The organism is Phaeobacter sp. JH20_34 (genome assembly GCF_048056095.1).
GTDB classification, from domain to species: domain Bacteria; phylum Pseudomonadota; class Alphaproteobacteria; order Rhodobacterales; family Rhodobacteraceae; genus Phaeobacter; species Phaeobacter bryozoorum.
The window spans coordinates 387,049-443,737 of the sequence record NZ_JAYMWT010000004.1 but is presented as its reverse complement, the minus strand read 5'-3'; the positions used below and the strand labels follow the sequence as shown (position 1 = coordinate 443,737).

General features: G+C 62.4%; 53 protein-coding genes (1 of these 53 cut by a window edge). 26 read left to right on the top strand and 27 right to left on the bottom strand.

Annotated features, from left to right (window positions below; translation table 11 throughout):
• Nucleotides 1-15: 15 nt before the first annotated feature.
• The gene (locus tag VWZ81_RS03740) at nucleotides 16-612 is read left to right on the top strand and encodes a TetR/AcrR family transcriptional regulator (protein WP_416542115.1); all 597 of its coding nucleotides are present in this window, start codon (nucleotides 16-18) and stop codon (nucleotides 610-612) included.
• 205 nt (nucleotides 613-817) lie between these two features.
• Here VWZ81_RS03740 and VWZ81_RS03735 read toward each other — a convergent pair whose 3' ends face one another.
• Nucleotides 818-1,984 (bottom strand): MFS transporter, encoded by a 1,167-nt coding sequence (locus VWZ81_RS03735; RefSeq protein ID WP_416542114.1) that lies wholly within the window; start codon nucleotides 1,982-1,984, stop codon nucleotides 818-820.
• Between the two features lie 89 nt (nucleotides 1,985-2,073).
• On the opposite strand from VWZ81_RS03735, the gene VWZ81_RS03730 reads away from it, so the two are divergent.
• The gene (locus VWZ81_RS03730; RefSeq protein ID WP_416542113.1) at nucleotides 2,074-3,408 is read left to right on the top strand and encodes a PLP-dependent aminotransferase family protein; all 1,335 of its coding nucleotides are present in this window, start codon (nucleotides 2,074-2,076) and stop codon (nucleotides 3,406-3,408) included.
• A 303-nt stretch (nucleotides 3,409-3,711) separates the two neighbouring features.
• Here VWZ81_RS03730 and VWZ81_RS03725 read toward each other — a convergent pair whose 3' ends face one another.
• On the bottom strand, nucleotides 3,712-6,528 hold the full coding sequence (locus tag VWZ81_RS03725) for a VCBS domain-containing protein (protein ID WP_416542112.1): 2,817 nt from the start codon (nucleotides 6,526-6,528) through the stop codon (nucleotides 3,712-3,714).
• 225 nt (nucleotides 6,529-6,753) lie between these two features.
• Here VWZ81_RS03725 and VWZ81_RS03720 point away from each other — a divergent pair, with 225 nt between their 5' ends.
• Both VWZ81_RS03720 and VWZ81_RS03715 read left to right on the top strand, forming a co-directional pair.
• A complete protein-coding gene (locus VWZ81_RS03720; RefSeq protein ID WP_416542111.1) occupies nucleotides 6,754-8,052 on the top strand; it encodes an MFS transporter in 1,299 nt (432 codons plus the stop codon).
• Nucleotides 8,049-9,728 (top strand): sensor histidine kinase, encoded by a 1,680-nt coding sequence (locus tag VWZ81_RS03715; protein ID WP_416542110.1) that lies wholly within the window; start codon nucleotides 8,049-8,051, stop codon nucleotides 9,726-9,728. Before VWZ81_RS03720 ends, VWZ81_RS03715 begins: the two co-directional genes overlap by 4 nt.
• Here the strand turns inward: VWZ81_RS03715 and VWZ81_RS03710 are convergent.
• Nucleotides 9,698-10,348: a response regulator transcription factor gene (locus VWZ81_RS03710; RefSeq protein WP_340545950.1), complete on the bottom strand. Its 651-nt coding sequence runs from the start codon at nucleotides 10,346-10,348 to the stop codon at nucleotides 9,698-9,700. The genes VWZ81_RS03715 and VWZ81_RS03710 overlap by 31 nt on opposite strands.
• Nucleotides 10,349-10,748: 400 nt before the next feature.
• Between VWZ81_RS03710 and VWZ81_RS03705 the strand changes: the two genes are divergently transcribed.
• The 4 genes from VWZ81_RS03705 to tpiA all read left to right on the top strand — a co-directional run bounded on the left by VWZ81_RS03705 (nucleotide 10,749) and on the right by tpiA (nucleotide 14,202).
• On the top strand, nucleotides 10,749-11,111 hold the full coding sequence (locus tag VWZ81_RS03705; protein ID WP_340545951.1) for an SUF system Fe-S cluster assembly protein: 363 nt from the start codon (nucleotides 10,749-10,751) through the stop codon (nucleotides 11,109-11,111).
• 384 nt (nucleotides 11,112-11,495) lie between these two features.
• Nucleotides 11,496-12,767 (top strand): glycerophosphodiester phosphodiesterase family protein, encoded by a 1,272-nt coding sequence (locus VWZ81_RS03700; protein WP_416542109.1) that lies wholly within the window; start codon nucleotides 11,496-11,498, stop codon nucleotides 12,765-12,767.
• 69 nt (nucleotides 12,768-12,836) lie between these two features.
• Nucleotides 12,837-13,196: a HesB/IscA family protein gene (locus tag VWZ81_RS03695; RefSeq protein WP_340545952.1), complete on the top strand. Its 360-nt coding sequence runs from the start codon at nucleotides 12,837-12,839 to the stop codon at nucleotides 13,194-13,196.
• A 253-nt stretch (nucleotides 13,197-13,449) separates the two neighbouring features.
• Nucleotides 13,450-14,202: a triose-phosphate isomerase gene (gene tpiA, locus VWZ81_RS03690; protein ID WP_416538993.1), complete on the top strand. Its 753-nt coding sequence runs from the start codon at nucleotides 13,450-13,452 to the stop codon at nucleotides 14,200-14,202.
• Between the two features lie 202 nt (nucleotides 14,203-14,404).
• Here the strand turns inward: tpiA and VWZ81_RS03685 are convergent, their stop codons facing one another.
• The 5 genes from VWZ81_RS03685 to VWZ81_RS03665 all read right to left on the bottom strand — a co-directional run bounded on the left by VWZ81_RS03685 (nucleotide 14,405) and on the right by VWZ81_RS03665 (nucleotide 21,290).
• Complete coding sequence (locus VWZ81_RS03685) at nucleotides 14,405-15,808, bottom strand: TRAP transporter large permease (RefSeq protein WP_416538994.1); 1,404 nt, start codon at nucleotides 15,806-15,808, stop codon at nucleotides 14,405-14,407.
• Nucleotides 15,808-16,485: a TRAP transporter small permease gene (locus tag VWZ81_RS03680; RefSeq protein ID WP_340545955.1), complete on the bottom strand. Its 678-nt coding sequence runs from the start codon at nucleotides 16,483-16,485 to the stop codon at nucleotides 15,808-15,810. The genes VWZ81_RS03685 and VWZ81_RS03680 overlap by 1 nt, the downstream gene beginning before the upstream one ends.
• A 109-nt stretch (nucleotides 16,486-16,594) precedes the next feature.
• Nucleotides 16,595-17,596 carry a DctP family TRAP transporter solute-binding subunit gene (locus VWZ81_RS03675; protein WP_340545956.1) on the bottom strand — a complete coding sequence of 334 codons (1,002 nt, stop codon included), beginning with the start codon at nucleotides 17,594-17,596 and terminating at the stop codon, nucleotides 16,595-16,597.
• Nucleotides 17,597-18,273: 677 nt separating this feature from the next.
• Nucleotides 18,274-19,503, bottom strand: coding sequence for a sigma-54-dependent transcriptional regulator (locus VWZ81_RS03670; protein WP_340545957.1), 1,230 nt, complete (start codon nucleotides 19,501-19,503; stop codon nucleotides 18,274-18,276).
• On the bottom strand, nucleotides 19,500-21,290 hold the full coding sequence (locus VWZ81_RS03665) for a sensor histidine kinase (protein ID WP_416542108.1): 1,791 nt from the start codon (nucleotides 21,288-21,290) through the stop codon (nucleotides 19,500-19,502). The genes VWZ81_RS03670 and VWZ81_RS03665 overlap by 4 nt, the downstream gene beginning before the upstream one ends.
• 61 nt (nucleotides 21,291-21,351) lie before the next feature.
• Here VWZ81_RS03665 and VWZ81_RS03660 point away from each other — a divergent pair, with 61 nt between their 5' ends.
• Complete coding sequence (locus VWZ81_RS03660) at nucleotides 21,352-22,536, top strand: cytochrome P450 (RefSeq protein WP_416538995.1); 1,185 nt, start codon at nucleotides 21,352-21,354, stop codon at nucleotides 22,534-22,536.
• Between the two features lie 50 nt (nucleotides 22,537-22,586).
• Here VWZ81_RS03660 and VWZ81_RS03655 read toward each other — a convergent pair whose 3' ends face one another.
• Nucleotides 22,587-23,786, bottom strand: coding sequence for an MFS transporter (locus tag VWZ81_RS03655; protein WP_416541423.1), 1,200 nt, complete (start codon nucleotides 23,784-23,786; stop codon nucleotides 22,587-22,589).
• Between the two features lie 198 nt (nucleotides 23,787-23,984).
• Nucleotides 23,985-24,464, bottom strand: coding sequence for an Lrp/AsnC family transcriptional regulator (locus VWZ81_RS03650; protein WP_340545961.1), 480 nt, complete (start codon nucleotides 24,462-24,464; stop codon nucleotides 23,985-23,987).
• A gap of 146 nt (nucleotides 24,465-24,610) precedes the next feature.
• Between VWZ81_RS03650 and cobA the strand changes: the two genes are divergently transcribed.
• The 6 genes from cobA to VWZ81_RS03620 all read left to right on the top strand — a co-directional run bounded on the left by cobA (nucleotide 24,611) and on the right by VWZ81_RS03620 (nucleotide 29,626).
• Nucleotides 24,611-25,447: a uroporphyrinogen-III C-methyltransferase gene (cobA, locus tag VWZ81_RS03645; RefSeq protein ID WP_416542107.1), complete on the top strand. Its 837-nt coding sequence runs from the start codon at nucleotides 24,611-24,613 to the stop codon at nucleotides 25,445-25,447.
• Nucleotides 25,447-25,755, top strand: a complete 309-nt coding sequence (locus VWZ81_RS03640) for a DUF2849 domain-containing protein (RefSeq protein WP_260081637.1) — start codon at nucleotides 25,447-25,449, stop codon at nucleotides 25,753-25,755. The genes cobA and VWZ81_RS03640 overlap by 1 nt, the downstream gene beginning before the upstream one ends.
• Entirely contained in the window at nucleotides 25,748-27,412 is a 1,665-nt protein-coding gene (locus VWZ81_RS03635; protein WP_340545963.1) for a nitrite/sulfite reductase, read from the top strand. The genes VWZ81_RS03640 and VWZ81_RS03635 overlap by 8 nt, the downstream gene beginning before the upstream one ends.
• Before the next feature lie 4 nt (nucleotides 27,413-27,416).
• Nucleotides 27,417-28,196 carry a phosphoadenylyl-sulfate reductase gene (locus VWZ81_RS03630; RefSeq protein WP_340545964.1) on the top strand — a complete coding sequence of 260 codons (780 nt, stop codon included), beginning with the start codon at nucleotides 27,417-27,419 and terminating at the stop codon, nucleotides 28,194-28,196.
• 3 nt (nucleotides 28,197-28,199) lie between these two features.
• A complete protein-coding gene (locus VWZ81_RS03625; protein ID WP_340545965.1) occupies nucleotides 28,200-28,598 on the top strand; it encodes a DUF934 domain-containing protein in 399 nt (132 codons plus the stop codon).
• Between the two features lie 149 nt (nucleotides 28,599-28,747).
• Nucleotides 28,748-29,626 carry a ferredoxin--NADP reductase gene (locus tag VWZ81_RS03620; RefSeq protein WP_416542106.1) on the top strand — a complete coding sequence of 293 codons (879 nt, stop codon included), beginning with the start codon at nucleotides 28,748-28,750 and terminating at the stop codon, nucleotides 29,624-29,626.
• An 80-nt stretch (nucleotides 29,627-29,706) separates the two neighbouring features.
• On the opposite strand, the gene VWZ81_RS03615 is transcribed toward VWZ81_RS03620, so the two are convergent.
• Nucleotides 29,707-30,432 carry a hypothetical protein gene (locus VWZ81_RS03615; protein WP_416541420.1) on the bottom strand — a complete coding sequence of 242 codons (726 nt, stop codon included), beginning with the start codon at nucleotides 30,430-30,432 and terminating at the stop codon, nucleotides 29,707-29,709.
• Between the two features lie 311 nt (nucleotides 30,433-30,743).
• Between VWZ81_RS03615 and infC the strand changes: the two genes are divergently transcribed.
• Both infC and VWZ81_RS03605 read left to right on the top strand, forming a co-directional pair.
• Nucleotides 30,744-31,292: a translation initiation factor IF-3 gene (gene infC / locus VWZ81_RS03610; protein ID WP_374015615.1), complete on the top strand. Its 549-nt coding sequence runs from the start codon at nucleotides 30,744-30,746 to the stop codon at nucleotides 31,290-31,292.
• A gap of 220 nt (nucleotides 31,293-31,512) precedes the next feature.
• Complete coding sequence (locus VWZ81_RS03605; protein ID WP_416542105.1) at nucleotides 31,513-32,154, top strand: methyl-accepting chemotaxis protein; 642 nt, start codon at nucleotides 31,513-31,515, stop codon at nucleotides 32,152-32,154.
• Between the two features lie 101 nt (nucleotides 32,155-32,255).
• Here the strand turns inward: VWZ81_RS03605 and VWZ81_RS03600 are convergent, their stop codons facing one another.
• The 8 genes from VWZ81_RS03600 to phaC form a co-directional block, all read right to left on the bottom strand.
• A complete protein-coding gene (locus VWZ81_RS03600; protein ID WP_416538998.1) occupies nucleotides 32,256-33,044 on the bottom strand; it encodes an FAD binding domain-containing protein in 789 nt (262 codons plus the stop codon).
• A gap of 86 nt (nucleotides 33,045-33,130) precedes the next feature.
• Nucleotides 33,131-35,494, bottom strand: coding sequence for a xanthine dehydrogenase family protein molybdopterin-binding subunit (locus tag VWZ81_RS03595; protein ID WP_416542104.1), 2,364 nt, complete (start codon nucleotides 35,492-35,494; stop codon nucleotides 33,131-33,133).
• A gap of 94 nt (nucleotides 35,495-35,588) precedes the next feature.
• Nucleotides 35,589-36,074, bottom strand: a complete 486-nt coding sequence (locus VWZ81_RS03590) for a (2Fe-2S)-binding protein (RefSeq protein WP_340545972.1) — start codon at nucleotides 36,072-36,074, stop codon at nucleotides 35,589-35,591.
• A 119-nt stretch (nucleotides 36,075-36,193) separates the two neighbouring features.
• The gene (locus VWZ81_RS03585; protein WP_416542103.1) at nucleotides 36,194-37,198 is read right to left on the bottom strand and encodes a molybdopterin-binding protein; all 1,005 of its coding nucleotides are present in this window, start codon (nucleotides 37,196-37,198) and stop codon (nucleotides 36,194-36,196) included.
• A complete protein-coding gene (locus VWZ81_RS03580; RefSeq protein WP_340545974.1) occupies nucleotides 37,195-38,211 on the bottom strand; it encodes an XdhC family protein in 1,017 nt (338 codons plus the stop codon). Before VWZ81_RS03580 ends, VWZ81_RS03585 begins: the two co-directional genes overlap by 4 nt.
• A gap of 177 nt (nucleotides 38,212-38,388) precedes the next feature.
• Nucleotides 38,389-38,949, bottom strand: a complete 561-nt coding sequence (gene phaR, locus VWZ81_RS03575; RefSeq protein WP_340545975.1) for a polyhydroxyalkanoate synthesis repressor PhaR — start codon at nucleotides 38,947-38,949, stop codon at nucleotides 38,389-38,391.
• A gap of 246 nt (nucleotides 38,950-39,195) precedes the next feature.
• Nucleotides 39,196-39,639 carry a phasin, PhaP gene (locus VWZ81_RS03570; RefSeq protein ID WP_340545976.1) on the bottom strand — a complete coding sequence of 148 codons (444 nt, stop codon included), beginning with the start codon at nucleotides 39,637-39,639 and terminating at the stop codon, nucleotides 39,196-39,198.
• 132 nt (nucleotides 39,640-39,771) lie between these two features.
• Nucleotides 39,772-41,601: a class I poly(R)-hydroxyalkanoic acid synthase gene (phaC, locus tag VWZ81_RS03565; protein WP_416539001.1), complete on the bottom strand. Its 1,830-nt coding sequence runs from the start codon at nucleotides 41,599-41,601 to the stop codon at nucleotides 39,772-39,774.
• A 145-nt stretch (nucleotides 41,602-41,746) separates the two neighbouring features.
• Here phaC and phaZ point away from each other — a divergent pair, with 145 nt between their 5' ends.
• A complete protein-coding gene (gene phaZ, locus VWZ81_RS03560) occupies nucleotides 41,747-43,021 on the top strand; it encodes a polyhydroxyalkanoate depolymerase (protein ID WP_416542102.1) in 1,275 nt (424 codons plus the stop codon).
• Between the two features lie 82 nt (nucleotides 43,022-43,103).
• On the top strand, nucleotides 43,104-43,679 hold the full coding sequence (locus VWZ81_RS03555) for a DUF6151 family protein (protein WP_416542101.1): 576 nt from the start codon (nucleotides 43,104-43,106) through the stop codon (nucleotides 43,677-43,679).
• Nucleotides 43,680-43,732: 53 nt separating this feature from the next.
• Here the strand turns inward: VWZ81_RS03555 and VWZ81_RS03550 are convergent, their stop codons facing one another.
• The 3 genes from VWZ81_RS03550 to VWZ81_RS03540 all read right to left on the bottom strand — a co-directional run bounded on the left by VWZ81_RS03550 (nucleotide 43,733) and on the right by VWZ81_RS03540 (nucleotide 46,085).
• Nucleotides 43,733-44,641, bottom strand: a complete 909-nt coding sequence (locus VWZ81_RS03550) for an alpha/beta fold hydrolase (RefSeq protein ID WP_416542448.1) — start codon at nucleotides 44,639-44,641, stop codon at nucleotides 43,733-43,735.
• Nucleotides 44,642-44,680: 39 nt separating this feature from the next.
• Entirely contained in the window at nucleotides 44,681-45,124 is a 444-nt protein-coding gene (locus tag VWZ81_RS03545) for a VOC family protein (RefSeq protein WP_340545981.1), read from the bottom strand.
• Nucleotides 45,125-45,302: 178 nt separating this feature from the next.
• Entirely contained in the window at nucleotides 45,303-46,085 is a 783-nt protein-coding gene (locus tag VWZ81_RS03540) for an alpha/beta hydrolase (RefSeq protein ID WP_416542100.1), read from the bottom strand.
• 215 nt (nucleotides 46,086-46,300) lie between these two features.
• Between VWZ81_RS03540 and VWZ81_RS03535 the strand changes: the two genes are divergently transcribed.
• From VWZ81_RS03535 to VWZ81_RS03510, 6 genes are all read left to right on the top strand, one after another.
• Nucleotides 46,301-47,305, top strand: coding sequence for a DUF4105 domain-containing protein (locus VWZ81_RS03535; RefSeq protein WP_416542099.1), 1,005 nt, complete (start codon nucleotides 46,301-46,303; stop codon nucleotides 47,303-47,305).
• Between the two features lie 188 nt (nucleotides 47,306-47,493).
• Nucleotides 47,494-49,440, top strand: coding sequence for a threonine--tRNA ligase (gene thrS, locus VWZ81_RS03530; RefSeq protein WP_416535193.1), 1,947 nt, complete (start codon nucleotides 47,494-47,496; stop codon nucleotides 49,438-49,440).
• 234 nt (nucleotides 49,441-49,674) lie between these two features.
• On the top strand, nucleotides 49,675-49,980 hold the full coding sequence (locus VWZ81_RS03525) for a DUF2282 domain-containing protein (protein ID WP_340545985.1): 306 nt from the start codon (nucleotides 49,675-49,677) through the stop codon (nucleotides 49,978-49,980).
• 68 nt (nucleotides 49,981-50,048) lie between these two features.
• A complete protein-coding gene (locus tag VWZ81_RS03520) occupies nucleotides 50,049-50,912 on the top strand; it encodes a DUF692 domain-containing protein (RefSeq protein WP_416542098.1) in 864 nt (287 codons plus the stop codon).
• Nucleotides 50,909-51,664, top strand: coding sequence for a DNA-binding domain-containing protein (locus tag VWZ81_RS03515; protein ID WP_340545987.1), 756 nt, complete (start codon nucleotides 50,909-50,911; stop codon nucleotides 51,662-51,664). Before VWZ81_RS03520 ends, VWZ81_RS03515 begins: the two co-directional genes overlap by 4 nt.
• 3 nt (nucleotides 51,665-51,667) lie before the next feature.
• The gene (locus tag VWZ81_RS03510; RefSeq protein ID WP_416539007.1) at nucleotides 51,668-52,204 is read left to right on the top strand and encodes a DoxX family protein; all 537 of its coding nucleotides are present in this window, start codon (nucleotides 51,668-51,670) and stop codon (nucleotides 52,202-52,204) included.
• Nucleotides 52,205-52,282: 78 nt separating this feature from the next.
• Here the strand turns inward: VWZ81_RS03510 and VWZ81_RS03505 are convergent, their stop codons facing one another.
• Together VWZ81_RS03505 and VWZ81_RS03500 are read right to left on the bottom strand one after the other, a co-directional pair.
• Nucleotides 52,283-52,651, bottom strand: a complete 369-nt coding sequence (locus VWZ81_RS03505; protein ID WP_260102341.1) for a hypothetical protein — start codon at nucleotides 52,649-52,651, stop codon at nucleotides 52,283-52,285.
• A gap of 40 nt (nucleotides 52,652-52,691) precedes the next feature.
• Nucleotides 52,692-53,012: an arsenate reductase family protein gene (locus tag VWZ81_RS03500; protein WP_416542097.1), complete on the bottom strand. Its 321-nt coding sequence runs from the start codon at nucleotides 53,010-53,012 to the stop codon at nucleotides 52,692-52,694.
• 220 nt (nucleotides 53,013-53,232) lie between these two features.
• On the opposite strand from VWZ81_RS03500, the gene VWZ81_RS03495 reads away from it, so the two are divergent.
• On the top strand, nucleotides 53,233-53,439 hold the full coding sequence (locus VWZ81_RS03495; RefSeq protein ID WP_340545989.1) for a cold-shock protein: 207 nt from the start codon (nucleotides 53,233-53,235) through the stop codon (nucleotides 53,437-53,439).
• Nucleotides 53,440-53,507: 68 nt separating this feature from the next.
• Here VWZ81_RS03495 and VWZ81_RS03490 read toward each other — a convergent pair whose 3' ends face one another.
• The 3 genes in view from VWZ81_RS03490 to VWZ81_RS03480 are tightly spaced (at most 14 nt apart) and all read right to left on the bottom strand, a layout consistent with a single transcriptional unit that may run on beyond the window.
• Nucleotides 53,508-54,974: an aldehyde dehydrogenase gene (locus VWZ81_RS03490; RefSeq protein WP_416542096.1), complete on the bottom strand. Its 1,467-nt coding sequence runs from the start codon at nucleotides 54,972-54,974 to the stop codon at nucleotides 53,508-53,510.
• Nucleotides 54,975-54,985: 11 nt separating this feature from the next.
• Nucleotides 54,986-56,023: an LLM class flavin-dependent oxidoreductase gene (locus VWZ81_RS03485; RefSeq protein ID WP_416542095.1), complete on the bottom strand. Its 1,038-nt coding sequence runs from the start codon at nucleotides 56,021-56,023 to the stop codon at nucleotides 54,986-54,988.
• Nucleotides 56,024-56,037: 14 nt separating this feature from the next.
• Nucleotides 56,038-56,689 carry the 3' portion of a flavin reductase gene (locus tag VWZ81_RS03480; RefSeq protein WP_416542094.1) on the bottom strand. The gene runs 257 nt beyond the window's last position, so the window shows 652 of its 909 coding nt (coding positions 258-909); its start codon lies off the right edge, out of view; it ends in the stop codon at nucleotides 56,038-56,040.

Below are 56,689 nucleotides of genomic sequence, written 5' to 3'. Positions count from 1 at the left end.
TTGGAGTGTCCAACCATGGCTAGACGCGCTGGCAGACCTCGCCGAAGCGAGACCGATATCCTTGGATTCCAGGCAAAAATTGGGAAGCACGCGCTTGAGATTTACCAAGCAGAAGGCTTCGAAGCGATTTCAATCCGGCGTCTGGCGAAGGAGGTTGGATGCGCGCCGATGACGATCTATGCGCATTTCGAGGGCAAGACAGATATCCTGCGATACCTTTGGGCGGACGTCCTATCGGACATGTCAGATGAAATCCGGAAGACGCTAACGGATATCGCTGCTCCAAGTGAGCGGTTGCAGTCGGCGGCACAAACCTTTGTCGCCTATTGGACCAATCATCCCGATCATTTTCGACTTGTCTTTATGTCCAACGACGTGAACCGCGCGGATGTCAGTACCTTCGTGAGCGATGAGAAGACCCTGGCACATTTCGCAGTCTTTTCAGATTTGATCCGAGAGGTTCTTCCGGACGCAGCCGATGTTCAAGTGAGGACCGACACGCTCATATCGGGAATGATCGGCATTGCTCTTTGCATGAACACTATCCCTGATTACCCTTGGGTCGATGCACCACTGATGACCGAACGTTTATTAAAAAGCGTCGTTGCATAAGCCGATAGGCAGTTTCGGAATGAGACAGACTTCCATGCGATCAGCAGCATTAGAACAGTGGGCCGATAGCATACTTGAGGCGATGCGGCGCCGAGAGACCAGACCAAGCTTGTCCCAGGCCAACCGTGATAGGCTCAGGCCCGCCGAGATCACCCAATACCGCACCTTAGACGGACCGTGGCTTTCAAAACTAGCGGTTGCGCTGCTACCCAGCTTTGACAGCGGCGCAGGACGGGACGGGTCGCCGTTGCCATAGCATCACGATGATCGCTGTCACCACGATCTGAACAGATGCGAAAACGATCATGGCCGACAGCAGGCCGAGCCTGTCCGCCAGTGCGCCGCTGGCAATCACAGGCAGCGAGAAGCCGAAATAGGCATAAACGAAGAGACCCGCCGTCGCCCGCGCCCGATCATCCGGCGCATGCAACGAGACCTCTGCCAGAGCGGCGAGATAGGTAAAGCCATAGCTGGCCGCACTGGTGATGCAGGTGCCGATCAGAACAAATGCCAGAACCTTCAGCCAGACACCGGCCAGAAGAACGAGAAAGCCGAGCGGGATCAGGACAAACCCGAGGGCGAGCGCCCGTTCGTTGGTCATGCGGCGGGCAATCGGCTGGCACAGAAAGCCCACGAAGATCGCAAGAAAGATGACAAGGCCCGTCCAGCCGCCAAGGTCGTTCGCGGCAAGTTCCAGCGGAACAACCGCAATGGTCATGCCTGTCGTGGACCAGGCCAGCGCCATCGCGGCCCCGAAAACCCAAACGCCAGCCGGGAACACCGGCAGGCGCAGAACCGATACCGGCTTGGGCGTATCGACCCGCGGCAATGCAAGGACAAGGACCGCAAGCACCGGTGCTGCCACAAACAGCGCGATATAGCTCGCAGGCAGCAAACTTGGCCCCTGCACACCAAGGCTGATACCGGTCGCCAGAGCGCCACCACCAAAGCCGAGCGATGTTGCGGAGGTGACAATCAGAGCGGCGCTCCTTGCGCGCTCCGCGCCGCGAATTTCCGTCATATAGGCGGTTCCGGCAGTCGTCGCGAGACCTGTCCCGATCCCGAGCAGGAAGCGCGCGATGACCAGACTTGTCCAGCTTGGCACCTGCACCAGCAGCGCGGTTGCGACGACTCCGAAGATCAGCGCCAGTGCAATCGGAACCCGGCGACCGATCCGATCCGATAGCCCGCCAACCAGCAGCAGCGTCGGCATGAGACCTCCGACATAGGCCGCGAACGCGACCGTCACTGCCGTCGCCCCAACATCGCTTTCGGCGGCATAGACATCATAGAGCGGAGCCTGAAGGTTCACGGCGAATGTCACCGTGAACAAGCCAAAGGCAAGAAGCGAAATCGGGATGAGTTTGGACATGGGGTGGACCTTGAAGGTTGACTTCAGATCGGAATGCCATGAGCCTTTAAATATGACAATTTTTCTATTGTACTAATTACAGTGAAGAGATGAGGAAATCCAGATACATACGCTTGGCCGACATGCTCTCGGCAGTGATCCAGCAGGGCAAGCTTGCCCCGGGCACCAAACTCCCGACACATCGGGCGTTTGCGGAGCAGTTCAACGTCGCCCTCGCCACGGCGACGCGCGCCTACGGGGAGCTTGAACGTCGCGGGCTGATTGTCGGCGAGGCTGGTCGCGGCACCTATGTGCGCGACCTTGACCTGCCGACGACGCTTGGTGTTCGACAGACCGTCAGCGATGGTCTCGTCGACCTCGTCTTCAACATGCCGGGTGACGCAGCCGATGCAGATATGCTGCGTGCTGGCCTTCGGCGGCTTGCGACCACGGGTGATCTTGAGGCGATGCTGCGCTACCAGCCCCATGGCGGACGCACGCACGAACGCCGGATCATCGCCGAAAACCTCACATCAACGCTTGGTCCCATTGATCCCGAATGCCTGTTGGTCACCTCCGGTGGCCAGCATGGATTGGCCATCATCGCCCTTGCGCTATTTCAACGCGGTGACGCCATCGCCACCGACACGCTGACCTACCCCGGCTTCAAATCCATCGCGACATTGCAGGGGATTGACCTTATCCCGGTGGACGGGCGGCACGGCGTGATGAGCCCGGATGATCTGGACAGACAGTGCCGCGACCGAAAGATCCGGGCAATCTATCTGATGCCCACCGTCCATAATCCCCTGGGCGCAGTCATGGACGAACCAACGCGCCACCGTCTGATCGGCGTCGCGCGCAAACATGATCTTCTGGTGATCGAGGACGCTGCATACGCCTTTCTGGAGCCGGACCCGCCGCCGAGCCTCATCTCGCTTGCGCCGGAGCGTACCGTTCATGTGGGCGGCTTCTCCAAGAGCCTCGCTACGGGGCTACGCCTGGGATACGTGATCGCCCCTGCAAACCACTGCGACAGACTGCTTGAAGCGATCCGGGCGACGACATGGAACACCCCGGCGCTGATTTCCGGTCTGGTCACGGGCTGGGTGGAAGATGGCACGCTGGTGGCTTCGGAGGAAAACCGCAGACGGGATGGCGCTGAGCGCCAGCAGCTCTGCCGGACCGCGTTGGGTGGCGCGCGCATCCTGTCGCACCCGAATGCAGGTTTTGCCTGGCTGCCGTTGGAGAAGGGTGTCCGCGCCGAGCCTATCGTCACACGTCTGAAAGAACACGGCATCTCGGCATCGGGAGCAGACCCCTTTGCGACAACCGTTGCTGTGCCACAGGCATTGCGGCTCGCTTTCGGTGGCATTTCAAAGAGTGAGTTGAGGGAGGTTTTCCAGACCGTCCGAAAAGCCGTCGAGGAAACTTCGATAGCCTAGGGAAGCTCCGGCACCGGCTGTCGAGCGAATACCGCGAACTGACGTTTGCCGCCGGTTCATCTTTGGTGCCGCTTGCTGACGGCACATCCGGCAAAGGGGGGAATGAGCATTGGCAGCCGTGTCATGCCAAACATCCAACACTCCGCACCCATCCGAAAGGCAGGGCTTCAGACACGGGCGGCCTCATCGGCCAGAAACGCCCCCTGACACCAGACACGTATGGCGAATGGACAGCTGCAACCGCAAACCGTGCGAAAGCAGGCACCTTGATGTGGTGCCTGCTTCGATTGCTGTACTGGTCCCCTAGGCAAACAGGATGTCATCTGATCCCAAAATGGTGATCGTCACAGTTTCCGTATCCAGACCGCCATCGCCGTCATCGACCGTGTAGGCGAAGCTGTCTGTGGCCGTCTCCCCGCTGTTCAAATGCTCGAACATACCGTCGGCGGAATAGGTGAACGTGCCGTCGCCGTTGTTGATGACGTTGCCAAGGGTGCCGCTGTCATCAACCGTGAACACAAAGGTATCGCTGTCAGGATCGGTGACATCCGCCGCAACCGTAACCGAGGGGCTTGGGCCATTCAGGGTCGAGCTGAAAGAAGCGCCGTCGACACGCAGATCATCCGTCCGCAAAAACTCGTAGTTCAGCGGGCCGACCGAAATCTGGGCATCCACCGTGACACCGCCTCCAAGATCCAGGCCTGAGATGTCCAGCTCGATGCTGTCGATGTTCTGATTGGTGTCGGCAAACAAAATCCACTGAGGGTTCGACAGGTCGACATCGCCGTTGCCCCCGTTGATGACCCAATCGGTCGAGGCGATTGTCTGTCCCGTCCCATCCACGAACACCTCGCCCGCGAATGCCCAGCCGGTGCTATTGGGGTTGGGCTGGACGATCACGCCGTTGCCCTCGCTGAGATACTGCGCGGCGATCTGATCAAAGGTGAAATTCGCGCCCCCGTCGCGCTGGATAGACGCCGCCGTGCCCGTGTCGAAATCGTAGACATAGAAACGCCCGGCATTGGGGATCGTTTGGGCCCCGACGCTGTCGGAACTGGCGACCTGCGGATCTTCGTCGACAGTGCCTGTCACCGCTTGTGCCACCGGAGCGTCATTTGTGCCGTTCACTGTGAACGACAGGGTTTGCGTGTCAGAGCCGCCGTTGCCGTCCTGCACGGTCACGTCATACTCGATCATCAGCGTCTCGCCCGCGGCCAAATAGGCCGCATCCACCGCGCCTATGTCAAAAGCCCAGTCCACAGAGCCGGACGCTTGCGCTGCGGTGCTGTTCACGCTGAGCTCGATCAGGGCCAGCGCCTGCGCCGAGGTCAGCCCGCCTGCATCGCCCACAAAGCGCACCGCATCAATCTCTGCCGTGTGCTCATCCGTGACATCGACATCGTTGAATTCAATCGTGCCCTGACGGGTGATCTCCATATCGTAGTCAAGGCCGACAAAGTAATTGGTCTCGTTGTCACCATCACTCGCCAGGAACAGCTTGAGACCCAAAGACGGATCAATCGCGTTGGTTTGATCGGGGGTTGAGGACGCCGGGTCAAAGCCATCAAACGTGCCAATCAGCGCACCCGAACTGCTGAACACCGAGATGACATCGCTGAGACCGTCGAGGACGATTTCGAGGCTAAAGGTATTCTGCTGCCCGCCGCTCAGATTGAGTAGGTTCAGCTCAATCGCGCCATCCTGTAGCGAGTCTCCCGGCTGCGAGTCCGTCTTGAGCTCGCCGTTATACAGGCGTCCCGCCCTGCTGTTGACAGAGAAATACGACACTTGGCCGACACCATCGGTGAGACCAAAAAAGACGTCCTGATCGCCGCCTGTCCGTGCGACTTCACCCTGAACAGTCACGACGACCTTGTCGTTCGCCTCCAGCGCGCCTTGCTCGACAATATCAAAAACGGTGTGTGGCGCACGCCTGTCTTCGGTGTTGATATTCACCCGCATCGCATCCTGACCGCCGACCGTCTGGATCGAAGCCGTGCCGCTTGTGGGATCAAAGACCTCGATGAAATCTTGCGCGTCAAAGCTGCCGGATGTGGCAAAGCCCGCGCCGATCTCTTCCACCAGATCAGAGTTTGCGACATTGATGACCGGCGCGTCGTTCTGGCCGGTGACGGTGATCGTCACGGTTTCGGTCGCAGTGCCGCCATTGCCGTCATCCACAGTGTAGGCGAAGCTGTCGGTTGCTGTTTCTCCAACCGCTAGGCTGTCAAACGCGCCGCTGGGGTCATAGCCAAACGTGCCATCGCCGTTGTCGGTGACCGTTCCCAGCGTAGCACTCGTGTCGATGCTGAATGTGTGGGTGTCGGTGGCATCCACGTCCGAGTAATCAGCAGCAACTGTGACGGCCGGGCCGTCTTCGTCAACGGTCGCAGACACGGCCATGGCTACAGGGGCGTCGTTTTGTCCTTCGATCACAATATCATAGGTGACAGTTGTGATATTGCCTTCGTCATCCGATATCACCAGCGTCACGGTTTCGGTTGTGCTCTCGCCCGCGCCGAGACTGTCGTAGGCGGTCCCGGGATCGAAGGACAGGCTTGCACCGCCGCCGACCCCGATTTGGCTGGTCTGGCTGGCTCCACTGTCCTGCGCCGTCAATGTCCCGCCGCCGGTAACACTTGCCGATACCAGTTCCACCGATGTCCCATCCAGATCGTAGTAGTCCACCTGGAACTGCAGCGCGTCACCTTCTGACGTGCTCAAACCATCATCGCGCAAGATCACCAGAGGCGCGTTGTCGCCCGCCAGATCAAATGTGAAATCGTCGAATTGCAGCACTTCAAAACTGTGCAGAAAATCGCAGCCGTCCTCGCCCTGGACATAGGTCCAGGGTCCACGGCCAAAACCTGAAACCTGATAGTCCAGCACAGAACCGGAAAAAACCGCAGTGTCCCGTCCCTTGCCACCAAACATGACATCGTTGCCGCCGCCGCCTTCTACGGTGTCGTCACCTCGTCCGGTATAGATACGGTCACGGTACTCGGAGCCGGTGACCTCATCGTTTCCCCGGCGCGTCCAGATGAATTGTCCACGGGATGCGTCCGACGCATCTACTTCCATATCAGTATTTCTCAGATAGCCACGACCGCGATATCCCATGGTGATACTCCGTTATTGTCATTGGACAGCTTTCGGGCCCCATCCCCTAGCCTTCCTGCGACCTCTGATCCGAGACCAGAAACACGCAAAAACAAGCTAATTTTTAATAAGTTAAGGATGGGAGCGACAATCACCCGAACGGGTGATTTTTATGGGCGAAACAGAAAGTTATTCCATTGGAAACAGTAATGCGTTCAAAATAACCCAAATGAGTTGGGGGAGATAATGAGAACCACCAATCGGGTTATGAGCGGCTGGCAGCTTTTCTGTTTCAGCGTTCTCAGCGCACCATTGGCCATGGTCAGCTTCGCAATCGTGAGCTTTGCGCCAACCTTTTACGCAATAGACATGGGGTTGGGGCTGGCGGTTGTAGGGGCCGTGTTTATGTTTGGTCGCTTGTTTGACGTGTTCACGGACCCGCTGATTGGTGCGCTGAGCGATCGGACCTTCGGCGCACGCGGCCCCCGAGTACCGTGGATGCTGTTTTCTTTCCCCGGGGTTTTGCTGTTTGCCTGGTTGCTGCTCTCGCCCCCGGACGGGGTTGGTCCGGTGTATCTGTTCTGTGTGATCTCCGGCTATTTGCTTTTTGTGACCGCTTTTGATGTGCCTTACTCCAGCATTGGTTTGGAGATTTCTCCCAATGTGCACGAGCGCTCGGTGCTGGCTGGCACCAAGGCTGTGTTTCAAATCCTGGGCGCCCTGGCCGCGTCACTGGCGCCCGTGATCATTGGGGCGCAGATGGGTCTGTCGCTGCGCACATTGGCGCTGGCCTTTCTCATAACGATGCCCGTCGCAATGGCGTTTTTTCTGATCTGGGCGCCGCGACAGCAAAGCCGGGAGGCCCGGACCCGTCTAAGCCTGTGGACTGCGTGGCGTAACTGCTTGCAGGAGCGCGCGTTTCGCAGGCTGATGATTGCGTTCTTTGCCGTGCAGGCAGCCAACGCGATGACGGTCGGCCTATTGGTGCTGTTTGTCAGCCATGTTCTGAATGCACCTGCGGTGGTGGGTCAGATGTTCTTGCTGCTGCTGGTGGGCACGGCAGTCTTTGTGCCGCTGTGGATCTGGCTTTCCAGCATGATCGGCAAGCGCCGAACTTGGACAGTCGCGATCACGATTTGCGCCGGTGTCTTGTCGGGCTGCTACATGGTTGGCGCCGGCGACATCCTATTGATGCAGGTGATCTGTATCGGCCTGGGGGCCTGCATGACCTGTGACGCGGTGATGCCGACGTCGATGCTTGCAGATATCGTCGCTCGGGATGAAGCCGACAGCGGCCACCCAAGAGCTGCCAGCTATTTGGCCCTGAAAAACGCGGCTTCCAAGATGGCCTTTGTTGCGCCAATGGGGATCGCTTTTCCCATCCTGGGTTTGGCCGGTTTCGACAAATCCGGCGTAAATGGCCCGGAGACCTTTGGCATCCTGCTATTCTTCTTTGCCGGGCTTCCCGCTGTGCTGCGACTGGCGGTTGCAGGATATCTCTGGCGCCGGGTAGGTGATGTGACGGTCACAACCACCCCAGCATGAGCCAGGCCTTTGTTCCACCGACCCCGGTCGAAATACGGGCAGAAGAAGCCCGTATGTTGCGAGAGCGGGCCAGAGGTTCCGCCCGCTTCGCCTTTACTCTGATTGCCTTGATCGCCGTCAGCCTCGCCTCCGTGCGTCTCTACCGCGAGGCGGTCCTATGGGCGGGCCTTGCTTCGATCATGGTGGTGATCACGGTTCTCTACGCGCGCGCCTGGCCTCAGGCAGAGGAGACCCCGGAACAGGTTGATCGGTACCTGATGGGCCACATCGCGATCTCAGCCTTTACCGGCCTGGTTTGGGGCATTTGCGCGATCCAGCTGGCCAGTCCGACATCTGAACTCCAGACTTTTATGGCGGGGCTGTTTCTGACATCAATCACCGCCGGTGGGGTCATGGCAGGAACCGTGTACCGGCCTGGCTACCTCGCCATTGCCATATGCTCACTCCTGCCGTTCGGCCTGTTTCTCTTGATCACAACAGATGGCGTGATCCGTATCTATGGCGGGTTCATCCTGTTCTATTTCAGCTTCTGTTTCGCCACCAATTTAACGGCCAGTCAAAAGACAAAGGATGCGCTCGCAGCCCAATTGGTCAGTCGGCAGGCTGAAAAGGCTTTGGAGCAATTTGCCGAAGCCGCCAGGCACCAACACGCGGCCAAACGTTCCCTGAAGGCAATTCAGCACGACATGACCCAGCCTCTATTGGCCCTGCGCAACTTCCTGGCCGAGATGGATCGCCAGGCCACTTCGCCGGAACAGGCGGTCTTGGTGCGCCAAATCCGATTTGCATTGATCAGTCAGGAGGCGCTGGTCGAGGAGCTTTCGAATGTGGAGCAACCCGCATCAAGACTGACGCATACCGAAATCGACGTGGCAGATCTGCTGTCTCGGCTGGACGAGGAGTATCGCCCGCAATTTGCCGCAATAGGCTGTGATTTCGTAGTAAAAAATGATCTGGGGATCATCGAGAGTGACCGCCCCAAGCTGGAGCGTATCCTGCGAAATTTCCTGAGCAACGCAGTAAAATACGGGGCCTCCGGCGGGTATGTGCAGCTGTCGGTTTTCGTGACCGGCGACGAGAGCTGGTGGCAGGTCACGGATCGGGGCAGAGGCATGACACAGGACCAGATTCAGGCGGTGCGCCAACGCGAAAACCTGCCCGCAACCCGCAATGGCCAGGGGTTGGGCCTGGGCATCGTACGGGAACTTGCCCAAGAGCTGGGCGGCACATTTGAGATCAAGTCCAGCACAACCACAGGCACGCAGGTGTCGCTGCGACTGTCACACCAGCCTGTCGAGGTCGCGCGCGATCAGGCCTTTGTCCTGGTTATTGGGCAGGATACCCTTCCGAACATGGGCGCATGGGCGGATCTGGTCTCGTCCTGGTACTGGAAATTTGCCCATGCGGACACCTGCCAAGGAGCGGCAGACGCGATCACGCTGCTGGGACAAGTCCCCGATCTGATTGTATTGGATCCCGTCGCCGGGCAATCGTTTTCCGAAAGCGAAATCAGTGACCTACAGCAATTCGCGCCGACGACCTATCTCTTGCGTGCCCCGGTCGGCGATGCGCACGGTCAAGACAGGAACGGGATCGAATTGCCGGACCGGGAAGTCAACTTGCGGCGCGCGCTGGAAAGCCGCCTTCAGAACAGCGCCAATTCGCGCGCCCTTTGAACCGCTGCGGCGCGGTTGCCCACAGAGAGTTCCCTGAAGATCGTTTTGGCATGAGTTTTGACAGTGTTCTCGCTGATTGAAAGGGCGCGGGCGATGCTCTTGTTGGTGTAGCCTTCCGCCATCATCGACAATATGCGCTGCTGTTGCGGCCCGAGTTTCGGGCGGACGATCGTGTCCATTCCATCAGATTGGAACATCGTACGACGGGCGCCATTCTCAATAGATTTGGCCGGTAGCGGCCCCTCATCGACGGCAGCAAGGATGGCGTCCAGCAAAACCTGCTCTTCACACGATTTGTGGACAAAGCGAAACGCTCCGACCATCTGGGCATTGGTCCGTGTTTTCGCATCTTCCGACGCCGACAGAACGATCACCTGAACGCCAATATTGCGCGCGCGCAACGCGCCGATCAGCGCGATCCCGTTGAACGGCTTCATCGCCAGATCAGTGATGACCACATCCCAGGTTCGACCGCTGTCTATCTCTGCCAAAAAATCGGTGGCCGTCGTGAAACTCGTCACGTCTAGGTCCAAAGCGCTGCTCTCGAACACGTAGGAGAGCCCCTGCAAGAAAATCGCATGATCATCAATTATGGCGAGGCGGATCGAAGCAGTTTCCACTCATTATCCCCCTTTCAGTCATCTGTTTTTGGACCAATTTCTATTGAAAATCTTATTTGATGCAGAGAGCAATTCCATTGTTACGGAGTGCCGCATTTTTCTTCAGCAAGTGACCTTTTTAGAAGTTGAAGGACAACTCTCACCCTCGATCAGCGTTTTGCCCCACAATGAGCGGCTGCTTTATTTGCAAAAAACAACCCCAATCGTTGCGCATGTGCAGCCTTGTCAGCCAGGCTCCCCTGTCCCTGCCTGCATCGGGCCGGAACCCGCCCCGGCCCGCTCATCCCTCAGTTTCACCAAGCCTGCAATCTCGACCATCTCGTAGCTGCCACCGATCCGCCACTGGACCCCCGGCCCCGGCTTCCCTATATAAACAGTCAGGAAACGAACCGAGGCCCGAATGACCAACGCATCCGAACCGCTGGAAGGCACACCGCTGATCGCCCCCTCCTCTGTCAGCCACGAGCTGTACGAGCCTGTGGTGGACGCTTGCCGGTCCGTCTATGACCCCGAGATCCCGGTCAATATCTACGAGCTGGGCCTGATCTACACGATCGACATCTCTGCCGAGAATGACGTGAAGATCATCATGACCCTGACCGCCCCCGGCTGTCCCGTGGCTGGCGAGATGCCGGGCTGGATCGTGGATGCCGTCTCGCCGGTGCCCGGCGTCAAGAGCGTCGATGTCGAACTCACCTGGGAGCCGCCCTGGGGCATGGACATGATGTCCGATGAGGCCCGCCTCGAACTGGGCTTCATGTGAGCCCACGCAGGAACGATCTGGCCTGATCCTGCGGTCGCCCATCGTTGCGTCCGCACCGACCATCCGCAACGCGGCAGCGCTTCTGGCCTGCCGCGTTTGTCATATCCGCCGCGAGGCTGCACTCCCTGCCGCCATTGTCGACCGCCCAGACGCCCGAGCCGACGCCCGACCCGACCCCCCGTGGCCGTTCCGTGGCGCGATCATAACGCAGGATAAATGCGCCTCCCCCTGCCCGCCCCCTTGCCCCGAGGGCCCATCCCCCCGTAATATCGGCCTTATAATTGGCGGCACCTCAGCCGCAGCCGCCCGATCCTCCGCGACAGCTGCCCCGGCAGCGCGCAACACCACCCGCGGGCGCGCGCACCCAATTTGGAGTTCCATATTTTGCCCCGCATTTTCGCCTGCCCGACGTCGCTGATCGCACTTGCCCTTGCCGCACCGCTCCTGACCGGCCCTGCCCTGACCGGCCCCGCCCTCGCCGACACCGCGCCCGAGGCGATGAGCCTCAGCTACGGGCCGCGCCCCGCGTATCTGGTCGCAGCCCTGCCCGAAGGCCCGCTGAAAACGAAGCTGCAATCCTGCGCCGCACAGACCCCGCAATCCACCGAGTTCTCCATCGCGCATCGCGGCGCGCCACTGATGTTTCCCGAACACACGGTTGAGGGCAACCGCGCCGCCGCCTCCATGGGCGCCGGGATCCTGGAATGCGACGTGACCTTTACCAAAGACCTGGAACTGGTCTGCCGCCATTCGCAGAACGATCTGCACACCACCACCGATATCCTCACCAGCCCCCTCGCCGAGCACTGCACCCAGCCCTTTACCCCGGCCAGTGCCGACACCCCCGCCACCGCCGAATGCCGCACCAGCGATCTGACGCTGGCAGAGCTGATGACCCTGCAGCCAAAGATGGACAGCAGCGACGCCACCGCCACCAGCGCCAAGGCCTTTCAGGGTGGTCTGGCCCCCTGGCGCAGCAATCTGCATCAGGGCGAGGCAACACTGCTCAGCCATGCCGACAGCATCGCCCTGTTCCGCGAGCTGGGCGCCCGTTTCACGCCCGAACTGAAGGCGCCCGCCGTCGCCATGCCCTTCAACGGGATGACACAGGACGCCTATGCGCAGAAACTGATCGACGCCTATGTCGCCGCCGGCATCCCTGCGGCGGATGTCTGGGTGCAGAGCTTTGACCTCAGCGATATCAAATACTGGCTCACCCATACGCCGGAGTTCGGCCGTCAGGCGGTCTATCTCGACGACCGCTTTGCCCGCCATGACGCCGATGAGGGGCAGATTGATCCGATGGATCCCGCAACCTTCCGACCCTCGATGCAGGAGCTGAAGCAGATGGGCCTCAACTACATCGCCCCACCGATCTGGATGCTGCTGACGCTTGATGGCGACCGGATCGTGCCCTCCGCCTATGCACGGGCCGCGCAGGAGGCCGATCTGAACATCATCACCTGGACGCTGGAACGCTCCGGTCCGCTGACCAGCGGCGGCGGATGGTATTTCCAGTCGATCTCGGATGCGGTGACCTCGGATGCGGCCGTCTACCAGGTCCTTGATGTGCTGGCCCAGGATGTGGGGGTTGTCGGCGTATTCTCCGACTGGCCCGCAACAGTCACCTATTATGCCAATTGCATGGGGCTTTGACCCCTCCCCCCTTGAGCCTGCGCCATCGCCCCCCTAAATTGGAGGTAACGCGCGATAGTGGAGACAGAGATGTTCGGCATTCCCGGCAAACAAGCGGTGACCATCACCGACAAGGCAGCGGCCCAGATCGCCAAGCTGATGGACAAGGGCGGCCATTCCGGCCTGCGCATCGGCGTGAAAAAGGGCGGCTGCGCCGGCATGGAATACACGATGGAATATGTCGACACCCCCGATCCCAACGATGAGGTGGTCGAACAGGATGGCGCCCGTGTGCTGATTGCACCGATGGCGCAGATGTTCCTCTTCGGCACCGAAATCGACTATGAGGTCTCGCTGCTGGAGGCCGGGTTCAAGTTCAACAACCCCAATGTCTCCGAGGCCTGCGGCTGCGGGGAATCAATCAGCTTCAAGGATATGCCCGCAGGCTGACCTGCCAGCCCCCGTTGGACTGGGGCAGACGCAGATCACAACCCAGACGTGCGGCCTGAAAAAATAGACGCCCCATTGCCGTTTTTCGCAGCCTTGGCGCGCAACTTCGGTATTGTTCAACATGTGCAGGCCACAGGCTCCATGCGAACAGGCGAATTGTTCCCCAATCCGAACAATGCTAGGACAGGCCAAGCAGCAAGCTGTCCCCCGTCAGGGGCATGAAGGCAGCACCGATTTTGAGGGAGATACGCAGATGCGTCGCAAGATGGTCGCAGGCAACTGGAAAATGAACGGCACCGCAAGTGCGCTGACCGAGCTGGGCAATCTGGCCTATAGCTGCAAGTCGGCCAAAGCCGAAGTGGTGATTTGCCCCCCGGCAACGCTGCTCTACCGGGCAGCCAATGTCTGCGTCGACAGCAAGGTCGACATCGGCGCCCAGGATTGCCATAGCGCGACCTACGGTGCCCATACCGGCGACCTCAGCGCCGAAATGCTGCATGACGCCGGGGCGAGCGCGGTGATTCTCGGCCATTCCGAACGGCGCGCCAATCACGGCGAGACCGATGACATGGTCCGCGCCAAGGCCAGAACCGCCATTGCAGCGGGACTCACCGCCATCATCTGCGTCGGCGAAACGCAGGACCAGCGCGAGGCCGGCAAGACGCTGGAGGTGGTTCGCGCCCAGCTGGCAGGCTCGCTGCCGGACGACACCAGCGGCACGAATGTGGTGGTCGCCTATGAACCGGTCTGGGCTATTGGCACCGGCAAAGTGCCTACGGTCGAACAGATCGCAGAGGTGCACAACGACCTGCGCGCAAGCCTCGTCAAACGCTTTGGCGGTGAAACCGCCAATGCCATCCGCCTGCTCTACGGCGGCTCGGTAAAATCCAGCAATGCCAAGGAGATCTTCGCGGTGGCCCATGTCGATGGCGCGCTGGTCGGCGGCGCCAGCCTCAAGGCTGCGGATTTCGCCCCCATTGTCGCGGCTCTCGACGCCAGCGACTGAACGCGCCTGACGGCGCGGCCTCCGGCGGGAGTATTTGGGGAAAGATGACATCGCCCCGTGCCCGCTTTTCACCTTTCGCACAATACTCTGGGGTGAATGCTCGCCAGCGCAGAGGGGCAAAGCCCCTGACATAACGCCAGATAGAAAAAGGCCCGGGACACTCTCCCGGGCCTTTTCATATGCGGGGGGATGCGCCGCAGCGCTACTTTGTTATGATCTCCGGCCCCATCACCGCATTGGGCAGCACCGTCGATATCCACGGGATATAGGTGATCATGATCAGGAACACGAAGAGCACCGCCAGGAACGGCAACGCCGCCCGCACCACCGCCATCATTGGCATCCCCGCAACCCCGGAGGTCACAAAGAGGTTCAGACCAACCGGCGGGGTGATCATGCCGATCTCCATGTTGACGACCATGATGATGCCCAGATGAATGGGGTCGATCCCCAGTTCAATCGCAATCGGGAACACCAGCGGCGCCACGATCACCAACAACCCCGACGGCTCCATGAACTGACCACCGATCAGCAGGATCACATTGACCACGATCAGGAACATCACCGGACCAAAGCCGGCCGACAGCATCGCGGTGGCAATCTGCTGCGGCACCTGCTCATCGGTCAGCACATGTTTGAGGATCAGCGCATTGGCAATCACAAACAACAGCGTCACCGTCAGCTTGCCTGCCTCAAACAGGGCATGGCGCGTATCGGCGTGAAAGAAGGACGGGATGAAATAGACCACGGTCTGCCCCAGCATCTTGGGCAGCATGGTCACAAACTGCCCCAGATCCTTCGGTTTTGGCGCCGATTTCAGCGGCCCCATGTCGCGGTAGACAAAGGTCGCGACAAAGAAGGCATAGACCGACGCCACAGCCGCTGCCTCTGTCGGGGTGAAAATCCCGCCATAGATGCCGCCCAGAATGATCCCGATCAGCAGCAGACCAACCGAGGCATTGGCCGCCGAGGCTGCAACTTCCCCCCAGCCCAGCCATTCGCCCTTGGGCAGGTTCTTCACCTTGGCCATCACATAGATGGTCACCATCAGCATGAACCCGGCCATCAGGCCCGGAATGACGCCCGCCAGGAACATCCGCCCCACCGAGACCTCAACCGCCGCCGCATAGACCACCATCACAATCGACGGCGGGATCAGGATGCCCAGCGTGCCCGCGTTACAGATCACACCGGCCGCGAACTCCTTGCTGTAGCCGACCTGACGCATCCCGGCGATCACGATGGATCCGATGGCCACCACGGTGGCCGGTGACGACCCGGACAGGGCTGCAAACAGCATACAGGCAAAGACGCCGGCAATCGCCAGACCACCCGGCAGATGACCGACACAAGCGATCGAGAACCGGATGATCCGCCGCGCCACGCCGCCGGTGGTCATGAAGCTTGACGCGAGGATGAAGAAGGGGATCGCCAGCAGCGTGAAATGCCCCTCGAAGGCTTCAAAAAGCGTGCCCGCAACCGACGCCAGCGAGCTGTCGGAATAGATCAGCAGGAACAGCGTCGAGCTGAGGCCAAGCGCCACCGCGATCGGAACCCCGATCAGCAACAGGCCGATGACCATGGAAAACAATAGGACGACATCCATCAGTCGTGCTCCCCGCGCTGCGCCTGAACCTCGGCAATTTCATCTTCGACCTCATGGCTGGCCACCAGACGATCGACATCGCCGCGCAGGATCTGCACCGCCGCCTGACCAAAGCGCAGCAACATCAGCAGCATCGACAGCGGCAGCACCACATAGGGCACCACTTTGGGCAGTTTCTCGTAAGAGTCGCCGTAGTTGATCAGCTCTTCGAGAAATCCGAACACCGCCACCATCGGCACATCCTGCACCTCGTAGAAGCTCTGGCTGCGCGCTGACATGTCAAAACCGGTGGGAAACCAGCGCCCGGAGGTGGGCGGCAGATCGGCAAACACAGCCCAGTAGTCATAGGCGCCCTTCAGCAGCAGCAGCGAGAACACCAGGCAGCAGCCGACCGAGATCAGCCCGATCACCCGGCGCGCCGGCGCCGACACCATGTTGAGGATCGCATCAACCCCCAGATGCGCATGCACCTTCACCGCATAGGATGCGCCCAAGAGCACCAGCCAGGCAAACAGGAACACCGTCAGCTCCAGCGCCCAGAGAATATTGGAATTGAACACAAATCGCGCCACCACATTGGCAAATGTGATCAGGGTCATCAGCCCCAGCAGCAGCGCAATCAGCGTCTCTTCGAGTGTATTGATAAGCCCGGTCGGGCCAGGTTTTGCCCCCGCCATATCGCTCTCCCTCGATGTTTGGATAATGGGATACCGGCGCGGATGGCGCACCGTGCAAATTGGGGCGGCGCGTCAGTCGCGCCAGCCCCGGATCTTCAGCCTGTGGCCTTTACATGCCTGCGTTGATCGACTGTGCCGCGTCGATCATGTCCTGACCAACGTCACCTGCGAATTTCTCCCAGACCGGCTTCATCGCCTCGACCCAGGCCGCGCGCTGCTCGGGCGTCAGCTCACGCACCACGCCACCGGCATCAATGATCGCCTGACGCGCTTCGGCGTTCACCTTGGTGGATTCGGAGTTCCGCGTTGCCGTGACCTCGCCAAGGATGGTCAGGAACTGCTCACGGACAGCAGGCTCCAGGCTGTCGAGCCAGTCAACAGAAGTCACCACCAGATAGTCCAGCGCGCCGTGGTTGGTCTCGGTCACACCGTCCTGCACCTCAAAGAACTTCTTGCCGTAGATGTTGGACCAGGTGTTCTCCTGCCCGTCCACAACACCCTGCTGCAGCGCGCCGTAAACTTCGGAGAAGGCCATTTTCTGCGGGCTGCCACCGATCGCTTCCATCTGCGCCACCAGCACGTCCGAAGACTGCACGCGGAATTTCAGCCCATTGGCATCCGACGGCGCGATCAGCGGCTTGTTGGCCGACATCTGCTTCATGCCATTGTGCCAATAGGCCAGCCCCTGCAGACCGCGGCGCTGCATCGAATCCAGCATCGCCTGACCATTGTCAGAGGCCTGGAAAGCATCAACCGCGTCGATGTTCTTGAACATGAACGGCAGGTCGAACAGGCGGAACTGCTTGGTGAATTTCTCGAATTTCGACAGGCTTGGCGCGGCCAGCTGCACGTCGCCCTGCAGCATCGCTTCCAGCACCTTGTTGTCATTGTAAAGCGTGGAGTTCGGATAGACCTCCAGACACATGGTGCCGTTCATCTCTTCGTTGATGCGCTTTTCCAGCAGCGAGGCGGCAATCCCCTTGGGGTGCTTGTCGGTATTGGTCACATGGCTGAACTTGACGACGATTTCGCCTTCCTCACAGGCCGCCATGGCGGCACCGGCACTCATGGTCAGCGCCACGGCGGTGGCAGCAGCAGTTACAAATTTCATGTCTTTCCTCCCAGAATATCTCCTTGGCCTTTGCAACAGCAAAGACCCCGACGGCAGCATCACGGCGCTGGCCTCTCCGCTCAAGCCTTTGTTACAGCGTCACGAGACTGGAAATTTATGAATTTATAACAAAAGCTTACAGAACCAATCTCAGGTCACCTCTCAGCGACACCACCATGGTTGTGCGAATTCCCGCACAGGGAGGCGGCCCTGCTGTGCGGATTTCCGCACATTCTGCGCGTGCGCGAGACGCGGCCCGGGATGCGGTCTTGGGAATCAGCGCCCGTCATCTTTCCATAAATACTCAAATCCGACGCCCGCACCGGGCAGAGCCAGCGGCGCCGGGGCGTTGCACAGGCGCCGCGCGCCCTGCCCGCGTTTGATTAACCCGCAGCTGTCACATTGGGCCGGTCGCGACATCCGGGCCGTCTGACACACGGTCCACCGATCCGGGGCATCTGGCACATGCCCCGGCAGGAGACCGGCCCGCGCCCCGCAGCATGCAGGGTGCAGGCGTCCAGACAGCCATGGTTGACGGACATGGGCCCCGGCTGACACCCGCGCCCATCCCCCTCCGCCCATGCGCCCTAAGGGGCCATCCGGCGGCGCCGCCATTCACTGCCCTCGCCGCCCGATCAGGCGTGGCGAGAAACAGCGAAAGACACAGCAGACCGCGCTCAGCGGCGATAGTCCTCAGGCCGGATGCCATAACGCGCCAGCTTGTCATAAAACGTCTTGCGCGGCAGCTTCAGGGCTTTGGCCGCGGCAGAGGCATGGCCGTTCTGCCGGCCCAGCGCCGCTATGAGCAAGGACCGCTCGACCTGCGCCAGCTGCTCGGCCAGCCCCAGTTCCGCCGATTGCGCCGCCTCCTCCGGCATGCCGAGGACAAAACGCATGGCCGCCGACATCAGCGATCGCGCATTGCCCGGCCAATCCTGCGCCATCAGCGCCGCCAGATGGTCCGGTGGAATATCCGGTACGGCAATGCCCGCCTGCTCTGCCGCCTGCGCCACGTAATGGCTGAACAGCACCGGGATATCCTCGGGCCGCTCCGACAGCGCCGGAATGCGCACCCGCATCACGTCCAGCCGATAGAACAGATCCGCCAGAAATCCGCCACGCGTCACCTCTTCGGCCAGATCCGCGACAGTCCCAACCAGAACCCGCGCCTCCACTCGCTGTTCCAGCGCCTCCAGCATGGCATATTGCGTCTCTTTCGGCAGGGCGGCGATTTCATCCAGGTAAAGCGATCCGCCCGCCGCCTCGCGGCACAGATCCGCAAACCCATCAGGGGTCAGCCCCGCCGCCGGGCGTTTCACAAACGCGCCCTGACCACGCGGCGACATCAGGTGAATGACCTCCGCCACCTTGGAGATCCCGCCACCCGGTGCACCGGTCACCAGCACCTCGGCCCCGGTGGCCGCCACCGCGCGGGCACGGGCGCGCAGCTCCGCCACCTGCGCCGAGGTGCCAAAGATCATCCGCGCCGCCGCATCGCCGCTTTCCAGCCGCGACTTCAGTGCGCGGTTCTCCCGCACCAATGCCCGCGTCTTCAGCGCCCGGCGCACCACCGTCATCAGATCCGCAGTGGCGCAGGGTTTTTCGAGGAAATCAAACGCCCCCTCCGCCATCGCCTGCACCGCCATCGGGATGTCACCTTCGCCGGTCAACAGGATCACCGGCAGATCACTGTCCACCTCGCGCACATAGCGCAACAGGTGAAACCCGTCGCGTCCCGGCATCCGCATATCCGACAGGATCACCCCGTCAAAATCGGGCGTGATCAGATCCTTGGCCGCCACAAAGGATCCCACCGTGATCGCGTCACACTCCGCCAGCTCCAGCGTCTGGCCGAGCGCCGCCCGCACCGCCGCATCATCGTCCACCACCAAGACACGATTGGTCATGCCACCTCATCCTGTTGTTGCGGCTCGGCACCTGCCTGCGCACGCCAGCGGTCCAGCTCCACCGTGAATTCGGCGCCATCGCCGGTGTTGACGCCCCGGATATCGCCGCCAAAGCTCTGCACGAGCCCGTAAGAGATCGACAGACCCAGCCCCATGCCATCGGCGCTGCCAACCGCCTTGGTGGAATAAAACGGCTCAAAGATCTTCTCGGGCTCCTTCAGCCCCGGACCGATATCGCGCACCGTCACCGCCAGCCGCGCGGCAGCATCCCCGCCGCGGGTCTCAATCGCCATCCTGATCTCGCGGCGCTCCTGATCCAGCATCGCATCGGCGGCATTGTTGATCAGGTTCACAAACACCTGCGACAGCCGCACCTCGCCGCCCCAGGCAAAGACCGGCTCCGCAGGCGGCTGCCAGACCAGCGCCACCCCGTCCTGCCGCAGCCGCTGCTCCGTCAGCTCGACGGCGGTATTGATCACCTGCACCAGATCGACCCGGCCCATCGGTTCGTTTTCGTTGCGGGCAAAGGCACGCAGGTTCTTGATGATCCGCGCCATCCGACCGGCCATCTGCGCAATCCGGCCCAGGTTCTCGCCCGCCCGTTCCGGCTTGCCGCGCGCCACAAAAGCCTCGCCGTTCTCGGCATATTGCTGGATCGCCATCAGCGGCTGGTTCAGCTCATGGCTGATCCCCGCCGACATCTGCCCCAGCGCCGACAGCTTGCCCGCCTGCACCAGCTCCTCCTGCGCGCGTTTCAGCGCCGCCTCCGCCTCCTGACGTTCCTGCACCTCGCGGGTCAGCCGCATATTGGTGGCCGACAGCGCCCGCGTGCGCGCCTCGACCCGGCTTTCCAGCGCCGCATTGGCCTCCGCCAGTGTGCGCCGCCGTTCCAGCGCCAGCGCCAGCATCGTGCCCAGCGCCAGCACGATCGCCGCCATCGCCGCCGCCTGCAATCCTGCCAGACGCTGCGCCGGGGCCACATCCACCAGGATCTCCCCCACCATGCCGATCTGCGGCAGGTTCACCGCCTGATGCAGCGCCCGCTCCGGCAGATAGGGCGACCAGCGCAGATCCCAGACCTCATGCGGCCCCTCGAGCCAGGACCGAAGCGCCACCTGTCGCCCATCGGGCGGCGACAACCCCGGCCCGTCGGTGCTGCGCTGCCAGAACAACAGCTCCCGCCGGTTGGCAATGAACACCTCACCGCCCCGGTTGGTGAAAAACACCGCCGGCAGCGAGCCGCGCCAGGTCTGCTCAACATCCTCGACATCAGCCACCACCACCAAGGCGCCGCGCACCCGGCCATCGCCGTCGAAATCAGGGGCCGCATAGACATAGGCCCGCCGCCCATCCGGTTGCAGCACATCATATCCGGTGCCCAGCGCCCCCTGCATCGCACGGTGGAAGTAGCGGCTCTGGGTCACATCGCGCCCCATCACACCCTCAGCAGCGACCACCACCCGCCCCGCCCGGTCGACAAAGAACACATCCAGCGCCGCCGTCTTGTCCGCCACCTCGCGCAGCAGCCCCTGCGCCGCCGCCCGTGCCTCGGCGCGGTCCAGCTGCTTCAGCGTCGGGTGATCGGCCATCAGCACGGCGAGCTCCTGATAGACCTGCAATTGCGTGGTCACCCGGTCCGAGGCCAGCGCCAGATCCGCTGCACTGCGTTCGGCAAGCGAATCAAGCGCTTGGCGATAGCCCAGCCGGTAGACACCCGTTGCCACAGCCGCCACCGCCCCCAGAAGAAGCGCCAGAATGATCCAGCGATGTGCGTGAAACTGCGTCATTGGCCGCACAGTAGCAAAGCCCCCCTTGCATTGACCAGCCGCCTTGGCAAAAGCTGCGCAGATGAAGACATTGACCCAATCCCCCACCGACCCCGATTTTGTCCAATCCCCCTACGGTTTTTACGCCGAGGCCCGCGCGAACGGACATCTGCATTACTGGCAGGACTACAAGATGGTTGCGGCCTTCTCGCACCCGGCTGTTCATACCCTGCTGCGCGACCGCCGCTTTGGCCGCGAAATCCCGCCGGAGATGGCGCGCGAAAGCCCCGCCCATCTCGCCCCCTTCCTGCAGGTCGAGGCGCATTCGCTCCTGGATGCAGAGCCACCCCGCCACACCCGCCTGCGTCGCCTTGTCTTGCGCGCCTTCACCAGCCGCGAGATCAAGGCGCTGGCGCCCGGTCTCGAAACCCTCTGCCACGAGCTGATCGACGCCTTCCCTCAGGACGCGCCCTTTGACCTCCTGTCCACCTATTGCACTCAGGTCCCGGTGATCGCGATCTGCCGCCTGCTGGGCGTGCCCGAGGATATGGCGCCGCAGCTCCTGGACTGGTCGCACAAGATGGTCGCCATGTATCAGGCCTCCAAGACGGTCGAGACCGAACACGCCGCCGCGAAGGCCAGCCAGGAATTCATCGACTTCCTCACCGCCTATGTGGACGAACGCCGCAAGACCCCGGGCGAGGATCTGATCACCCGCCTCATCCAGGCCGAGGAAGACGGCGAAAGCCTCTCCACCGATGAGCTGATCGGCACCTGTATCCTGCTGCTCAATGCCGGGCACGAGGCCACGGTGCATTCGCTGGGCAATGGTGTGAAAACCATGCTGCAACAGGGCTGGGACACAAGCTGGCTTGCCCCCGACGGCATAGAAGGTCTGGTTGAGGAAATCCTGCGCTATGACCCGCCGCTGCATATGTTCACCCGCTACGCCTATGAGGAGGTCGAGATGTTCGGCCATAGCTTCCAGCGCGGCGATGAGGTGGCACTGCTGCTGGCGGCGGCCAACCGCGACCCCGAAATGCTGGAGGATCCCGAGCGCTTCGATCCCACGCGCCCGGCGAAGGTGAACACCTCCTTTGGCGCAGGGCTGCATTTCTGCGTCGGCGCACCGCTGGCGCGGATGGAGATGCAGATCGCCCTGCCGATCCTGTTCGAGCGTTGCCCCGACCTGAAACTGGCCGCCGCGCCGGAGTATAACAACACCTACCATTTCCACGGGCTGACAGGCCTGATGGTTCAGGTCTGATCCCCAAACGTGGCGGGCCGGCGCGGCCTGCCACAACACCACCGCCCCCCTCAGGCTGGGCTTCGCGGCCGTCCAAAGATCAGCACCGCAGCAGCCACAACAGCCACAGCCGACGCGCAGCGGATCACGGTCTGAAAATCATAGGCCTGCGCAATCAGCCCGACCGCCGGGCCCGCCATCACCCCGCTCACCATCAGTGTATTCCAGTAGATCGCCGTCGCGCGGGCGGGTGTGTCAGGCGCAAAGGATTGCACATAGCTGATGCCAAGGCTGGCATAGAACCCGTAATACAGCCCCTCCAGCGCCGCCCCCGCCAGCATCTGCGGAAAGCTCTGCACCGCCGCCAGCAGCTGGATCGTCACAACCGCCAGCCCGGTGACCGCCAGCAGCGCCCGCCACATGCCGATGCGCGCAATCACCCAAGGGGTGGAGAAGATCGCAATCACCTCGACAAAGGTCTTGATGCTAAAGGCAAACCCCGGCGCATAGCCGGGCAGCCCCACCTCTTCGACGTAAAAGATCGGCAAGGCGGAAAACGTCAGCGAATGCGCGCTCGACAGGCAGAACACAAAGCCGGCCGCGAGCCACAAACCCTGCGGCGCCACTGCGGTCTGGCCGGCGCTGTCCTGCGCGGGCGCACGGCCCGGCATCGCGGTGATGTCACGGGGCAGCGTAAACCACCACAAAGAGATCCAGACCATCGACACCGCAACAGCCATCACAAACACCGCCCGAAGACCAATCCCATCCGCAATCAGAAACGTGACAGCCGGGCCGATCATCCAGGCCGTTGAAGTCGTGGCCCGCATATGCGCATTGAACCGCACCCGCTCCACCTTGTGACGCTCGGCCAGACTGCCGCCGAGGCTGAACATGGTCGACACCGCGCTGGAACTGATCCCGAACCCTATAACACCCGCCGTCAGCACCACCCAGAGCGCGGGCAGCAGCGCCAGCGATCCCGCCGCAAACACAAACCCCGCCGCGGCCAGTCCGATCAAGGGAAACACCCGCGCGCCGGCATCGATGCGGCGGGCAAACTGCCGGTTGGCCACCAGGGTGAGGCTGATCGCCATCCCGGCATAAACGCTGATGATCCAGGGCTCATACCCCAACCCCCTGACCAGAAAATAGCTCATGAAGGGCACAATCATGGCGGTGCAGATCGTGCCGCAGAACAACAGCAGCAGAAACAGCAGGCGGGCCGTCACCGCACCCACAGGTGCCGCGGAGGATGGGGAAATGGCCATGATCAAGTCAACTCAACTGCAAATGCCTCACCATTGCCGGAGCGCCCCCGCTGCGCAAGCCCAGCGTCCAGACTGGCTGCCCCGCCGCCCCGTCATCTTTCCAGAAATACTCCGGGGGATGTGACCTGCGCCGCAGGCGTGGGTCACAAAAAAGGGGGCAGCGCCCCCTTTCCTTTGCCACCATCTGACGGCCGCGCGCTATTCCTCTGCGATGGCTTCTAGCGGCAGCAGGGTGGTGGATTTGATCTCCTCCATCGACAGCAGGGCCGTGACATTATGCACCCGCACCTCGGAAATCAGCGCCTGATAGAAGTTGTCATAGGCACGGGCGTTCTTCACCCGCACCTTCAGGATATAGTCGATATCCCCCGCCAGCCGGTGCGCCTCCTGCACCTCCGGGCGATCCTGCAACGCCTTCAGGAACTTCGCCTGCCACTCCGCCTCATGGGCCGAGGTGCGGATCAGCACAAAGAAACAGGCCTCAAACCCCAGCGCCTCGGCATCCAGCACCATGGTCTGCCGCCCGATGACGCCCGCCTCGCGCAGCTTGCGAATGCGATTCCACACCGGCGTCTTGGAACTGCCCACACGGCGGGCGATTTCATCCAGCGACTGGCCCGCATCGCGTTGCAGCTCCGCCAGAATTTTCCGGTCCGTGCCGTCGATCCGCACTGTCATTCCTGTTTTCTCCTTGTTTGGGGATCAACCCGCCTGCATCTGCCGCCAGCTGGAACAATCTTCCTTATTTGCCGCGCCATATAGCGGATAAGGGGGAATATTTCCTATATTCAGGGGTAAGTCAAACAAACCAGACGAGGCCCCAGATGACCGGTCCAGACACCCGAACGCCCCCTGCGCCGCTGCCGATGCCCGCGCAGGCCTGTGGCTCCGTCGCCGCGACGTCGCTGGTGGCTGGCGAGGTCGCCTTTGCCGGCTCCGGCCCCGGCGATCCTGACCTCCTGACGCTGAAGGTGGCGCGCGCGCTGTTGCAGGCGGATGTGATCCTCTTTGACCGTCTGGTCAGCGCCGAGATCATGGCCCTTGCAGGTCCGCAGGCCCAGCTGGAAGACGTCGGCAAGGAAGGATTCGGCCCGCAGGTAAGCCAGGAGGAGATCTGCGCCCGCATGGTGGCCCATGCCCGCGCGGGCAAGAAGGTGCTGCGCCTGAAATCCGGCGATCCCACCGTCTATGGTCGTCTCGATGAGGAACTCACCGCCTGCGAGGCTGCCGGTGTCGCCTATCAGATCCTGCCGGGTATTACCGCCGCCTCCGCGGCCGTGGCCTCCATCGGCCAGAGCCTGACGCAGCGCGGGCGCAATGCCTCGGTGCGGTTTCTGACCGGCCACGACATGAAGGGCTTTGCCGATCACGACTGGGCTGCTCTCGCCCGTCCGGGTGAGGTTGCCGCCATCTACATGGGCAAGAAATCCGCGCGTTTCGTGCAGGGCCGCCTGATCATGCACGGTGCCGACCGCGCCACGCCGATGACCATTGTCGAAAATGCCTCGCGCGCCAATCAGCGGGTGATCGAAACCACGCTGGACCGCCTGCCCACCGATCTTGCCGCCGCCGAACTGACCGGCCCGGCGCTGACATTCCTCGGCCTTGCCCCGCGCGCCAGCGCCCAGGCCCTGACAGATTTGAAAATGGAGCTTGCCTGATGCCCCGCCCCTTTACCCCGAAAATCATCACCGCCAACGACCTGCTTGAGGGCGACGTGATCTATTTCACCGACACCAACGGCTGGAGCCGCGAGCTGAAAGAGGCCGAGCTGATCGAAGATGAGGCCGAAGCCCAGCTGCGCCTGCTCGAAGCGGAGAAAGACGCGCAGCATGTGGTGGGCATCTACCTGACCGATGCAAAAGCGGGGGCTGACGGCCCCGAACCCACCCATTTCCGTGAAGATTTCCGCCGCACCGGCCCATCCAACTATCGCCACGGCAAGCAGGAGGCCGCAGCAAATGTATAAGTACAACGATTTCGACACCGCGTTCCTCGCCGAACGCAACGCCCAGTTCCGCGCCCAGGTGGAGCGCCGCATTGACGGCTCTCTCACCGAGGATGAGTTCAAGCCGCTGCGCCTGATGAATGGTCTCTATCTGCAATTGCACGCCTATATGCTGCGGGTGGCGATCCCCTATGGCACGCTGAACTCTGACCAGATGCGCACCCTCGCGCTGCTGGCGGAGAAGTGGGACAAGGGCTATGGCCATTTCACCACCCGTCAGAACATCCAGTACAACTGGCCCAAGCTGCGCGATGTGCCCGATATGCTGGACGCGCTGGCCGAGGTTGGCCTGCACGCGATCCAGACCTCCGGCAATACCATCCGCAATGTGACCTCGGATCATTTCGCCGCCGCCGCCAAGGATGAGCTGACCGACCCGCGCCCCTATGCCGAGCTGATCCGCCAGTGGTCCACCGATCACCCGGAATTCCAGTTCCTGGGCCGCAAGTTCAAGATCGCCATCACCGGCAGCTCCAACGACCGCGCCGTGACCCGCGCGCATGACATCGGTCTGCGCATGGTCGAACGCGACGGCGTTGCCGGGTTTGAGGTGATCGTGGGCGGCGGCCTTGGCCGTACGCCGCTGATTGGCAAGGTGATCCGCGATTACCTGCCGCAGGCCGATCTGCTGCCCTATCTGGAATCCGTGCTGGCGGTCTACAACCTGCTGGGTCGGCGCGACAACAAATACAAGGCCCGCATCAAGATCACCGTGCTGGAAAACGGCATCGACACCATCCGCGAGATGGTGGAGGAGCGGTTTGAAGAGCGTCGCAAGACCTTTGACGGCACCGATCAAGTGCTGCTGGAGGAGATCAAGGCGCATTTCACCCCGCCCAAACTGCGCGGCGGCAATCTGGAGACCTATCTGGCCGCCTATGATGCCGATCCGGTGTTCCGCTCCTGGGCGGATACCAATCTGGCCGAGCACCGCGATGACAACCACGCCATCGTCACCATCTCGATCAAGGCGCATGGCCAGACCCCCGGTGACGCCACCGCCGCGCAGATGCGGGCAATGGCCGATCTGGCAGAGCGGTTCGGCTATAACGAGCTGCGCATCAGCCATGAGCAGAACGTGATCCTGCCGCATGTGCATAAATCGGACCTGCCGGCCCTGCACGCCGCGCTGAAGGACCACGGGCTGGCCACCGCCAATGTCGGGCTGATCTCCGATATCATCGCCTGCCCCGGCATGGATTACTGCGCGCTGGCCACTGCCCGCTCGATCCCGGTGGCGCAGGAGATTGCCACCCGGTTTGAAGAGCTGAAGCTGGAACATGAGGTGGGTCATCTCCAGATCAAGATTTCGGGCTGCATCAACGCCTGTGGTCACCACCATGTCGGCCACATCGGCATTCTTGGCCTCGACCGCGCCGGGGTGGAGAACTACCAGATCACCCTTGGTGGCGACGCGACAGAAACCGCCGCCATTGGCACCCGCACCGGCCCCGGTTTTGCCTATGATGAAATCGTGCCTGCGGTGGAACGGCTGATCACCGCCTATCTCTCTCTGCGCGACAGCGCCGAGGAAACCTTCCTCCAGACCTATCGTCGCGTCGGCATGGATCCGTTCAAGGCCGCGCTTTACCCCGAGGCCCAGAAAAAGGTTGCTTAGCACCATGGTCAATGCAGCGGCACTACCGACTGACACACACCAAGGCCCCAGCAGTGCGCATCAACTGGCACTGGCAACAAAGGTGGATGCGCTCAATGCGCGCTTTCGCCACCATTCTGCCACCGCGGTGATGGAAGGCGCGCTGAAGGATGCGGGCCATATCGCGCTGGTCTCCAGCTTTGGCGCGGAATCGGTCGTGCTGCTGCATATGGCGGCGGTGATCGACCCGATGACGCCGGTGGTCTTTGTCGATACTGAATTGTTGTTCACCGAAACGCTGGTCTACCAGCAGGAGGTGAGCGAGCGGCTGGGCCTGCGCAATGTGCAGGTGATCCGCGCCGCTGATATCGCCGAAAAAGACCCCTATGGCGCGCTGCGGTTCTCGGATACCGACGCCTGCTGCGCCCTGCGCAAGACGGCACCGCTGCAAAAGGCGCTGGCGGGGTTCGACGGCTGGATCACCGGGCGCAAGCGGTTCCAGGCAGGCACCCGTGCGGCGCTGGAGTTCTTCGAGGTGGAAGAGGCCGCCACCGGCCCCACCGGTCGGCTGAAGATCAACCCCCTCGCCCATTGGGCGCCGCAGGATGTGCGCGCCTATATGGATGAAAACAGATTGCCCCGTCACCCGCTGGTGGCCAAGGGCTACCCCTCAATCGGCTGCGCCCCCTGCACCTCGCCCGTCAAGGAAGGCGAAGATCCGCGGGCCGGGCGCTGGCGCAACCAAGACAAGGAAGAATGCGGCATCCACGTGGTGGATGGCAAATTCATTCGCACAGGAGCCTGATAGATGAGCGTGATTGTGACCGATACGGGCTTTGGCCCCGACAGCTGGACAGCGGGCTTTGACAGCGACACCGCCATTGAGATGCAGCCTGATGCCGACCCTTCGGCGCTGTCCAACCAGCTGCCAGGGCTGGAGATGATCCGTATTCATTTCCCCAGCTTTGCCGATGGCCGGGGCTTTACCCTTGCCCGGCGCCTGCGGCTGGCAGGCTACACCGGCCGTCTGCGCGCCTATGGCCATGTGCTGGCCGATCAATATGCGATGGCACGGCGCTCCGGGTTTGACGAGGTGGAGATCAGCGACGATCTGGCCACCCGCCAGCCCGAGGACCAGTGGCTCGACCGTGCCAACTGGCAGGCGCATGACTATCAGGCCCGCCTGCGCGGCACCGCCGCGCGCTGAGCCAGCCCCCTTCCGCTTCATGGGACGACCCGCTGTCGGCCCGGCTCCCTTGCGCCCTGCGCGGAGCCGGTTTCGCAAAACAGGGGGTTTTCCTGACCTGTATCAAAGACTAATCAGAGGTGCCGGCTACTCCTCCGGCAGAGCAACCGATGAACGAGATGACCCCCGTGACTGAAGCTGTGACCGACATTGCCAACGATCCGAAACCGGCCAAAGCCGTACCGGCCCTGCCCGACGCCCAGACCGTGACCGAGGTCAAGCACTGGACGGATCGACTGTTTTCCTTCCGGGTGACCCGGCCTGCCTCCCTGCGGTTCCGCTCGGGCGAGTTTGTGATGATCGGTCTGATGAACGATCCCGACCCCAAGACCGGTAAGGTCAAACCGCTGCTGCGCGCCTATTCCATCGCCTCGCCCAGCTGGGACGAGGAAATGGAATTCTACTCGATCAAGGTGCAGGACGGCCCGCTGACCTCGCGTTTGCAGCACATCAAGGTGGGCGATGAGATTATCCTGCGCCCCAAACCCGTCGGCACGCTGGTGCATGACGCGCTGGTCCCCGGCAAACGCATCTGGTTCTTTGCCACCGGCACCGGTTTCGCGCCCTTTGCCAGCCTGCTGCGCGAACCGGAAACCTATGAGAAATTTGATGAGGTGATCATCACCCACACCTGCCGCGAAGTCGGGGAGCTGACCTATGGCCGCGAGTTGATCGAAAGCCTGAAGACCGATGAGCTGCTCAATGAGGTGATTGGCGAAGGCTTCTGGAAGAAGATCAAATACTACCCGACCACCACCCGCGAGGAGAGCCCCAAGATGGGCCGGATCACCGATCTGATGCGCTCGGGCGAGGCCTTTGCCGATCTTGGCGTGCCGCCGCTGAACCCCGAAAGCGACCGCGCGATGATCTGTGGCAACCTGGCGTTCAACCTCGAACTGAAGGACCTGTTTGAAAACACCTATGGTCTGGAAGAAGGCGCCAATTCCAAGCCTGCGCATTTCGTGGTGGAAAAAGCCTTCCTCGACTGATCCGCAGCGACGGCACTGATGTAAAAAGGCCCCCGCCAGAGTTTGGCGGGGGCCTTTGTCGTCTGGCACATCTGCCCGCGTTACTGCGGCAGCGCGTCCTTGATGCGTTTCAGCGTCGCTTCCAGCAGGGCCGGATTGTCACGCGCCTGACCCAGGGTGGTGACCAGTAGCGCCTTCTGTGTCGCCTCCATCGAGGAGTCCTCGATCATCGCGATCACCTTGTCATAGTCAAAGCCCGCAGGCGTCAGCAGCGCGTCTCTGGCGGCTTCGCCGTTCTCTTCAGCCGCAGCCGTTGCATCGGAGGCGGCATCCGCCACGCTGTCGCCTGCCGCCTCGGCGGTTTCGGCGGCGTCATTGGCAACATCCTCTGCCGCCTGGCCTGCCGCCGCTGCCGTATCGGCAACTGCATCACCTGCCGCCGCTGCCTCGTCACCCGCCGCATCCACAGCAGCCGCAGTGCTGTCCTGCAACTGATTGGCAGTGTCGGTGACACCTTCGGCAATCTCGTTCACGGTTTCCTCGGTCGCCTCGGCAACCGCTGCGGCCGCATCGCTCACGGCCTTTGCAGCCGCATCGACGGAGCTGTCGACAGCGCCTTCGACCTCTTCGGCGGCGGTGGCCACATCATTCTCGATTTCGGCAGCGACCTCTGCGGCAGTCTCACCGGCAGGTTCTGCCTCCGGTGTCACCACAACGGTTTCAGTCGCAGGCGCGCCGGTTTCGGGATCGGTCCCCATGGAGGAGACGTAGAAATATCCGCCCAATGCGACGGCTCCCACACCCAGGCCAATGACGATCGGTTTCATGATGGATCTCCTTATCTCTCCATATGCCCCGCAGCATGGCAAGGCTTATGGCTTAGCACTTGGGGCTAGGCGCCTGAAACTACAAGGGGAATAAATGGCAGGCGCCGCCATCGGCCAAACACCGCCAGTCTGGCCCACCCCGGCCTGCCGACATCAGCGCAAGGCAGAATTAACCCTTTGATGACGCTGTTCTGTGCAAACAAACCTTGAAAACAGCGGTATGCGCAGTCATACCCGCAATTGACTTGAATCGCAGGCCCGGGACCGTTACTTTCCGGGCACTTTTCCGAAGTGACAGAAGGATAGACGTCATAGCCCGCAGACCCCATAATGCGCCGCCGCAACGCGACACCGGCCCGCGCATCAACGAAAAAATCCGTGCTCCTGAGATTCGCCTGATCGGCGCTGAGGGGGAAAACGTTGGCGTGGTCCACCCCGCCAAGGCGATGCAGATGGCAGAAGAGGCCGGTCTCGATCTGGTCGAGATTTCGCCCAATGCCACCCCGCCCGTGTGCAAGATCATGGATTACGGCAAGTTCAAATATGAACAGCAGAAGCGGGAAAGCGAAGCACGCAAGAAGCAGAAGATCATCGAAGTCAAAGAGGTGAAGTTCCGTCCCAATACGGACACCCACGACTACGAAGTGAAGATGCGCAACGTGTACAAGTTCCTGGAAAACGGCGACAAGGTAAAGATCACCCTGCGCTTCCGTGGCCGCGAGATGGCCCACCAGAACCTGGGCCGCGACCTGCTGCTGCGTGTTGCAGAAGACATCAAGGAACTGGGCAAGGTCGAAAACATGCCCAAGATGGAAGGCCGTCAGATGATCATGATGATCGGCCCCCTGCCGCAGAAATAACCGCGATCACACGCGCGACCGTTCGAACCCCGCCCCAATCGGAGCGGGGTTTTTTCGTCGTCGCGGCAATGGCTTGCACCATTGGCACCGATGATATTTTTTCGCGCCACACGGCTTAGATGTATTTTATGGTCACGTTTTATTTACGCCCGCAGCTTACCTGATAGAGGACGTTCGGTCGCCGCCGACAATAAAATCACCGCCAAATATGGAGCCTCCCTTGAAGCCTCTCAGCGACGTCCAAAACAGTGCCTTCATGGCCATCGCGCCCTGCCGCGCCGCCTCTCTCGCGCTGGTGGTGCTGGCCAATGAAGACACCCAGCACGCGCCCGACACGATGAAAGACCTGCTGGACCAGTCGGTGAGCCGGATCAGATCCGCCTATGAGATGCTGACCCAGGGCCTGGACAAGCTGCTGGCCGAAAGCGAATACGAACTGCCCGAGGATCTCTGCCTGCAACGGAAGAAATCCATCGACGCGCTGACCCCTTTTGCCGAGGTACTGAACACGAAATCGGATGCCGAGGTGCTGAAGCGGGTACGCGACATGCCCTCCCTCACGGCGCAGGCGCTGTACAAGGTCGAACCGGAGGTCTCCGCCTTTCTGATCGACATGACCAAAGACATGTTCGACGCGCAGAAAGCCCGCGACAGCGCCCGGGATGACGGCATGCGCGAAGCCATCGAAAACGCCGAAACCGTCGGCCGTCATATTCAGCTGATTGCCTTCAACGCCTCGATCGAGGCCGCGCGCATCGGCGATCAGGGCAAGGGCTTTGCCGTCATCGCCTCGGAAATCCGCAACCTCTCCGGGCGCACCCAGACGCTGCTCGACACGATGTCCGGCTACCTGCGCGCCTGATGATCATCGCCGTCGGCAGTCAGTACCGGCCCAGATAGCAACCAGATAGCAAACGGCCCCGGCAGATCGCCGGGGCCGTCTTGCCGTTTCGCGCTGATGGCTCAGGCCGCAGCCGCCACCGCCCGTTTGGTGATCACGCCGACCAGATGCGCGCGATAGGCCTTGCTGCCGTGCAGATCGCCGATCATGCCCTCTGCATCCACGCTCAGCCCCTCTATCGCAGCGGGCGCGAAATTCGCCGACAGCGCCGCCTCAGCCGCGCTCCAGCGGAACACGCCCTCCTCCGAGGCGCCGGTGACTGCCACCCGCACACCGTCAGAAAACCGCGCCACAAACACCCCCACAAGGGCAAAGCGCGAGGCAGGCTGGACGAATTTCTCGTAATGCGCCGCCTGCGGCACCGGCATGCGGATATTGGTGATGATCTCACCTTCCTCCAGCGCGGTGGTGAACAGCCCCTGAAAATAATCATCCGCCGCAATCTCGCGGGTGTTGGTCACGATCGTGGCCCCACTGGCCAGCGCCGCCGCCGGATAACAGGCGGACGGGTCGTTATTGGCCAGCGAGCCACCGATGGTGCCACGGTTGCGCACCGCCGGATCGCCGATATGGCCCGCCAGCGCCGACAGCGCCGGATAGCTCTTGGCGGTTGCCGCCTCGACCTCGGCATGGGTGGTGGCGCCGCCGATGGCGATGGCATCGCCATCCGGGCAGACACCGCGCATCTCGGCAATCCCGCTCAGGCTCACCAATGTGCTGGGCATCGCCAGCCGCTGCTTCAGCGTCGGAATCAGCGTCTGCCCGCCGCCCAGAGCCTGGGCATCCTCCGCACCCAGCGCCTTGACCGCATCCGCGATGGTTGCGGGTTTCTCGAATTCAAATTCATACATCTTCGCTTCCTTCCCAAAGAGCGCATGAGGCCCTTCTTCTGGCTAGAAATATCCCGGGGGTATGGGGGCAGCGCCCCCATGAGCCCTTAGCCGTTCATCGCCGCCCAGACCCGTGCAGGGCTCAGGGGCATGTCGATATGGGTGACATCCTTGCCTGCGGATTGCAGCGCATCCACCACCGCATTGACCACCGAGGGCGGGGTGCCGATGGCGCCGGCCTCGCCGCAGCCCTTCACACCCAGCGGATTGTGGGTACAGGGCGTCTGGCAGGAATGATCGACCTTGTAGAACGGCAGATCATCGGCCCGTGGCATGGCGTAATCCATGAAGGAGGCGGACAGCAGCTGCCCGTCGTCATCATAGACACAGGCCTCCAGCAGCGCCTGACCGATGCCCTGACCAATGCCGCCATGGACCTGACCATCGACGATCATCGGATTGACGATATTGCCAAAGTCATCCGCCGCGGCAAAGCTTTCGATGGTGACCTTGCCGGTGTCGGGATCGACCTCCACCTCGCAGGCATAGGCGCCCGAGGGATAGGTGAAATTCGCCGGATCATAGAACGCGGTTTCCTCCAGCCCCGGCTCGATATCCTCCAGCGGGTAGTTATGCGGCACATAGGCCGCAAGGGTCACATCGCCCCAGGCCAGCGACTTATCGGTGCCTGCGACGGTGAACTGGCCGTCCTTCAGTTCGATATCCGCGTCCGAGGCCTCAAGGATATGGGCGGCGATCTTCTTCGCCTTGGCGATGATCTTCTCGGTGGCGCGCACCATCGCAGATCCCCCCACCGCCAGCGAGCGCGAGCCATAGGTGCCCATGCCCATCGGTGCCTTGTCGGTATCGCCATGTTCGATTTCGACCATATCCTCGGGGATGCCGATCATCTCGGCGATCACCTGTGGGAAAGACGTCTCATGCCCCTGCCCGTGGCTGTGGCTACCGGTCATGACAACGATGCCCCCGGTGGCATTGACCCGCACGGTCGCGCTCTCATAGAGGCCTGCACGGGCGCCAAGCTGCCCGACAAGGTTGGAGGGCGCGATGCCGCAGGCCTCGATATAGCAGTTCACCCCAAGGCCCCGCAGCTTGCCCTTGGCCTCGCTGGCGGCACGGCGCGCGGCAAAGCCGCTGAGATCGGCGATCTCTTCCAGCTTGTCCATCGTGGCGTGGTAATCGCCGGTGTCATATTCCACCGCAACCGGTGTGGCATAGGGGAATTCGGTGATGAAGTTCTGGCGGCGCAGCGCGATCGGATCAACCCCCAGCTCACGCGCCGCCTTATCAATGACGCGCTCCAGCTGATAGGTCGCCTCCGGCCGACCCGCCCCGCGATAGGCGTCAACGGCAACGGTATTGGTGAACACCGCCTTCACATTCACATAGATCAGCGGCGTCTTATAATTGCCCGCCATCAGCGTGCCATGCAGCCAGGTCGGGACCGAGGGGGCAAAGGTCGACAGATACGCGCCCATATTGGCGTAGGTCTCGGTGCGCAGCGCGGTGAAATTGTTGTCCGCGTCCAGCGCCAGTTCGATCTTGGTCACGTGATCGCGGCCATGGGCGTCGGACATAAACGCCTCGGACCGGGACGAGGTCCATTTCACCGCCCGGTTCAGAGCCTTGGCAGCAAAGGTGCAGAAGGCCTCTTCCGCGTAGTGGAAGATCTTGGAACCAAAACCCCCGCCCACATCCGGGGCGACCACGCGCAGTTTATGTTCGGGGATGCCCAGCACAAAGGCGCCCATCAGGAGACGGATCACATGCGGGTTCTGCGAGGTGGTATAAAGCGTGCTGTCGCCGGTGGCGCGGTTGAAATCCCCGACCGCCACGCGTGGCTCCATCGGGTTCGCGACCAGACGGTTGTTGACCAGCTCCAGCGTGGTGACATGGGCGGCGTCCTTGATCGCCTGATCCACCGCCTCGCGGTTATCCTCGACAAATCCCCAGTCATAACAGAGGTTTGAGGTCAGATCATCATGCACCTTCGTGGCGCCATCCTTGACCGCTTCTTTCATGTTGATGACGGCGGGCAGCTCTTCGATGTCGACCACAATCGCGTCGGCGGCATCACGCGCCTGTTCCGGGGTCTCGGCCACAACGGCGGCGATGGGATCGCCGACATGGCGCACCTTGCCCTGGGCCAGCACCGGATGGGCCGGTTCCTGCATCACCTCGCCAAAGCGGTCGGTAACCTGCCAGCCGCAGGGCAGCCCGCCGACACCTTCGAAGTCCGCGCCGGTGAAGATGCGCACAACGCCGGGCATGGCGGCTGCATCGGCGGTGTCGACCGAGGTCAGCCGACCATGGGCCACATCCGAGCGCAGGAAATGCACATAAGCCTGGCCGTTGAGATTAATGTCGTCCGTGTAATTGCCGGTTCCGGTCAGGAACCTGATGTCTTCGCGCCGTTTCGGGCTGGCGCCGATGCCGCTATCCTTTGGCATTGTCCAAATTTCCTCCCTGGACGGTCTGCGCAGAGGCAGACCTCTTGGTCATGCTGTGGTTCAGTCGTGGGTCCTTTTGCAGCTGCGGCGGGCGTTATTCGGCCGCCAGCGCAGAGATGTCCTGACCCGAGGCCGCCATGATCGCCTTCACGATATTGTGGTAGCCGGTGCAGCGGCACAGGTTGCCCTCAAGGTATTCGCGGATTTCCTGTTCGCTGGGTTTTGGATTGTCCTTCAACAGCGCGGCTGCGGACATCACCATGCCCGGCGTGCAGAAGCCGCATTGCAGCCCGTGGTGGTCCTGAAACGCCTGTTGAATGACGTTGAGCGTGCCATCGGGGGCAGCCTGCCCTTCGATGGTGGCGACATCTGCGCCCTCGGCTTCGGCCGCCAGCATGGTGCAGGATTTCACCGCTTTGCCATCCACATGCACGACACAGGCGCCGCATTGGCTGGTGTCGCAGCCGACATGGGTGCCGGTCAGCCCCAGATCTTCTCGCAGGAAACTGGACAGCAGCGTGCGCCCTTCGACCTCTCCGCTGGCAGTCCGACCGTTTACGGTCATTGTGACTTTCACCATCAACTCCTCCCTTGGCTCGCAAAAACTCGCTGGCCGAAGTTAAGCACGGGGAGCTTGCCGGCGCGAAGCCCTAATCGCATCGCCACGACTAAAGTCGCAGGTGCAGCCGCAGGTCGGGGTCAGAGATCGCTGCGCCTTGGGCGGGGACGTGTGGGGATTTCCTTCAAGAGGCCGCCGACGCCCATGGCGGCGATATCGGCGCTGCTGACCTCGATGCCGCAGACCAGCCGTTCCAGCACCCAATCCGCCCCATTGAGCGCAGGCGAGCGCGCACAGCCCGGCAGGCCCAGCACCGGCCGCCCGGACAGCTGGCCGAGAAACAGCAGGTTGCCGGGATCCACCGGCATTCCAAAGCGCAGAACCTCTCCGCCCGCCCGGCGCAGCGCCGAGGGCGCCACATCCAGGGGATCCGAGGTGGCCGAGGCGGTGAGGATCAGGATCAGATCGCTGTCATCGCCAAGGCTCGCAAGCGCGGCGGCCAGCTCCGCCTCGCGATGCGGCACCACCTGCCGGGGCGCCATCGCCATGTCGAACCGGTCGAGCCGTCCGATCATCGCGGCGCGCCCCTTGTCCGGGGGCGTCTGCGCGCTGGTGCGCGTCTCGATCAGGGTGGCGCGGCGCAGCTGTGGCGGGATCAGGCGGATCGCCCCGGCCACATCGCGGGTGGCGGCCGTCAGCGCCTCATCCGGCACGGCGTAGGAGATGATCTTGGCGGTGGCGACCATGCCGCCGGGATCGGCGCGGTGGAAATCGGGCACCGTGGCCAGCGTGATCATCGGATCGACCGCATTCAGCGCGTTGATCCGTTCGGCATCGACCCGGATCAGACCGGGGCCAAGCGCATGAAGGTTGACCCGCCCTGCCCCGGCACCGGAGATGCGCAGCCCCAATGCGGCAGGATCCGGCAACAGCGCCTCGGCCAGCCGCTCTGCGGCGCGGTCTTCGTGGATATCCCCCGGTTCCAGCTGCGCCACGGTCAGCGCGCGGTGGCCGGCGGCGGCAAGGTCAGCCAGATCCTGCGCTGCCAGTCTGGTGCCCTTGGCAATGCGGTGCTCCGCCCCCTGCAGCGAATGGGCCAGATAGCATCCCGACGCCTCATTGAGGGGCACCTCGCCAAAGATCATGGGCGCCGCCCCCGCAGAACCGCCGTCATCTCGGCGATGATCGACACGGCGATTTCCGCCGGGCCTGCGGCACCGATATCAAGCCCGATGGGACCGTGGATACGGGCGAGCGTCGCCTCGTCAAAACCAGCCTCCTGCATCCGTGCAATCCGTTTGGCATGGGTGCGCGTCGAGCCGAGCGCGCCGATGTAGAAACAGTCCGAGCGCAGGGCGGCCTCCAGCGCGGGATCGTCAATTTTCGGATCATGAGTAAGCAGCACCACCGCGCTGCGCCCATCCAGACCAAGCTCGGCGATCGCCTCGTCGGGCCAGTCCTCGATCAGCCGTTCATTGGGGAACCGGGCCGCCGAGGCAAAGGCCGCGCGCGGGTCGAGGATGACCGGATCGTAGCCGGCAATCCGCGCCATCGGCACCAGCGCCTGGGTGATATGCACCGCCCCCACCGCGATCAGGCGCAGGGGTGGGTTGTGAACGGCGACAAAGGTCTTGCCGTCCTCTTCGACGCCGGAGCGGTCCATGCGTTTTCGCTCGGCGTGGGCGTCGGTCTCCAGCCGCCCGGCACCGCTGTCGAGATCAACCACATAGGCCAGGGCGCGGCGGGCCGCGCGGGCAGCGACCAGTTCGGCCAGCGTCGCCTCTGACAGGGAGCCGCCCACCGGTTCGACCAGAATGCGGATGGTGCCGCCACAGGCCAGCCCGACCGCAAAGGCATCACCGTCGCTGACGCCGAATTCCAGAAGCTGATGCCGCCCCGAGGCGATCGCCTCCTGCGCGGCCAGGATCACCGCGCCTTCGACGCAGCCCCCCGAAACGGACCCTTCGATCCGGCCATCGCTGGCAACCGCCAGCTGCGCGCCGGCGCGGCGCGGCGCGGATCCCCAGGTTTCGACCACCGTCGCCAGCGCCGCCCCGCCGCCGGTTGCCCGGCCCGCGCGATACCACGCCAGGGCGGTTTCGGGGATGGCATCAAAACGCTCGATACTGGACGCGATGCTGGGCGCGATACTGGACATGGGCATCTGGAACCTCGGGGTTGCGGCGATTGCCGTATGTGGTCCATGGCAGGTGACATTCCGGCCGCGGACGGGACGCGCCGAGTCTAACGCCGCCGCCCCGCAAGCGGGATCAAAAACACGCGCGCAGCCCTGCGACTTTGGTCGCAGGATCAACACCCGTGCCGCTGTCGGATCTTACTTCAGTTTGGAGAGCTTGTCCTGCAACTCGGCCAGCTGCCGCTTGATATCGTCCAGCCCGTCGCCGTCTTCGCCGCTGTCACTGTCGCCGGATGATTTCGCAGCGCCGGGCCAGTTGCCGGAGAACCCGCCGGTCATCGCCTTCAGAAACGCCTGCTGCTGCGCCTTCATCGCCTCGAACCCCGGCATCTGCGCAATCGGGTTCATGGCGTTCATATTCTCGACCATCTTGCTCTGGTTTTCACGCAGCATCTCAAAGGAGCTTTGCAGGAACTGCGGCATCACCCCGCCACCGGGCACCATGTAGCTGCGCACCAGATCGTTCAGCACATTGACCGGCAGAATGTTCTCACCCCGGCTTTCGTGTTCGGCGATGATCTGCAGGAGATACTGGCGGGTCAGGTCGTCCCCGGTCTTGAGGTCAACGATCTGCACCTCACGCCCCTCGCGGATGAAACCGGCGATATCCTCCAGCGTGACATAGTCGCTGGTCTCCGTATTGTAGAGCCGTCGGCTGGCATATCGTTTGATCAACAAGGGTTTATCCTGATCCGACATGTCATTTCTCCCCAGACATGATGCATTGCAGCAAAGCCTATGCGAGCGCAGAACAAAAGGGAAGCGTTACGCCGGAACGCGCAACAAATGATCGTCGGATCCAATATCAGCAGGCTGGCCATCGCGGGCGGCCCCAGGCGGTCTGTGGCCCAATGAAAAAGGGGCAGGTCCGGTGACCTGCCCCCTTCGGTGCAAAGAGATTTCATTGGGAGGAGTGCAAAACCCCTTTGCGGATGCGCTCAGCGCTTACTTTGCTGCGGCTTTTTTCGCAGCGGAGGTCACGTCGTTGGTGGCCTTCTTCACAGCGGCGGACGCTTCTTCGGACATGTCCTTACCAGCCGACATCAGCAGCTCAACGGTGTCCATCTGAACCTTTTTCGCAACTTCGGCGAAGGCGGCCATGTTCTCGGCGGCCACTTCAGCGGAGGCGGAGGCGAAATCGGTTGCTGCCTTGGCATAGTCAGCAGGCTCGGCCTGTGCCTTGGAGACGTCGCTCAGCTTGGTCAGGGTTTCCTTGGCCCAGCTGTTGGAAATCTCGGCGGATTTCTCGGCAGCCTGCAGGGCAACCTGGGACAGTTTTTCGTTCAGGGCTGCGGTCGATTTGAACGCATCTTCCATCGCGGTTGTGTCAACCGGGAATGCACCCATCATGTCTTTCATCATCGCGGTAAAATCTTGGGTCTTAGCCATTGTACTGGTTCCTCTTGGTTACGCGGCCAGAACGTTCTGCCGCCTTCGCATGACCCCAATATTGTTTCTGCATCGCAGCATTTCAAGGTTTTTCTTGCTGCGATGCAGAATAATTTGCGAATACCCGGAAAATCAGGGCTTTGCGGACCGCTTTGCCTTTACCCGGACGTAGTCGCCGGGGGCCGGTGTCAGCGGGGGATGCTGCGAATCGCCCGGTTCGCGGGCCTCGACCTGCTTGCCGGAGCGTTTCTTCAGCCAGCTTTCCCAGCGTGGCCACCAGGAGCCTTCGTGAAAGCTCGCCGCCTCTTTCCAGGTCTCGGCGTCACCTTTCATATCGGGATTGGTGTAATGGCCGTATTTGTTGCGGGTCGGCGGGTTGACGATGCCCGCGATATGACCCGACTGCGCCACAACGAAGCTCTTGGAGCGCGAGCCCATCTGCTGAACACCGCGGTAGCAGTCTTTCCAGCGGGCAATATGGTCGGTCTCGCAGGTGATTGCCATCACCGGCACGGTGACGTCGCGCACATGCAGGGTATGGCCCATCAGCTCGAACCCGTCGCGCACGAACTCATTGCGCTGACACAGGCCACGCAGATATTGCATCGCCATCCGCCCCGGCAGGTTCGCGCCGTCACCATTCCAGTACAGAAGATCAAAGGCCGGCGGCGTCTCTCCCATCATGTAGCTGCGGATCGCAGGCCCGTAGACCAGATCGTTGGAGCGCAGGAAGGAGAAGGTCCGCGCCATGATATACGAGCGCAGCAGGCCGTTGTTGGTGATCTCCTCCTCGATGCCGTCGATGAAATCATTTTGCAGGAAGGGCGTGAACTCCCCCTGATCGGAGAAATCCGTCAGCGCGGTAAAGAAGGTCGCCGATTTGATCGAGGTATCGCCGCGCTGTTTCAGCAACGAGAGCGTCAGGCACAGCGTGGTGCCCGCGATACAGTAGCCAACGGCATTGATCTGTTTCACCTTGCAGATCGACTTGGCGGTTTCGATCGCGGTCAGATAGCCCTTCTCGATATAATCCTCCAGACCGAGGTCCGCCTGATCCTCGCCGGGGTTGACCCAGGACACCACAAACAGCGTATAGCCCTGTTCGGTCACCCATTTGATCAGGCTGTTCTGCGCCTTGAGGTCGAGGATGTAGAATTTGTTGATCCACGGCGGAAACAGCACGATGGGGGTTTCATGCACGGTTTCGGTGGTCGGCCGGTACTGGATCAGCTCCATCATCTCGTTGCGAAATACAACCTCACCGGGTGTGGTGGCAATATTGCGACCGATCTCAAAGGCGGTCTCATCCGCCAGCCGCACCACCAGTTCGCCGTCGTTGGCCTCCAGATCGGCAACCAGATTCTCCAGCCCCTTGATCAGTGACTGACCTTCAGTCTCCACCGCTTTTTCCAGCGCATCGGGGTTGGTTGCCAGAAAATTGGTGGGAGCCATCATCTGCACGATCTGATCGGCGAAATAGCCAAGGCGGCGTTTGTCGACATCTTCCAGATCATCGACCTCGGCGACGGCGTTGCGAATTGCCTCGGCATTGGTGAGATATTGTTTCTTGATGTAGTGAAAATAGGGGTTGGACTGCCACATCGGATTGGCAAAGCGGCGGTCATCGGGCGCGCCCTCATCGGCGTCCTCGGGGCTGTCGCCCTCTATGGATTTGGCCAGAAGCGCCTGGGCTTCGGCGAAATTCACCACCGCCTGCCCCCAGTAAGACACCTGTTTTTCCAACAGCTTGGCGGGGTTTTTGGCCATTTCGGCCCAATAGGCGGTTGCTGCGCGTGCAAAAAGCTCTTGATTCGGACCGTCCAGAGAAGGGGGGTGAGATTTTTTCTGAGCCAGAACATCCATCAGGCGTTTTGAAAGTTGCTCAACCTGCTCCATATTTTTTTTAATTCGTTCAATATGTTCCGGCGAGACTGCCGGATCCGTACTGTCGCTTGTTGTCATCTTAACAAATCCCCCGTAATCTTTCTGCTATGCAGAATACTGTCCGCCCATCATACGACAAAGCCATGAAACGTCCGATGGGTTGTGACACAACCGCACGTGGATTCAGATCGGATCCAAGCGGCCAACGCAATGGAGATATAACATGCGTTACATGATGTCGTACGATCTGATGGAAACAATGCGTAACACCAATCAGTGGTTGGGGGCCACCGCCCTGTCGATGGCATCGAACCCGGCGCTGGCCGCAATCCCCAATCCTGCCATTGCCTGGATGGCCGCCTGGGGCGAGGTGACGGAGCGCAGTTTTCAGCGCATGGTGACCAAACCGGATTGGGGCATCTATACCCAGACCTGCGCCGATGGCCGCGATCACGTGGTGGAAATCGACACGGTGGTCGAGCGCCCGTTTGGCGATCTGATCCATTTCCGCGTCGCAGGCCGCGCCGAGCAGCCGCGCAAGGTTCTGCTGGTCGCGCCGATGTCGGGCCATTACGCCACCCTGCTGCGCTCCACCGTCAAAAGCCTGATCGAGAATTGCGAAGTCTATGTCACCGACTGGCATAATGCCCGCGATATTCCGGTTTCAGCGGGCAAGTTCGACATTGAGGATTACACGCTATATCTGGTTGATTTCATGCGTGAAATGGGCCCCGATACCCATGTGATCGCGGTCTGCCAGCCGGCCCCGCTGACGCTGGCCGCCACCGCCTATCTGGCAGAGCAGGATCCGGGCGCGCAGCCGTCATCGCTCACCCTGATTGGCGGGCCGGTGGATCCCGATGCAACCCCGACGGATGTGACCGATTTTGGCCGCCGGGTCACCATGGGCCAGCTGGAAGAGACGATGATCCAGCGTGTCGGCTTCAAATACAAGGGCGTCGGCCGCAAGGTCTATCCGGGCCTGTTGCAGCTCAGCTCCTTTATGTCGATGAACGGCGAGCGCCATTCCAAGGCTTTCATGGATCAGATCCAGCGGGTCAGCCGGGGGGAAGCCTCGGATCATGATGCCCACAACCGGTTCTATGACGAATATCTTGCCGTGATGGACATGACGGCGGAGTTCTACCTGTCGACGGTGGAACGGGTGTTCAAGGGCGGCGAGATTGCCGGCAACAACTTTGTTGTCGCCGGTCACAAGGTCGATATGGGCAAGATCTCCGATGTGGCGGTCATGACCGTCGAAGGCGCCAATGATGATATCTCGGCCCCCGGACAATGTATCGCGGCGCTGGATCTCTGCACCGGCCTGCCGGAGGTAAAGAAGGCCAGCCATGTGGAGCCGGGTGCAGGACATTATGGCATCTTTGCCGGCCGCAGCTGGCGCGATAATATCCGCCCGCTGGTGATCGAATTCATGAACGCGAATGCCCGCACGCCGAAGAAAACCGCAGCAAAACGCACCAAGGCGACCGCCTGACCGGCGAGGCTGAGGCCAGACCAAATAAGACGGGCGCCAAGCCCTGACCAAAGCCCATTTCAGCCCAAGGACCATTTCAGCAATGGCCGATCCCCTGAGTTTCGCCTGTGACTGCGGCCAGATCCGTGGCGCGCTGTCGCCAGAGGCCTGCAAGGCCGGCACCCGCGTTGTCTGTTTCTGCGCCGATTGCCGCGCCAATGAGCTGTACCACAACCAGCCGGACCCCGCCCCCGGACCGGTTGATCTGTTTCAGGTCAATCCCGATGGGGTGACCTTTCATCAGGGGCAGGATCTGCTGCGGGTGATGCGGCTCAGCCCGAAGGGGCTGCTGCGCTGGTATGCGGGCTGCTGCGGCACCCCGATGGCCAATACGCTGGCCAAACCCACCCTGCCCTTTGCCGGGATGCGGTCGGACCGGTTTGCCGACCCATCCGCGCTTGGCAAGGTGCGCGCCCGCGCCTTTGTTCCGAAGGCAGGCAAACAGCCCCGCACCGAAGGCGCGGCACGGATGGTCATCTCGCTGCTCAGCCGGATGATATCGGCGCGCCTCTCCGGCCGCTGGAAAGAGACGCCATTCTTCGACATCGCCAGCGGTGCGCCAATCAGCGAACCGGAGGTGATCAGCAAGGAGGCGCGCGCGGAACTGCTGCGCAGGTAGCGCCGTGCCCTCATTACGGCCGACCGGGCCGCGATCCGCACAAGCTTTGCAGGTTAACCGATTGGATCTGATGGCTTTAGTGGGTTGGTGAGTGTCAGGGGCGGCAACGGTTTTGACGGCGATGCCGCCGCAGGTTCCGCCGGTGGCGTCGATATCCGCTGCGGCTGGGTTGTGGCGGCAGCGCTCTGACGGTCTGCGGGCAGATCCGCCGGGCAGCCCAGCTGCCGGTCTTCCTCCGCCAGCCATTCCGCAATCGCCCCGGTCACCTGATCCGGCTGTTCCAGCGTCGGCAGATGTCCGGCCTCCTCCACCACATGAAGCCGCGCATTGGGCATCAGCGCGGCCATGAATTCATGGCGTTTCAGCGGCGTCAGCCGGTCCTGCGCCCCACAGAGGATCAGCGAGGGTCCTTTGAAACGACGCAGTGCCGCCTGCTGATCGGTGCGCCGCTGCAACGCCCGCGCCTGCGCCACGAACAGCTCCGGCCCCAGTGCAAGGGCCTGCTCATAGATCGAGTTCAGAATATCCAGCCGCTGCGGCGACGGGGCCAGGCACTCCACCGGCAGGCAGCTGCGCAGCACATCCGCCAGACGACCGCTCCGGGCCGCGATGATCAGCGGCTCCCATTCGGCGGCCTGGGCAGGCGTGTCGGGCAAGGGGCTGGTGGAGATCAGGCAGAGCCGGCTGACACGCTGCGGCGCGCGGCGCAGGATTTCCATTGCAACAATGCCGCCCATCGACAGCCCGGCCAGTGAAAACCGCGTCGGCAGCCGGGCCAGCAGATGATCGGCGATCAGCTCGATCCGGTCGCCGCCGAGCAGCGGCGCAATCATCGTCGGCACCACCCCGGACAGTGCCCGCAGCTGCGGCAGGAACGCCTCGGCATTGCCCATCAGACCGGGCAGCATCACCAGCGGGGCGCCAGCGGCGCGCTCTGCCGGGGCCTGCGAAGGGCGGCTCATGTTCTGCGGTGCGTCGCCTGACCGGTCTGTCACCTGTGCTTATCCCTCGGTTTGGGCGCCATAGCCGTTCCAGCGGAACGCGCCGTCATCGGACAGCGGCGAGAACGGGTTATGCGCGATTTCCCAGATATGGCCGTCCGGGGCGCGGAAATAGCCGATGGTGCCGCCCCAGAACACCTCTCCTGCCGGGCGCAGCACCGTGGCGCCTGCCGCCTCCGCCCGGGCCATCAGCGCAGCGACATCTGCCGCAGTGCGGGTGTTATGGCTCAGCGTCATCGCGCCGGTGCCCAGCTCATCCAGCGGCAGGCCAATATCCTCGGCCAGCGACGCCAGCGGATAAAGCCCCAGCGTCTGCGACATCAGATCAAAGGCAATGACCCCATCGGGGCTGTCTGCGCGCTGCCAGCCAAGCGCCTCATAGAAGGCCGCCGCCCGCTCCATATCCGGCACGCCCAGTGTGATCAGGCTGATACGTTGCTCCATCGGATCCTCTCCTGCCCTTCTCCTGCCTCTGTCCTGCTGCTGTCGGCTTGCCCCCTTTCGGGCCGCCCTGCGCTATGTGGCAGATCATCCCGGACATTCTGCCATAGCCTGCGTCAGCTGTCGCGTGGTGGATGCAGGTCAGTACATCAGAACCTGCGCGCCCGCCCCGCCACTCAACCTAACCGATATCTGGCGCGCCAGATAGCCCCAGCACCTCCGCCACGGCGGTTTCGATCAGCGCCAGACAGGCCGGGTCGGAGAACCGATGGTCGGCGTCCTTCACCAGATGCAGGCGCATATCGGCGCAGGTGGCATGATCCAGCAGCCGCAGCGCGGTCTCGGTGCTGACGGCGGTGTCGGCGGTGCCCTGCAGGCAGCGCACCGGCATCGCCAGCACCAGCGGATCGCGCAGCACCAGATGGTTGCGCCCGTCCTCGATCATCCGTTTGGTGATGACATAAGGCTCCATGTAGTCGCTCGGCAGCTCAACCTGCCCGCGCGCCTCCAGCTCCGCCTTCTGGGGATCGGTGAAATTGGCCCAATAGCCATCCTCGGTGAAATCCGGCGCGGCGGCGATGGTGACCAGCCCGGCCACCCGCTCGGGCATCGCCCGCGCCAGGAGCAGCGCCTGCCAGCCCCCCATGGAGGAGCCAACCGGCAGGATCGCCCCTGTGGTCAATTCCTTTACCGCCGCCAGCGTATCCTGATGCCAGTCGCCGATGCAGCCCTCTTCAAAACGGCCGGAGCTTTCACCGTGGCCGGAATAGTCAAACCGCAGAAACCCGAGGCCCCGCGCCCGGGCCCAGGCCTCCAGATGCACCGCCTTGGTGCCCTCCATATCGGATTTCAGCCCCCCCAGAAACACCAGCGTCGGCGCATCCTTGGCCGCGCCGGTGGCCGGGCTCAGGTGATAGGCCAGACGGCGGCCGCTGTCACAGTCCAGAAATTGGGTTGCTGCCATGGTCTCCCCCGCGATGCAGTCCAGCCATTATGCTGATGTCAGATCTGCCACGGCAGCCGCGCCGCCGCAATGGCCGGTTTCACCGCAGGAGGCACCGGCGGCAGATGGCTGGCGCCGGGACGCCGCCGCCCCGACCGCCTGATGCCCTTGCAGCCAGCCGCAGCCCTGCCTAGGGTCCGCGCGACATCAGAACCGCCGCAAATCAGGAGCCTCCCTTGACCCGTGCCCTCCGCCTTCTCTGCCTCGGGCTTCTCTGCCTGCTGATCCTGCTGGCCACTCTCTGGGGCGCGCTGGCGCTCTGGTACCGGCTGCCCGTGGACGGCCTCTGGCGTACAGCCGCGGCATCCGGCTTTGCGGGCCTTGGTCTGGCCACGCTCTGGGCGGTGATCCGGGGCCGTGCGCTGCGCGGGCTGGCCACCTTCTGCCTGGCGCTGGCCGCGCTGATCTGGTGGTGGGCAAGCCTGACCCCGCCGGCCGAGGCAAACTGGTCCCCCGATGTGGCCCGCCAGGTCACCGGCACCCGCGACGGCGATATCCTGACGCTGACAGATGTGCGCAATTTCGACTGGACCACACCGACCGACTTCACCCCGCGCTGGGAGACCCGCAGCTATGATCTCAGCCAGCTGACCACCGTCGATCTCTTCATGTCCTATTGGGCCGGACCGGAGATGGCCCATATGGTGGTCAGCTTCGGCTTTGCCGATGGCGCCCATATCGCCTGGTCGGTCGAGGTGCGCCGTCAGGTCGGCGGCGGCTTCTCCCCCGTCGCGGATCTTTTCAAGACCAATACGCTGGTGCTGATCGCCGCCGATGAACGCGATGTGGTGGGCACCCGCACCAATGCCCGCGGCGAGGATGTGCAGCTGTTTCGCATCAATACCGATCCCGACACCGCCCGCGCGCTGCTGATGCAATATGTCGAGGCCGCCAACCGGCTGGCCGCACAGCCGCAGTGGGATAATTCGCTCACCTCGAATTGCACCACCGTGGTGATGACGATGATCCGCACCATCCTGCAGGATGTGCCGCTGGACTGGCGGCTGCTGGCCAATGGCTACCTGCCGGAATATGCCCATGAACAGGGCGTTCTGGCCGCAGGCTACAGCACCGAAGACCTGCGCGAACGCGGCAGCATCACCGCCAGGGCGCAGGCCCGGGGCATCACGCAAGACTACTCAGCCCTGATCCGCAAAGGTGTCCCAACCCCCGCCCGCTGATCCAGCCCCCCCTGATCCAGCCCCCCCCTGATCCCGCTACTGCATCTTCTGGCGAAAAATATCCCGGGGAGCGCGAGGGGCTGGCCCCTCGCCTGCTTGACAGCCTCGCATACCCCTGCCAAACGGGCAGAACACCATAACCCGCAACCGGGCGTTCTGTGGGCGCCAAACCGACGAGGAGAGCCGATATGGCCCAAATCTCTCTCACCTTCCCCGATGGCAATGCACGATCCTATGACGCAGGTATCACCCCTGCCGAGGTGGCCGCTGACATCTCGACCTCGCTGGCCAAAAAGGCCATCTCCGCCACCGTCAACGGGCAGCACTGGGATCTTCAGTGGCCGATCGACGCGGACGCCGCCATTGCCATCCACACCATGAAGGATGAGGTTCAGGCCAACGAGCTGATCCGCCACGATCTGGCGCATGTGATGGCGCGTGCGGTGCAGGACATCTGGCCCGACACCAAGGTCACCATCGGCCCGGTCATTGAAAACGGCTGGTATTACGACTTCGACCGCGCAGAGCCCTTCACCCCCGAGGACCTCGGCGCCATCGAGAAAAAGATGAAAGAGATCATCAACAAACGTGATGAGGTCCGCACCGAGGTCTGGGAGCGCGACCGCGCGATCCAGCATTACACCGACCTGAACGAACCCTATAAGGTCGAGCTGATCGAGAGCATCCCGGGCGATGAGCCGCTGCGCATGTACTGGCATGGCGACTGGCAGGACCTCTGCCGCGGCCCGCACCTGCAGCACACCGGCCAGCTGCCGGGCGATGCCTTCAAACTGATGAGCATCGCAGGCGCCTATTGGCGCGGCGACAGCTCCCGCCAGATGCTGCAGCGGATCTACGGCGTTGCCTTCACCGGCAAGGAAAAGCTGAAGGCGCATCTCACCATGCTGGAAGAGGCCGCCAAACGCGACCACCGCAAGCTGGGCCGCGAGATGAACCTGTTCCACATGCAGGAAGAGGCGCCGGGCCAGATCTTCTGGCACCCCAACGGCTGGCGCATCTACACCACCCTTCAGGACTACATGCGCCGTATGCAGGACCGCGACGGCTATGTCGAGGTGAACACCCCGCAAGTGGTGGACCGCAAGCTGTGGGAGGCCTCGGGCCACTGGGACAAATACCAGGAGAACATGTTCATCGTCGAAGTGGACGAGGAACATGCCCGCGAAAAGGCGGTCAACGCACTGAAGCCGATGAACTGCCCCTGCCACGTGCAGGTGTTCAATCAGGGCCTCAAATCCTACCGCGACCTGCCGCTGCGCATGGCTGAGTTCGGCTCCTGTGCGCGCTATGAGCCCTCGGGCGCGCTGCATGGCATCATGCGGGTGCGCGGCTTTACCCAGGACGACGGCCATATCTTCTGCGCCGAGGATCAGATCGAGTCTGAAACCGCAAAATTCATCGCCTTCCTGTCCAAGGTCTATGCCGATCTCGGCTTCCATGACTGGACCATCAAGCTCTCGACCCGCCCGGAAAAACGGATCGGCAGCGACGAGAGTTGGGATCTGGTGGAAAAGGCGCTAGGCGATGCCTGCAAGGCGGCGGGCTATGACTACGAGCTGCTGGAGGGCGAAGGTGCCTTTTACGGTCCGAAGCTGGAGTTCACCCTCACTGACGCCATCGGGCGGAACTGGCAGTGCGGCACCCTGCAGGTGGATCCCAACCTGCCCGAACGGCTGGATGCGAATTTCATCGGCCAGGACGGCAACAAGCACCGCCCCTTCATGCTGCACCGCGCCACGCTGGGCTCCTTCGAGCGCTTCATCGGTATCCTGATCGAGGAACACGCAGGCAAGCTGCCGTTCTGGCTGGCGCCGCGTCAGGTGGTTGTCGCCTCGATCACCTCCGACGCCGATGACTATGTGAACGAGGTTGTTGAGACCCTGCGCGCCGCCGGTGTGCGCGCGGAGGCCGACATCCGCAACGAGAAGATCAACTACAAGGTTCGCGAGCATTCGGTGGGCAAGGTGCCGGTCATCCTCGCCGTCGGCCACCGCGAGGTCGAAGAGCGCACCGTTTCCGTCCGCCGTCTTGGCGAAAAACAGACCAAGGTCGAAACCCTGGAGGCTGTAACAAAAGCGCTGGCGGTTGAGGCAACTCCGCCGGATCTTCTGTAACATTCCTGCGGTCTTTTGCTGATCTTTGCCTTTTTACCGGCCCCCACTTGCGGGGCCGGTTTCTTTTTGCGCATGGTTTTAAGGGTTCAGCAGCCACTTCGCTGTAATAAGCGGTCACGGCTGCTGACGCCCGCGTGAGACACAGGCTCGTGAATTCAAACACTTCTCAGGCTGAGCTAATGTCTGACCTGTAACAACCGCCTCGCAACCAAATTCCAAAGAAGGAAGACACCGATGTCCAACACCGCAAAATCCCTCGCCGTCGCTGGTGCCGTTGCTGCCGCACTGACCTCTGCCATGGTCACCCCGGCTGCCGCCCAGTCCAAAGAGAAATGCTATGGCGTCTCCCTCGCCGGTCAGAACGACTGCGCCGCCGGTCCCGGCACCACCTGCGCCGGCACCTCGACCGTCGACTATCAGGGCAACGCCTGGACCCTGGTCGATGCCGGCAGCTGCGAAGGTATGGAACTGCCCGCAATGGCCGATGGCAGCGACCGCAAGGGCTCGCTGGAGCCGCTGGAACGTGACCTGCCTGCATAAGCACAGGCCAGACCAGCGGGGCGGGGGATTTCTCCCGCCCTTTTTGTAACCGGATCAGAGGACCTGTCATGCTGGATGCCGCCCCTTCCCTGCCCGCCGCAGCCGGTGTTGGCTACAAGCCGCAGCATTTCGCCGATATTCTTGCAACGGTCGGCGCTGAGCGGCCGAGCCCGGTAAAATGGCTGGAAATCCACGCCGAAAACTACATGGGCGACGGTGGCCGCCCGATCGCGCAGCTGCGTCATCTGGCTGAACAGTTTGCCCTGTCGGTGCATGGCGTCGGCCTCTCTATCGGCGGCGAAGGGCCGCTGGACGCCGATCATCTGGCACGGCTGAAGAATCTGGTGGGCTGGCTCAATCCTGCCAGCTTCTCCGAACATCTCGCCTGGTCCACCCATGACAGCCATTTCTATAACGACCTGCTGCCGCTGCCCTATACGGATGCCACGCTGGCGCGGGTCTGCGATCATATCAATCAGGTGCAGGACGTCATCGGGCGGCGGATGCTGCTGGAAAACCCCTCCAGCTACCTCGCCTTTGCCGAAAGCAGCTGGTCCGAGCCGGAGTTTCTGGCCGAGATCACCCGCCGCACCGGCTGCGGGCTGCTCTTGGATGTGAACAACGTCTTTGTCTCCGCCACCAATCTCGATTTCTCGCCGCAGGGCTATATCGACGCCTTTGCGCTGGATCAGGTTGGTGAAATCCACCTTGGCGGCCATGATGAGGATCAGGACGACCACGGCAAACCGCTGCTGATCGACAGCCACGGCGCCGAGGTGGTGGATCCGGTCTGGGCGCTGCTGGATTATACGCTGGCAAAATCCGGCCCCAAGCCTGTGCTGGTCGAGTGGGACACCGATGTGCCCGCCTGGCCGGTGCTGGAGGCCGAGGCCTCCCGTGCCGCAACCGCGCTAGAGCGGGTGCCGGCATGACTGTCAGCCAGACAGAATTCGCCCACGCCATGATGGATGCGGGCCAGCCGGTGCCTGAGGGGCTGCTGGATGCGACCGGCCAGCCGGCCGGGCGGCGGTTCAGCGTCTATCGCAATAATATCGCGGTCTCCCTGACCGAGGCGATGCACAGCGCCTTTCCCCTGATCGGCAAGCTGCTGGGCAAGCAGAACCTCGACGGGCTGGCGGGCATATATCTGCGCGCCCATCCGCCCTCCTCGCCGCTGATGATGCACTATGGCGCTGAGTTTCCCGCGTTTCTCGCCGGGATGGAGCAGCTGAAACATCTCGGCTATCTGCCCGATGCGGCGCGGCTCGACCTTGCCCTGCGCCGGGCGTATCACGCTGCCGACGCCACTGCGGTTGACCCGGCGCGTCTGGCAGCGCTTGCACCCGATCAGCTGATGGCGACCCGGCTGACACTGGCCCCCGCCGTCACCCTGCTGCGCTCGCCCTGGCCGATCTATGACATCTGGCGCTTCAACACCGAACAGAATGCGCCCAAGCCCCGCCATATCGCGCAGGACGTGCTGATCACCCGGCCCGAATTCGACCCCATCGTTCAGGAGCTGCCCGCCGGGGGCGCGGACTGGATCACCGCCCTCATCGCTGGTGCCACGCTGGACGAGGCGCTGACCGCCGTTCAGGCCGACCAGCCGGATTTCGACCTCTCACACCCGCTCGCCCTGTTGCTGCAAGGCGGTGCAATCATTGACCTAGACCGCAAAGGATAACCGATGCACGCGCTTGTTTCCTCCTATACCTCGATCTTCGGCAAGGCTGACCGGCTGTCCGATATCATCGTCCCGACCCTGGCCCGGCTGGTCTTTGCCGCGGTGCTCTTGGTCTACTACTGGAACTCTGCCGGGCTGAAGACGGATGGTTCGATTTTCTCGCCCTCTGCCGGCGCCTTTGGTCAGATCTTCCCCAAGGCCGCCGAGGCGGTGCTTTATGATGTCAGCCAGCTCAATATCTTTCAGCGGCTGGTGATCTTTGCCGGCACTGTCGCCGAATATGTGCTGCCCGCGCTGATCCTTGTTGGTCTGCTCACCCGTCTGGCCGCTCTTGGCACCATCGGTTTCATCTGGGTGCAGACCATCGTCGATGTGACCGGCCATGGCGTGAAACTGGGCAGTCTCTTTGACAACGCCATTGGTCTGGTCGACCAGCGGGTGATGTGGACCTTCCTGCTGCTGGTGCTGGTGTTCAAGGGGGCTGGTCCGCTGTCCCTTGATGCGCTGGCGCGGCGCGCTACGACGCCTGCCACCGCCTGATCCGGCCAGTCCTTAAACATAAAAAGGCGCCCTGCATCCGCAGCGGCGCCTTTTTTCATTCCTTGCGTTCGATCCGGTTCAGAAATGCGCCTTCGGCTCATCCGGTTTGCCGGCAGCAAGCGCCAGCAGCCCGCCAAGAAGCGCCAGCGAGATCGGGAAGATGGTAAAGACATTAAGCCCGAACCCGGCATATAGCCCCGCCGCCGAGGCCAGCAGCAGCACCCCGCCCCAGAGCGCCCGCGACAGCGCCATCGCGCCACCGGCCAGCGCAAGGATGGGCGAGATCACGGCCAGGAGCCGCAGTTGTTCGACATCGTCGACCTGCCGGGCCACCCCGTCGATTTCGCCAAAATACTCCACGGCGGCGGTATAGCCATAGCCCGCAAACCCCACCACCATGCCGATCAGCCCGGCCACGATGCCCAGCACCAGCGCTGCATTGCGCATTGCCGCTCTCCTTACCTAATCCGATATGCAGATGGGGATCCTAGCCCTCGACGCCAAGGGCGGCCTTGGTTTTGGCGTCCCAGCCGAGGTGCAGATCGTCACCGGATCTGATCAGCGGACGTTTCATCAGAGTCGGATGCGCCGTCAACAGATCCAGCGGCTCCCCCGCCCGCTCTGCCTCGCTCAACCCGCGCCATGTGGTGGAACGTGTGTTGACCAGCCGGTCGCCGAACTGCGCCAGTGCGGCCTGCAAAATCGCCTCCGGCACCCCATCGGCGCGCACATCCACCAGCTCCGCCTGCGGCAGCTGTTTCAGCGCTTTGCGGCAGGTGTCACAGGTCTTCAATCCATAGAGTTGCACGTTTTTTCCTTTCCCGAGGGGGCGGCTCAGCACAATTTATGGTAGAGCCGCACTGTTTTGCTTGATTTTTACATGGTCCGTGCAAAAGTTGAAACCGGGTTGGGACAACTTCCCCGGCCTGTTTTGTCTGCGCACTGCGGCAAAACCGATCACCCCGCTCTGCGCCGCGAAATTATCGTGTATTCAGGGCGGCTCACTAGCAGGAAGGAGACACGGGAACATGGCGAGTGGCACCGTGAAATGGTTCAATACAACCAAGGGCTATGGCTTTATCGAGCCTGAAGGCGGCGGCAAGGATGTGTTTGTGCACATCTCTCAGGTTGAGCGATCCGGGCTGACCGGGCTGACAGATAATCAGAAAGTCGATTTTGAAATGACCGAAGGGCGTGACGGTCGCCAGATGGCCAGCGACATCCGCCCACTGTGACCACACTCCGGCTGCGCCGGGGTTCCCCCTTGCGCGCAGCCACTCCGTCGCCTGCGACAGCGCATCACCTAGCGCATCACAAAGGGATCCGGGATCGGATCGTCGCTGGTGCGCAGCCAGACCGTCTTTACCCTTGTGTAATCCAGCGCCGCCTGTAGCCCGCCCTCGCGGCCATGGCCGGATAGCCCGTGCCCGCCAAAGGGGGCGATGGGGCTGACCGCGCGATAGGTATTGACCCAGACAATGCCTGCACGAATGCCGCGGATCATGCGATGGGCACGGGTCAGGTCGCGGGTAAACACCCCGGAAGCAAGACCAAACGCGGTGTCATTGGCCAGCGCCAGCGCCTCGGCCTCGGTGTCAAAACCGCACACCGACAGGACCGGGCCAAAGAATTCCTCGCTCAGACAGGGCGCCTGCGGCGCATTGCTGCACTCCACGATGGTTGGCGGAAAGAAATGACCGGCCCGCGGCAACGGCTGCCCGCCAGTCACGATCCGTGCGCCCGCCGCAACCGAGGCCGCCAGCAAATCCTCCGCCCGGCGCATCTGCGCGCCGGTGCAGAGCGGGCCGATCTCGGTCTCCGGCGCGTCCGGTGCACCGATCCGGGCGCTTTCGGCCTTTTCCGTCAGACGGCACAGAAAATCCGCCTTGATCCGGTTTGAGATGATCAGCCGGGAGCCCGCAACGCAGCTCTGCCCGGTGGCGGCAAAGATCCCGGCGACCTGCGCATTCACCGCACTGTCGATATCGGCGTCCTCAAATACGATGAAGGGCGATTTGCCGCCCAGCTCCAACGAGGTGGAGGCAAGGTTCTCAGCCGAGTTGCGCACCACCTGGCGCGCGGTCTCCGGCCCGCCGGTAAAGGCCACGTGGTCAATCCCGGCATGGGCCGTCAGCACCGCGCCACAGTCGGCGCCAAAGCCGGTGATCACATTGAGCACCCCCGGCGGAAAACCAGCCTGATCAAAGATGCGGGCGAATTCCAGCATCGGCGCCGGGGCTTCCTCCGATGCCTTCAGCACCACGGTACAGCCCGCCGCCAGCGCCGGGCCGATCTTCACCGCGGCCAGAAACAGCTGCGAATTCCACGGCACCACCGCCGCCACCACCCCAAGCGGCTCGCGGCGCAGCCAGACTTCCATATCCGGTTTGTCGATCGGCAGATGGGCGCCTTCGATCTTGTCGGCGAGGCCCGCGTAGTAGCGGTAATACTCAGCCACATAGGCGATCTGGGCCGAGGTTTCGCGAATGATCTTGCCGGTATCGCGGGTCTCGATCCGGGCCAGGGTCTCGGCGTTTTCGGCAATCAGATCCGCCAGCCGGTAAAGCAGCCTGCCACGCGCGCTGGCGGTAATGCCCGCCCAGTCCGGTGCGTGGAACGCGGCACGGGCCGCTGCCACGGCCGCCTCCACATCCGCCGCGCGGGCCTCTGGCATCATCGCCCAGACCTCGCCGGTTGCCGGATCGCGGCTCTCGAAACGGGCGGAGCCATCCGAGAACACCCCGCCGATATACTGCTGGAACTGCTGCATGGTGATCCCCTTCAGGCAAAGGCCGGCATGACGTCGCGAATGAACCGTTCAAGCGAGGCGCGCTTGCGCTCAGAACTCATGCCGCTGTCGATCCAGAAACTGTATTCATCGTACCCCAGCGCCTCATAACCTTTGATCCGCGCAATCGCATCTTCGGCGGTGGCGATCACATTGTCACGCAGCATCGCCTCGGGCGAATAGAACGGATGGGCGGCAATCTCCGCCTCGCTCAACGGCGCGATCAGCCCCTGCGACACGGGCCGTTCGTTTTTGAACCAGGCGCCGAAGTAGCAGTAAAACCGGTTGATCTCCTCCGCTGCCTGCTGGGCGTCGGCGGCATCGGCGGCAATATAGGTGTGGTTCAACAGCATGATATCCGGGCGCGGCATATCCGGGAATTTGGCGCAGGCGGCCTTGAAGGTCTCCATCAGCCGGGTGATTTCCTCATCCCCCTGCCACAGCGGTGTCACCTGCACATGGCAGCCATTGGCAACGGCAAATTCATGGCTGTTGGGATCGCGGGCGGCGACCCAGATCGGTGGCCCGCCCGGTTGCAGCGGTTTGGGCGAGGAGGTGGTGGCCGGAAAGGAATGATAGGTCCCCTCCTGCGCGTAATCTCCCTGCCACAGTCCCCGCAGCGCCGGGATCAGCGCGCGCATCCGCTGGCCTGCGTCCCAGGCATCCATGCCCGGCACCATCCGTTCGTATTCGTAGCTATAGGCGCCGCGCGCAATGCCGAGCTCCAGCCGCCCGTCCAAGATCATATCGGTCATCGCCGCCTCCCCTGCAAGGCGGATCGGATGCCAGAACGGCGCGATGATGGTGCCGGTGCCAAGCCGCACGTTGCGGGTCTGGCGCGCCAGATCGACAAGGTTCAGGAAAGGGTTCGGCGCGATGGTGAAATCCATCCCGTGATGCTCCCCGGTCCAGATCGCGTGCATCCCGCCCTGATCGGCGATTTTGGCCAGGGTGACGAAATCATCGTAGAGATCCCGCTGGTCCTGCTCCGCCGAGGTGCGTTCCATATGGACAAAAAGAGAAAAGCGCATGATGCCACCTGCCGTTATGCGATCTGGCGGATTTCGCCGCTGCGTTGATTGCCTGAATAGATGCCGAAATCGCCGAGAGCCGCCTCGCGGGTGAAACGGTCCAGCATGGCAAGGATCGCCGGATCGCTGACATCGTCCAGCGCACTGCTGTCCAGCGGCACAAAGACCCCGCGCGACGGGGTGCCGGTGGCGCCATGGCACAGAAAGGCGATATGCTGGCGTTTGCGGGCAACGTCCTCATAGATCGAATAGACAAAGCCCGGCTCGCCGCTCAGCCCTGTTTCGGCGATCAGTCGGCGCATGGTTGCGGCAGCGCCTTCGGCATCGACCAAGGCCTCCGGCAACGTAGATCCGCCGTATCCGTCATCGACCAGCAGCACCGCGCCGTCGCGCTCGATCAGGGCCGAGATCACCAGATCTGGACCGGCCGCCGCCGCCTCTGCGGTCATTGCAGGCGTCACGTAGGCACCGCGCGCATAGCCAAGCCCGGGGCTGGTGCCGGTGCCAAAGGCGCGGACCTCGCCGATCAGGATCACATGATCGCCCGCCTCAACCGTCTTGTGCAGGCTGCAATCGAACCAGGCCGACACCCCGTCGATCAGCGGCGAGCCCGCAGGCCCCCGGTGCCAGCTGACGCCCGCAAACCGGTCCTCAGCCGGGCGGGCA

Coding starts and splice junctions, on each gene's coding strand:
- VWZ81_RS03740 (WP_416542115.1), top strand. CDS start 16: ATGGCTAGACGCGCTGGCAGACCTCGCCGAAGCGAGACCGATATCCTT.
- VWZ81_RS03735 (WP_416542114.1), bottom strand. CDS start 1,984: ATGTCCAAACTCATCCCGATTTCGCTTCTTGCCTTTGGCTTGTTCACG.
- VWZ81_RS03730 (WP_416542113.1), top strand. CDS start 2,074: ATGAGGAAATCCAGATACATACGCTTGGCCGACATGCTCTCGGCAGTG.
- VWZ81_RS03725 (WP_416542112.1), bottom strand. CDS start 6,528: ATGGGATATCGCGGTCGTGGCTATCTGAGAAATACTGATATGGAAGTA.
- VWZ81_RS03720 (WP_416542111.1), top strand. CDS start 6,754: ATGAGAACCACCAATCGGGTTATGAGCGGCTGGCAGCTTTTCTGTTTC.
- VWZ81_RS03715 (WP_416542110.1), top strand. CDS start 8,049: ATGAGCCAGGCCTTTGTTCCACCGACCCCGGTCGAAATACGGGCAGAA.
- VWZ81_RS03705 (WP_340545951.1), top strand. CDS start 10,749: ATGACCAACGCATCCGAACCGCTGGAAGGCACACCGCTGATCGCCCCC.
- VWZ81_RS03695 (WP_340545952.1), top strand. CDS start 12,837: ATGTTCGGCATTCCCGGCAAACAAGCGGTGACCATCACCGACAAGGCA.
- tpiA (WP_416538993.1), top strand. CDS start 13,450: ATGCGTCGCAAGATGGTCGCAGGCAACTGGAAAATGAACGGCACCGCA.
- VWZ81_RS03685 (WP_416538994.1), bottom strand. CDS start 15,808: ATGGATGTCGTCCTATTGTTTTCCATGGTCATCGGCCTGTTGCTGATC.
- VWZ81_RS03680 (WP_340545955.1), bottom strand. CDS start 16,485: ATGGCGGGGGCAAAACCTGGCCCGACCGGGCTTATCAATACACTCGAA.
- VWZ81_RS03675 (WP_340545956.1), bottom strand. CDS start 17,596: ATGAAATTTGTAACTGCTGCTGCCACCGCCGTGGCGCTGACCATGAGT.
- VWZ81_RS03670 (WP_340545957.1), bottom strand. CDS start 19,503: ATGACCAATCGTGTCTTGGTGGTGGACGATGATGCGGCGGTGCGGGCG.
- VWZ81_RS03665 (WP_416542108.1), bottom strand. CDS start 21,290: ATGACGCAGTTTCACGCACATCGCTGGATCATTCTGGCGCTTCTTCTG.
- VWZ81_RS03660 (WP_416538995.1), top strand. CDS start 21,352: ATGAAGACATTGACCCAATCCCCCACCGACCCCGATTTTGTCCAATCC.
- VWZ81_RS03655 (WP_416541423.1), bottom strand. CDS start 23,786: ATGGCCATTTCCCCATCCTCCGCGGCACCTGTGGGTGCGGTGACGGCC.
- VWZ81_RS03650 (WP_340545961.1), bottom strand. CDS start 24,464: ATGACAGTGCGGATCGACGGCACGGACCGGAAAATTCTGGCGGAGCTG.
- cobA (WP_416542107.1), top strand. CDS start 24,611: ATGACCGGTCCAGACACCCGAACGCCCCCTGCGCCGCTGCCGATGCCC.
- VWZ81_RS03640 (WP_260081637.1), top strand. CDS start 25,447: ATGCCCCGCCCCTTTACCCCGAAAATCATCACCGCCAACGACCTGCTT.
- VWZ81_RS03635 (WP_340545963.1), top strand. CDS start 25,748: ATGTATAAGTACAACGATTTCGACACCGCGTTCCTCGCCGAACGCAAC.
- VWZ81_RS03630 (WP_340545964.1), top strand. CDS start 27,417: ATGGTCAATGCAGCGGCACTACCGACTGACACACACCAAGGCCCCAGC.
- VWZ81_RS03625 (WP_340545965.1), top strand. CDS start 28,200: ATGAGCGTGATTGTGACCGATACGGGCTTTGGCCCCGACAGCTGGACA.
- VWZ81_RS03620 (WP_416542106.1), top strand. CDS start 28,748: ATGAACGAGATGACCCCCGTGACTGAAGCTGTGACCGACATTGCCAAC.
- VWZ81_RS03615 (WP_416541420.1), bottom strand. CDS start 30,432: ATGAAACCGATCGTCATTGGCCTGGGTGTGGGAGCCGTCGCATTGGGC.
- VWZ81_RS03600 (WP_416538998.1), bottom strand. CDS start 33,044: ATGTATGAATTTGAATTCGAGAAACCCGCAACCATCGCGGATGCGGTC.
- VWZ81_RS03595 (WP_416542104.1), bottom strand. CDS start 35,494: ATGCCAAAGGATAGCGGCATCGGCGCCAGCCCGAAACGGCGCGAAGAC.
- VWZ81_RS03590 (WP_340545972.1), bottom strand. CDS start 36,074: ATGGTGAAAGTCACAATGACCGTAAACGGTCGGACTGCCAGCGGAGAG.
- VWZ81_RS03585 (WP_416542103.1), bottom strand. CDS start 37,198: ATGATCTTTGGCGAGGTGCCCCTCAATGAGGCGTCGGGATGCTATCTG.
- VWZ81_RS03580 (WP_340545974.1), bottom strand. CDS start 38,211: ATGTCCAGTATCGCGCCCAGCATCGCGTCCAGTATCGAGCGTTTTGAT.
- phaR (WP_340545975.1), bottom strand. CDS start 38,949: ATGTCGGATCAGGATAAACCCTTGTTGATCAAACGATATGCCAGCCGA.
- VWZ81_RS03570 (WP_340545976.1), bottom strand. CDS start 39,639: ATGGCTAAGACCCAAGATTTTACCGCGATGATGAAAGACATGATGGGT.
- phaC (WP_416539001.1), bottom strand. CDS start 41,601: ATGACAACAAGCGACAGTACGGATCCGGCAGTCTCGCCGGAACATATT.
- phaZ (WP_416542102.1), top strand. CDS start 41,747: ATGCGTTACATGATGTCGTACGATCTGATGGAAACAATGCGTAACACC.
- VWZ81_RS03555 (WP_416542101.1), top strand. CDS start 43,104: ATGGCCGATCCCCTGAGTTTCGCCTGTGACTGCGGCCAGATCCGTGGC.
- VWZ81_RS03550 (WP_416542448.1), bottom strand. CDS start 44,641: ATGAGCCGCCCTTCGCAGGCCCCGGCAGAGCGCGCCGCTGGCGCCCCG.
- VWZ81_RS03545 (WP_340545981.1), bottom strand. CDS start 45,124: ATGGAGCAACGTATCAGCCTGATCACACTGGGCGTGCCGGATATGGAG.
- VWZ81_RS03540 (WP_416542100.1), bottom strand. CDS start 46,085: ATGGCAGCAACCCAATTTCTGGACTGTGACAGCGGCCGCCGTCTGGCC.
- thrS (WP_416535193.1), top strand. CDS start 47,494: ATGGCCCAAATCTCTCTCACCTTCCCCGATGGCAATGCACGATCCTAT.
- VWZ81_RS03525 (WP_340545985.1), top strand. CDS start 49,675: ATGTCCAACACCGCAAAATCCCTCGCCGTCGCTGGTGCCGTTGCTGCC.
- VWZ81_RS03520 (WP_416542098.1), top strand. CDS start 50,049: ATGCTGGATGCCGCCCCTTCCCTGCCCGCCGCAGCCGGTGTTGGCTAC.
- VWZ81_RS03515 (WP_340545987.1), top strand. CDS start 50,909: ATGACTGTCAGCCAGACAGAATTCGCCCACGCCATGATGGATGCGGGC.
- VWZ81_RS03510 (WP_416539007.1), top strand. CDS start 51,668: ATGCACGCGCTTGTTTCCTCCTATACCTCGATCTTCGGCAAGGCTGAC.
- VWZ81_RS03505 (WP_260102341.1), bottom strand. CDS start 52,651: ATGCGCAATGCAGCGCTGGTGCTGGGCATCGTGGCCGGGCTGATCGGC.
- VWZ81_RS03495 (WP_340545989.1), top strand. CDS start 53,233: ATGGCGAGTGGCACCGTGAAATGGTTCAATACAACCAAGGGCTATGGC.
- VWZ81_RS03490 (WP_416542096.1), bottom strand. CDS start 54,974: ATGCAGCAGTTCCAGCAGTATATCGGCGGGGTGTTCTCGGATGGCTCC.
- VWZ81_RS03485 (WP_416542095.1), bottom strand. CDS start 56,023: ATGCGCTTTTCTCTTTTTGTCCATATGGAACGCACCTCGGCGGAGCAG.